Here is a 45,149-nt window from a genome sequence, read left to right on the forward strand (position 1 = left end):
GATCCGGGCAAGTGCGGCGGCGGTACTGGCGATGGCCTCCTTCGCACGGACGGCATGGGCCACCAGTTCCTCGAAATGGGCCTCTTCAGCAGCCAGCGCGTGCCCGCCACTTTCGGCGATGCGACTGGCTTCCTCGTGCAGCGCCAGCGCGTTGAAGCGCACCGCACCGGCCATGGTCTGGCGGTGGGTAAAGCCGGATTCGGGGGCCATCAGCCGGTCGGCATGCTTGGCAGGCACTTCGATGAAGTAGCCGAGCACGCCGTTGTGCCGGATCTTCAGCGCCGAAATGCCGGTGTCATCGCGGTACTTGGCCTCGAGCGCGGCAATCGCGCGGCGCGCGTTTCCGGAAACGCGACGCAACTCGTCCAACGATGCGTCATACCCTTCCGCGATATAGGCGCCCTGCGATCGCTCGGTCGGCGGCGCGGGTACCAGCGCGCGGGAATAGAGGTCGCAAAGTGCGCCATGGCCCGCCAGCGATGGCAGAACTGCGTCCAGCGGCTCGGGCCGATCGGTACGGGCGGCAAGAAGGTCGTGCAGGCGGCGCGCTTCGGAAAGGCCATCGCGCAACTGGCCAAGATCACGCGGGCTGCCCCGCCCCGCCACCACGCGGCCCAGCGCCCGGCCCAGATCCGGCAAGGCGCGCAGGATGCCGCGAATGTCGCCGCGCAGCAGCGGATCGTCATGGAGCCAGCTGACCAGTTCGAGCCGGCGGTTGATCGCTCGCGCATCGGTCAACGGCGCCGAGAGGTCCTCGGCCAGCTGGCGCGCACCGGCCCCGGTCACGCAACGATCGATCGTCTCGACAAGGGAGCCGCGCCGTGTTCCGCCAGAGCTGACGAGTATTTCGAGGCTGCTGCGCGTTGCCTCGTCCATCGCCATGTGCGTGCCCGCCTCGCGCGCCACCGGCGGCAGCAGCAAGGGCAGGGCGCCACGACCGACATGGTCGAGATAAGTGACAAGGCCGCCCGCCGCGGCCAGCATGGCACGGCTGAACTGCCCGAAACCGTCCAGCGTGGACACGCCATGGACGGCTTTCAGGCGCGTCTCGCCCTCGTCGCTGGCAAATGACCGATTCGGGCGGGGCACGCAATCGACGGGTGCCTGGTCCCATGAATCGGGCGCAACAACTTCGCTGGCGCCCAGCCTTGCCAGCGCTGCGCCCATCTGGTCTGGCGCGCATTCCTCAAGTTCCATGCGGCCCGTCGAAATGTCGCAGGCGGCAAGCCCGATAACCCCACGCACTTCGCAAACGGCGGCCAGCACATTGGCCCGGCGCGGTTCGAGCAGGGCTTCCTCGGTCAGCGTGCCCGCCGTCACGAAGCGCACGATGTCGCGCGCCACCAGTGCCTTGGAACCGCCGCGTTTCTTCGCTTCCTCGGGCGTTTCGACCTGTTCGGCGATGGCCACGCGGCACCCCGCCCTGATCAGCCGCGCAAGGTATCCCTCGGCCGAATGGACCGGCACGCCGCACATCGGGATCGGCGCGCCGCCGTGTTCGCCCCGGCTGGTCAGCGCGATGTCGAGGACTTGTGCGGCGATCTTGGCGTCGTCGAAGAACAGCTCGAAAAAGTCACCCATGCGATAGAACAGCAGGCAGTCGCCAGCCTGCTGTTTAAGCGCAAGATATTGCGCCATCATCGGAGTTGGGGCATTAGGGGTCACGCGCACGTGGCTAGACGAGCGCGACGTGTTTCTCAAACCATCGACACCGGGATATCCGCAACTCCGCGCCAATCTGCCCAGAGGCAGGCTAGCAGGGAGACGGTTCCGGTCTTGTGGGGGTACTGAAGGTTTGACGCAAGTCCGCGAAAAGGATTGGGTGGCCGGCCGGCTGCAGGGTCTCAAGACCGTGTGGGCCCGCGCCGGGGCGCTGCCGTGGCTTTCGGGCCCCGGCATCCTCATCGCCGTGCTGCTGGTCTGCCTGCCCTTCGCGCTCGTCGAGGTGCCGCCCCTGATCGACGTGCCGGGCCACATGGGCGCCGCCGCGATCGAGGCGGCAGGTCCGGGCAATCCGCTCGAAAAGTACTTCACGTGGAAGTGGGTCTTCACGCTCAACATCGGTGGCGGCGTGCTGATGAAGGTGCTGGGCGCGCAGTTCGGCATCCTTGCCGCCGGGTGGTGGAGCACGGTTCTCGCAACCGGCCTGTTCGCGGGCGGCTGCCTGTGGACCATCCGCATGCTCAACCCCAGGGGCGGGCACGCGGCGGCATGGTCGCTGATGTTCGTGTTCAGCTTCCCGCTGCTCACCGGCTTCCTGAACTACATCCTTGCCACCGGTCTTTCGCTGACCGCGTTCGGCGCCTCGCTGTGGCTCGAACAGAAGAACCCGCGCGCCCGCGCCGCGATGCTGATCGTGGCGCAGCCGGTCGCGATGCTGTGCCACGCCATCGGCGGGTTGCTGCTGGCGCTGCTGGTCGGCGCGCATGCCTTTGGCCGCGCGATGGACGAACTGCCCGCGGGCTGGCGCTGGCGGGACCTGACAAACCGCCAATGGCTGGCGACGCTCGACTGGAAGGCCATCGGCCTGCGCCTGTGGCAGGCTTGCTGGCCGCTGCTCGCCACGGTCGTCACCATCGCGCTGTGGAAGGCCTTTTCGCCCCCGGTCAAGTCGATGAACGTGTGGCGCTGGGATCAGAAGGCGTGGTCTTTCGTCCTGACCCTGCGTGATCAGTCAAGGCTGCTCGATTTCGGCACCTCGATCATCGCCGGATTGCTGGTGCTGGTCGGCCCGTTCCTCGGCGCGAAGTGGCGCTGGCGGCAGGGCCTGCCTGCGCTCACCGTGCTTCTGCTGTTCCTTGCCATACCGAGCGACATCAACGGCTCCTCCTTCGTCGACATCCGCATCCTGCCGGTTGCCGCCATGCTCGGCCTCGGCCTGCAGGACTGGAGTGGCGCGCGCCGCCCCGAATGGGCCAAGGCGGTCGCCTATGTCGGCATGGCCCTGCTCGCGGTGCGCCTAACGGTCACGGCGTGGAGTTTCAACGGCTATGCCGAGGACTACAACAAGCAGCTTTCGGCGCTGACCCATGTCGAACCCGGCAGCCGCGTGCTCGCCTTCGTCGAGCATTCCTGCCTTGATGAGTCCTGGCGCAATACCCGCCGCGATCACCTCGCCAGCCTTGCCAGCCTCTATCGGCAGGCCTGGGTGAACGACAACTGGGCGGTGCCGGGCCTCCACATGGTGGTGCCGCGCTTCCGTCCCGGCCGCAACTTCACTGCCGATCCGTCCGAGTTCGTCTGGTCGCGCCGCTGTGCTGGCGGCTGGCGGCGCACGGTCGACAATGCGCTCAAGTTCGCGCCGATAGAACGCGTCGATTATGTCTGGCTGATCGATACAGGCCTGCCGCGCCGACCCGATCCGCGCCTGCAACTGGTCTGGCAGGAAGGCCGCAGCCTGTTGTTCAAGGTGCGCCCGCTCGGTATCCCGACGTGGAAGCCGAAGGACTTCTGAACGCGCAAGACCTGTCCGCATACGGAATTTTCGATAGAATTGCTTCGACTCTGCAGCGTTTGCGCGCCTTGACGTAACGTCAAAGGTCGGACACTGCCGACACTACAAGTCCGGCCAGATACGGGGGGAACCATGTCCGAGGAAAGCAACGTCCGCTTCACCGAACGCGAGGCGCTTTTCTACCACAACACGATCCGCCCCGGTAAGATCGAGATCATCGCGTCCAAGCCCATGGCGACGCAGCGCGATCTCAGCCTTGCCTATTCGCCGGGCGTTGCGGTTCCGGTCCGCGCGATCGCCGAAGATCCCGCCACCGCCTATGATTATACTGCCAAGGGCAACCTCGTTGCGGTGATCTCGAACGGCACCGCGATCCTTGGCCTCGGCAATCTCGGTGCGCTGGCGTCAAAGCCGGTGATGGAAGGCAAGGCCGTCCTGTTCAAGCGCTTCGCCGACGTCGATTCGATCGACATCGAGCTCGACACCGAAGACGCTGACAAGTTCATCGAAGCCGTGGCCCTGATGGAGCCGAGCTTTGGCGGCATCAACCTTGAGGACATCAAGGCGCCTGAATGCTTCATCATCGAGCAGGCGCTGAAAGAGCGTCTCAAGATCCCGATCATGCACGATGACCAGCATGGCACCGCGATCATCTCGGCAGCAGGTTTGCTCAATGCCTGCCACCTGACCGGGCGCAAGCTGAACGAGGTCAAGGTTGTGGTCAACGGCGCGGGCGCAGCCGCCATCGCCTGCACTGCGCTGATCAAGGCGATGGGCGTGCGCCACGACAACGTGATCATGTGCGATCGCTCGGGCGTCATCTACCGCGGCCGCGAAGGCGGCATGGACCAGTGGAAGAGTGCGCACGCAGTCGACACTTCGGCGCGCAGCCTCGAGGACGCGCTGGTCGGCGCAGACATCTTCCTTGGCCTTTCGGCAGCAGGGGCGCTCAAGCCTGACTGGATGGCCAAGATGGCCCCCCAGCCGATCATCTTCGCGATGGCCAACCCGGACCCGGAAATCACACCGCCCGAAGCCAAGGCGATCCGCCCGGACTGCATCGTTGCCACGGGCCGGTCGGACTATCCGAATCAGGTCAACAACGTGCTCGGCTTCCCGTTCATCTTCCGCGGTGCGCTTGACGTGCGGGCGACGGCGATCAACGAGGAAATGAAGATCGCCGCGGCAGAGGCCATCGCCCAGCTCGCGCGTGAGCCGGTGCCCGAGGAAGTGGCCGCCGCCTACGGCATGAACCACACCTTCGGTCTCGACTACATCATCCCGGCTCCGTTCGATCCGCGCCTGATGGAAGTCGTGTCGTCCGCCGTGGCCAAGGCGGCGATGGATTCGGGCGTGGCGCAGAAGCCGATCGAGGATTTCGACGCTTATCGCACCAGCCTGAAGGCGCGCCTCAACCCGACGACCTCGGTGCTGACCAACGTCTTCGCGCAGGCCAAGGATAACCCCAAGCGCGTCGTCTTTGCCGAGGCCGAGAACGAAGTGGTGCTGCGCGCCGCGATCCAGTTCAAGGACTTCGGTTATGGCACCCCGGTGCTGGTCGGCCGCACCCAGCCGGTGCTTGACCTGCTGACCGAGCTGGGCGTCAGCGATCCGTCGTCGTACGAGATCCACAATTCCGCCGTCTCGCCGCTGGTGCCGAGCATGGTCGAGTATCTCTACAAGCGCCTCAAGCGTCGCGGCTACATGGAGCGCGACGTCAAGCGCATGGTCAACCAGGACCGCAACGTCTTCGCTTCGCTGCTCGTTGCTCTGGGCCATGGCGATGCGCTGATCACCGGCATGACGCGCACTTTCGCGCAGTCGATGAAGGAAGTGCGCCGCGTGCTTGATCCCAAGCCCGGCCACCTGCCCTTCGGCATCCACCTGATGGTCGCCAAGAACTACACGGTGTTCTTGGCCGACACGACCGTGAACGAGCGTCCCACGGCCGAGGACCTTGCGCATATTGCCAAGGAAACCGCTGCGGTCGCCCGCCGCATGGGTCACGAACCGCGCGTCGCGTTCCTGTCGTACTCGACCTTCGGCAATCCTTATGGCCGCTGGCTCGAATCGATCCGCGGCGCGGTCGCCATCCTTGATGCCGAAGATCCCGGCTTCGAATACGAAGGCGAAATGGCGCCCGACGCCGCGCTGAACCCCAAGGTCATGGCGAACTATCCGTTCAGCCGCCTGTCGGGCCCGGCCAACGTGCTGATCATGCCCGGCCTGCAGTCGGCCAACATCTCGGCCAAGCTGCTGCGCGAACTGGCCGGAAACGCCGTGATCGGTCCGATGCTGCTCGGCATGGAAAAGCCCGTCCAGATCGCGCCGATGACCTCGCTCGCGCCCGATATCCTGACGCTGGCAGTGCTGGCTGCGGCGGGGGTTGTGGGGTAATGCCCACCCCCGTCCCCTCCCGCTTGCGGGAGGGGGGTAAGAAGGTGGCGTTTGCACCCTCCCGCAGGCGGGAGGGTCGCGAGACTTACTGAACGCAGTGAAGTTAGTCGCAGCAAGGTGGGCACCCCGCGCAACGGCTGCCTTCAGATCAGCCCGGCGAGAGGGCTGGACGGATCGGCATACTTGCGGCGCTGCATGCGGCCAGCAAGGTAGGCATCGCGCCCGGCCTGCACGGCAAGCTTCATCGCGCGGGCCATGCGGATCGGGTCCTTGGCCTCGGCGATGGCGGTGTTCATCAGCACGCCGTCGCAGCCCAGCTCCATCGCCACCGCCGCTTCGGACGCAGTGCCCACGCCCGCATCGACCAGCACCGGCACCTTGGCGCCTTCGACGATGAGGCGCACCGTCACCTGATTCTGGATGCCGAGGCCAGAGCCGATCGGTGCACCCAGCGGCATGACAGCCACCGCACCCGCATCCTCAAGCTGCTTGGCCGCGATCGGATCGTCCACGCAGTAGACCATCGGCAGGAAGCCTTCCTTGGCCAGCACTTCGGTGGCGCGGATCGTCTCGATCATGTTGGGATAGAGCGTGCGCGCTTCGCCCAGTACTTCCAGCTTCACCAAGTCCCAGCCGCCTGCCTCTCGCGCCAGGCGCAGCGTGCGGATCGCGCTCTCGGCGTCAAAGCAGCCTGCGGTGTTGGGCAGGTAGGTGATCTTCTTGGGGTCGATATAGTCGGTCAGCATCGGCGCCTTGGGGTCCGACACGTTTACCCGGCGGACCGCTACGGTAACGATCTCAGCGCCAGAGGCTTCGACGGCGGCGGCGTTCTGTTCGAAGTCCTTGTACTTGCCCGTGCCCACTATCAGGCGCGAGCGGAAGGTGCGTCCGGCAACGGTCCACGTATCATCAGTTTCCGTCACGTCGCTTTGTCCTCCACCTACGAAATGCACGATTTCCAGCACGTCCCCCTCGGCAATCGCCACATCGGCGAGCGTGGAGCGCGGCACAATCTCGCCATTGCGCTCGACCGCGACCTTGGTCGGCTCCAGTTCGAGGCTGCGCACCAGATCGGCAACCGATCCGGGTGCGGCGCGGCGGGGTTCGCCGTTGACGGTGAGGGAGAGCAGTGCAGTCATGCGGCCCGCTTTAGCGGCGCGAGGGCAGGGTGCAAGTACGGCCTTAGTGTGAATGCCGCATGTTGATGATGTGCGCGGTTGCCACCAGCAGCACGCCGCAGACCGTCAGCACCACTTCGGCGTCGCCATGGCCCACCGCCACCGCGCCGCCCATCAGCGCAAGGCCCGTGCCGCCAATGGCAAGCGGCAACAAGCGCCCATGCCGCAACGCGCCGATGCCGATCGTCGCGGCGCCGATCACCAGCGCGAAGGCGAGGCCCCAACGGTGAATGTCGGGGTTCAGCAGCACGCTGCCACCAACGCCCAGCATTCCGACCAAGAACAGCCCGGCCACGCAGTGAATCAGGCACAGCCCCGAAAGGAGCACGCCGATCCGGTCGAGCCGGGCACGCAAGGCAAGCAGGGCATCACTCATCGCCAAAGCATATATGTTATACTGTATCATCCGGCAAGGGCGCGTTGCAGATTCATTCAAGGGCCCGCCATTGTCCCTGTCCCACAATGCCTCTTGCAGATTCCCAAGGGCAGGAGCAGTGGCGGGCCCCATGAGCATCAGCGTCACGCCCAAGCTGCGAAACGATGCCACCGCGCTGTCGCGCTGGCTGTTCATCGTCGCCTTCATGGTCCTCGCCATCGTCGTGGTCGGCGGCATCACCCGCCTCACCGAATCGGGCGTCTCGATCACCGAATGGAAGCCGGTCAGCGGCACGCTTCCCCCGATCACCGAGGCGCAGTGGCAGGCTGAATTCGACGCCTATCGCGCCACCCCGCAGTACCAACTGGTCAACGGACCGGCGGGGATGACGCTTTCAACCTACAAGTTCATCTTCTTCTGGGAGTGGGTCCACCGCCTGCTCGCCCGCACCATCGGCCTGGTCTTTGCCGCACCCTTGGCGTGGTTCTGGATCAAGGGCCGCATCCCGCAAGGATACAAGCCGCGCCTGCTTGCGCTGCTGGCACTGGGCGCGCTGCAGGGTGCGGTTGGCTGGTGGATGGTAAAGTCCGGCATCGTCAACGACGTCAAGGTCAGCCATTTCCGCCTCGCCACGCACCTGCTGGTCGCGCTGTTCACGCTGGCAGGCCTTGTCTGGACCGCGCTCGACCTGATTGCGCTGGGCAAGGGCGAGGAGCGCTCGCGCCTGCGCGGGATCGGGCTGCTTGCGCTTGTCATGCTTGTCCTGCAGCTGTTCTATGGCGCACTGGTGGCGGGCCTGCGGGCGGGCACGTCGGCGGGCGGTGGCTGGTTCAACTGGGACGCCTGGCCGCTGATGCAGGGCAGCCTTTATCCCGATGGCGTGGACTGGGCGCTGGGAGCTGGCCACGCGCTGCTGTCCGATCCGTTTCTCGTCCACTTCATCCACCGCTGGTGGGCCTGGGCGGTGGTCGCTGTGCTGGTGGTCGTCGCGCGGCGGCTGCGCAAGGTGGACCGCAAGGCCTCGGTCGTCCTCCACTCGGTGTTCGGCACGCAGGTCCTGCTCGGCATCCTCACCGTATGGAGCGGCGTCGCTCTCTGGCTCGGCGTGCTGCACCAGCTCGTCGGCGCGCTGCTTGTGGCGACGACAGTATGGTGCGCCCACATCCTTGGACGCCCTGGACAGGGCTCGCGATGAGCGCCGCGCTGATCTGGTGCCCCTTCGGTGACGCGGAAAGCGCCGAGGCGGTAGCAGGTCAGCTGCTCGACGAACGCCTGATCGCCTGCGCCAACATCCTCCCCGCCATCCGCTCGCTCTACCGCTGGAACGGCGAGCGGGGCGAGGGTCGTGAGGTCGCCGTCCTCTTCAAGACCCGCGCCGATCTGCTGGAACCGGCAGTGGCACGGCTCGAGGCGTTGCACCCTTACGACGCGCCCGCGATTTCAGGCTGGCGCTGCGATGCTGCTGGCGCAGCCACGCTCGGCTGGCTGGAGGCGGATTGCGGGCCTCTTGAAGTATAGAGGTATTATTTTACCTCTTCGAAAACCCGCAGTTTGCTTGACTCTGGCGAGCATTTGCAACAAAGGCGCGCTTCCTTCGTCGTGAAGAAGCGGATTCCCGCCCGGATCGACGCACTGAAATCCAGGGAACCCGTAGCCATGAAGGCTCTCAGCAAGGTCACCCGGTCGATCAAGCCGGCCGAGGTGGAAAAGAAGTGGCATCTTATTGATGCCGAAGGTCTGGTGGTCGGCCGTCTCGCCGTCGTCATCGCCAACCATCTGCGCGGCAAGCACAAGCCGAGCTTCACCCCGCACGTCGATTGCGGCGATCACGTTGTCGTGATCAACGCCGACAAGGTCCGTCTCACCGGCAACAAGCTGAAGAACAAGACCTACTACAAGCACACCGGTTATGCCGGCGGCATCAAGGAAGTCACTGCGGACAAGGTCCTCGGTGGTCGCTTCCCCGAGCGCGTGCTTGAAAAGGCGGTTGAGCGCATGATCCCGCGCGGCCCGCTCGGCCGTGCGCAGATGCGCGCCCTTCACCTCTATGCCGGTGCCGAGCACCCGCATGGCGGCACCCAGCCGGAGACGCTCGACGTCGCCTCGATGAACCGCAAGAACAAGGTGGGTGCATAATCATGGCCGAAACCGAAAACACCGTCTCCAGCCTCGCTGATCTCAAGGATCTGACGGCTGCTGCTCCGGTTGCCGCTGCTGCTCCGGCTGAAGCTGGCGAAGTTGTCGCTCCTGTCCGCACCGGCCCCGCTGCCGTGATCCGTCCGCGCGAAGTTGACGCCCAGGGCCGTTCGTATGCCACCGGCCGCCGCAAGGACGCCGTGGCCCGCGTGTGGCTCAAGCCCGGCTCGGGCAAGGTCACCGTCAACGGCCGCGATCAGGAAGTGTACTTCGCCCGTCCGACCCTGCGTCTGGTGATCAACCAGCCGTTCGAAGTTGCCGGTCGCGAAGGCCAGTACGACATCGTCTGCACCGTCAAGGGCGGTGGCCTTTCGGGCCAGGCCGGCGCGGTCAAGCACGGCATCGCCCAGGCCCTGTCGAAGTTCGAACCCGAACTGCGCAGCGCCGTGAAGGCTGCCGGCTTCCTTACCCGCGACCCGCGCGTCGTCGAACGTAAGAAGTACGGCAAGGCCAAGGCCCGCAAGAGCTTCCAGTTCTCGAAGCGCTGACGCGAGCCTTGCTTTGGCCTTTCCAGAAGGCCAGCACGATCAAGAGAAAAGCGGGGGCAACCCCGCTTTTTTCGTGTGCAGCACGTTTGCAGGAAGCGGTGCTCCAAGGTTCCTTCGCTTTGCTGTTCCCAGACCGTCATTGACGGACTGGAAGTCATCTGCCGCTGACGTTCCTGCGCCACTGGCGACGGGTTGCTCTCCGGCTTACGGTGCCGTAGCCGTCAGCGGGGCGCCAATCGCGTCAACACTGGAATTCGCAGCAGGCCATAATCACGAGGAGGGGCACGATGACGGGGGCCAAAGGTATCATTCTGGTCATGCAGAATTCGAAGCCGGGTCGGGAGCAGGAACATATTGACTGGTATGTTCGGCATCACGTGAAAGATGTCAGCGGCATTCAGGGCACTGTGCGCGGTGAATACACCCGGCTGGCCAATCCGCAAGGAACGGAGCGGTGGAACAAGGCCGCCTGCTACTGGACGGCTGGCGATCCTTTGCCTGTACTGGCCGAGACGATGCAGAACGTAGGTGCTGGCGTCTGGGACATGAGCGGGGCTGATGCTCTGGACCGCGACACCGTCAGGTTGACGACCGGCCTCGCGCTCACGGATCGGGTTCGTTCGCCCCACGGCGAAGATGCGATCGGGCAGGACAGGGTGCTTTTTATCGTCATGACCAACTGCACGCCGGGCGACGATGATGCCTTCAATGCCTGGTACAATGATCGTCACATTCCCGATGTGCTCGATGTACCGGGTTTTGTCGCGGCGCAGCGGTTCCGCTTCATCGACCCGCCGAACTTCAAGCCTGCGCCCTATCAATATCTTGCCCTGTACGAGATTCGCGCGGACGAGGCGGACTCCGCCCTGGCCGAATTGACGGCACGCGCCGGGACCGATCGGATGGTGCTTTCGCCAACCCTGGACACGGCTGATGTACATGCCGGGGTTTTTGCTGTCCTCGCCACTTGCGAGGGCGCGTCCGCCAAGTCCTGATCAGGCGTTTGGTCGGAGTGCTGCCCACATCGACCGAAGGCGGGAAAGGCACAATCAAGGGGTTGGCTTTCAGGCCAGCCCCTTTTTTTGCGCCAACCTATTGAGCCGGGGCGAACTGCCTGGCCAGCGTGTGGTAAAGCTTGGGCTTGCACACCTTGGCACTCGCCCAGTCGGCAATCAGGGCGGTGGCAAACAGCGGCAGGACCATGGTCCGATCCGCCGTCATTTCCATGATGATGATCGATGCAGTCAGCGGCGCACGGACCACGCCGGTAAAATAGCCGATCATGCCAAGCACCACGATCGCACCGGGAGCATCTCCCGGCCCGATCTCGGCATAGCCTGCCGCCAGCAACTGTCCGACGCCCGCGCCGACCGAAAGCGATGGCGCGAAGATGCCGCCCGGCGCGCCGCTCAGGGCCGTGGCAAGGGTGGAGACGAACTTTCCGGGGCCGAACAGGAGCGAAGCATCGCCGCCTGCCAGCAGCAGCTTGGTCGTGTCATAGCCGGTGCCCCAGCTCGATCCATTGGTCGCTAGTCCGGTCAGTGCCACCACAAGCCCGCATCCGGTGGCGAGCAGGATCGGATGGGCGCGAACCCGCCCCAGCACGGCGTTTTGCGAAAATGCCATTCCGATCAGCGCGCGTGAAAACAGCCCCCCGGCAACACCGCCGACAAGTCCTGCCAGCGGTGCCAGCACGAACAGATCGCTCAAAGGCAGCCGCTGGGCCATCGCGCCGAAGTAGACGTAGTCGCCCGAAAGGCCGAGGCTGACCACGCCCGCGATCATCACCACCGCCATGACCAGCACGGCCAGCCGTTGTTCGAAGGCCGAGGCCAGTTCCTCGATCGCGAATGCTACGCCTGCCAGAGGTGTGTTGAACGCTGCCGCCACGCCTGCAGCGCCGCCTGCAATGATCACGCCCGCGGTCACCGGAACGCGCAGCCAGCGGTGCACTGTCACCATCAGCGCTGCGCTTACCTGCACGGTCGGGCCTTCGCGCCCCGCCGATCCTCCCACCAGCAGCAGTGTGGTTGTTCCAAGAAGCTTGCCTAAAGCGCTTTTCATCGAAACCAGCGGGCCCTGAGCTGCAACGGCAGGATTGTGGCCAGCGGCCATGACCTGCGGAATGCCTGATCCGCGCGCAGCCGGAAACCAGCGCCGCGTTGCCCAGACCACGATTGCAAAGACCAGTGGCGTCAGCACCAGCGGGCTGAGCGGGGCGGCGCGGTACATGACCGAGAAAAGCGTCTGCGCCCATTCGCCTGCACGCGCGAACAGCACGGCCACGATGCTGAGAAGTATTGCCCCCACCACGGCGGCAATCCGCGCCCGTGCTTCAGGAAGGTTCGCGGCCGAAAGCGGCTTTCTGAAATCAAAGGCTTGCATGACCTTTGGTTAGACCGGCATGGACCGGGCGACAAGGAGAGGGCAGGCAATGAGTTTGCAACGGTGGCCGTGAGGCTCGACCGGTTTCGTACCGGATGGCAGCGCGGAGCGCTTGGCGCAGTGCTGGGCATCGCACTTGCCGCCCTGCTCGGCCATCTTGTCCCATCGTCTGAAGGCCTGCCCTGGATCATGGCGCCAGTGGGAGCATCGGCAGTTCTCGTTTTCGCGGTGCCGGCCAGCCCTCTGGCGCAGCCATGGCCGGTCGTCGGAGGCAACCTCATTTCCGTTGCGGTTGGCATGGCGGTCGGCAAGCTCTGCGCCATGGGCGGGGTTGGCGCGCCAGTGGCTGTCAGCCTTGCTGTCGGCTTTGCGATTGCGGCCATGGCGCTTGCACGCTGCACCCATCCGCCCGGGGGAGCAGCAGCAATTCTCGGCGCGATGTATGGAATTGCGCCGGCCGCACATTTGCCAGGCCCGTTTGCCCCGCTGGCGCTCAACGTGATCGGCATTGCGGGCATTGGCTGGATCTACAACGCCGCGACAGGTCACCCCTGGCCTCATCTCACGGCGGTCCCGCCTTCGCCGGCGCCCATGCGCACGGTCACCTATGATCGCGAGGATCTCGATGCGGTGCTGGCGGACTGGGACGAAAGGCTCGATGTCGCGCCGGACGACCTCGACGCGCTGTTCCGCGCGGTCGAGCGCCGCGTGCTGCGCCGATGGGAGGATGATCTCAAGTAGCGGTCAGAACAGGCTGGGCTGCTCTGGCTTGCGCGGGGGCGCGGGAGCGGAAGTGGACGCCACCTCCTCAACCTCGATTTCCATCATCGCATCGTCGGGGAAGGGACGCTGCATCGCAGGCGCGGCATCGCCCTGCGCGGTGAGCCATTCGTGCGCAGCCTCTGCCGTGCCGAGGATCACCGGCATTGCCTTGGGATGCACCCGCCCGACCACGCCATTGGCCTCGCACGTAAGGAAGGCAAAGCGCGGGCCTTCCGCTGTCGGCCGCCACAGCCCGGCGAAGGCGAACAGGTCCTGATCCTTCAGCGCGAACCAGTGCTTGCGCTTGCGGCCCGTGGCAGGGTCCGGTGTTTGCGACCACTCCGAGAATGCGGTTACCGGCACGATGCAGCGCCGGTTCGGATCTTCGAGCGCCGCGCGCCACATCGGTGAGACAAGATTGCGGATGTTGGTCACCGGGCGTTTGATCTCACCAAACGGCGGCCAGCCCCAGCGCATCGTGCCAAGCCTGCGCGCAGGCCCACGGGCAATCAGCACCGGCGCCTCGGCATCCGGGTAGATTTCGGCAAACGCAGGTAGATTGACCTGCGCGTTGGCCACGGGCGCGAACATCTGCGCGATGGCTTGCACGTTGCTGGTCATGCGATACAAGTTGCACATAACAACCAGATATGAGCCGGAGAGCACCATGGCTAGCCTGATCAGGCCGAACATCGAATGCAGCGATGCCGAATGGCAGGCCCGGCAGGAACTGGCTGCCTGCTACCGCATCTACGATCACCTTGGCTGGTCGGAATCGATCTACAACCACATCTCGTTGAAGGTCCCGGATGAAGAGGGCGCGTTCCTGATCAATCCCTTCGGTCTTCTCTACAGCGAGGTGACCGCCTCGAACCTCGTCAAGATCGACATCGACGGCAACAAGCTCGATGCCAGCCCTTATCCTGTTAATCAGGCGGGCTTTACCCAGCACGCCTATTTCCACCGCCATCTGCCCTGGGCCCACGCCATCGCGCACGTCCACACGACCGAGACGATGGCAGTGTGCAGCCTTGAAGAAGGGCTGATGCCGATCAACTTCTACGCCTGCAACTTCATCGGCCAGCTCGCCTATCACGATTTCGAAGGCGTGACGGTGCGCGCCGAAGAGGGCGAGCGGCTGCTGGCAAACCTTGGCGACAAGCGCATCCTCATGCTCAAGAACCACGGTCCCGTGGTCCTCGCCCAGACCCTGCCGCAGATGTTCATCACGCAATGGAGCCTTCAGCGCGCCTGCGAAATCCAGCTGGCAACGCTTTCGATGGGCCGCCCGGCGATCCATGTTCCCGAGGAAGTGATCAAGGTCCACCAGCGCGATCTGGGTCAGGTCAGCGCCGGTGGCCGCGTCGGCGAGGCGGACTTTGCCGCATGGACCCGCCGGATCGACCGGATCGACCGCAGCTGGCGGGATTGATTGAAGCGGCAACGGCGGGCTAAGCCACGGCCATGGCCCGCCTCACCGTCAACAACCAGCCCGTGCAGTACCGTCTTGAGGACGACACGCCGCTGCTCTGGGCGCTGCGCGATGCGGCGAACCTCACCGGCACCAAGTATGGCTGCGGCACCGGCGAATGCGGTGCCTGCATGGTTATCGTCGATGGACAGGCAATGCCGAGCTGCACGCTCTCGCTGGGCGAGGCCGAGGGGCGCAACGTCACCACGATCGAGGGGCTTTCGGGCGATCGTTCGCACCCTGTGCAGCAGGCGCTGGTGGCGGAGCAGGCGATCCAGTGTGGCTTCTGCACGCCGGGCATCGTCATGGCTGCCGCCGCGCTGCTGACGACCAACGCCAGTCCGACCGATGAGGACATCGCCCGGGCGATCACCAACATCTGCCGTTGTGGCGTCTATCCGCGCCTCACCCGCGCGATCCAGCGCGCGGCTCGCGTGATGCGGGGTGAAGAGACGATCAGCGCCGCGCCACCGCCTGCGATCGTTGCGCCGGGGGCGGGATAGCAGGGTGGCGCCCCCTCCCGAGGGATTGGGGGGAAGGAGAGGGCGCCCGGGGGGTCAGAACTTCGCGCGTACTGTCAGGCGGGCATTGATCGGCTCGCCGGTGGAGATGTTGTTGTCGGTGTGCGCGGCGGGGAAGTAGTCGGTGTCGGTCAGGTTCTCGACATTGAGCTGCAGCGAGATGCGGTCTGACAGGTCGTAGAACACCGCTGCATCGACGCGCGTGAACGCAGGCAGCGTCACCGCATTGCTGATGGTGGTGAAGCTCTTCGACTGGTGCGTCACGCCAAGGCCGAGGCCGAGCTTCTCGGTCACGTCATAGCGGCCCCAGGCAGAGGCCTGATGGCGCGGCAGCTGCGAGAGCTTGCGCCCGGCCGGGGCCGAGGTGGTGGCCGAACGCACTTCGCCGTCTTGCAGCGTGTAGCCAAGGCTCACCTGCAGCTGCGGCAGCACGCGGCCTGCGAGCGAGAGTTCCACGCCCTTGGCGCGGGTCTTGCCCGACAGTTCGGGTAAGCCGGTGACCGGGTTGTTGAAGCGCGAGTTCTCGCGGTCCAACTGATAGACAGCAGCGGTAAAGGCGAGGCCCGGATTGATGTCCCACTTCACGCCCGCCTCAAGATTCTCGAACTGCTCTGGCGCCAGCGTCGCCTGCGTCGCGTCGAGCGAGCCGAACTGGTCACCCGATTGCGGCAGGAAGGTGCGGGTGAAGCTGCCGTAGAAGCTGACATTCTCCTGCGGCTTGAGGATCACGCCAAAGCGCGGCGACCATCTGCGGTCGGTGCGGGCCGCCGTGGTCGAATTGATGCGGTTGTCGGCGCTGATGCGGAATTCATCGAAGCGCACGCCCGCCACGACCTGCAGGAACGAGGCCAACTCGATCTGGTCCTGGAAGTAGGCTGACCAGGTATCGACGCGGCTGAAGGTCGAGCGGCTGGGGGCAGCGAAGGTGACCGCCGGAATCGTCAGGCGCTTGGCCAGCGTTACGGTGGTAGACCCGGCAAATATCGGGTCGGAACGCAGGCTCGAGGTGTCTTGGCTCGAAACTTCGAGGCCCGCCAGCACCGTGTGGCCAATGCCGCCGGTCTGGCCTTCCCAGACGAGGTTGGTCTGCCCGACCCAGCTTTCGCGCACGTTCGCGCTCGAATAGCCCGAGAGCGTCAGCTGGTTGGCGGAATTCACCGCGCTTCCGGCAAAGACGTTGCCGTAATACTTGTCGGTGTGGGTGTACTGGCCCAGCACGTTGAAGCTCAGGCCATCGGCCAGTTCGTGATCGAGGCGAGCCTGCGCGATATGCGCGACGACCGTTGCAATGTTGACGTCCGAGCGGCCGAAGAAGGTATCGTCATAGCCGGTCAGCGGCTTGCCGTTTACCGAAGGCACGCCGCGGTCGGTGGTGCGGCGGTCGTCGTCGTAATTGTAGGACAGTTCGATGCGGGTCTTCTCGCCCGGCTGGAAGGCCATGGTCGGGTTCACGCCGATGAAGCGCCCCTCGAAGTCCTGGCGGTGGTTGTCGAATTCCTCGTACGTGCCGTTGAAGCGCGCGCCGACGGTTTCGGTGAAGGGCTGGTTCCAGTCGGCAGCAAGAGCAAAGGCGCCGAAGCTGTCGACATTGGCGCTGGCCTCGCCCTTGGTCCGGTCAAGGTCGGGCGTCTTGCTGACGCGGTTGACCACGCCGCCACCGCCGCCACGGCCGAACAGAAGCGCGTTGGCGCCCTTGAGCACTTCGACACGCTCGATGTTGTAGAGCGAGCGATAGTACTGCGTGTCGTCGCGCAGGCCATCGAGGTAGAAGTCGGCAGTGGTGTTCTGGCCGCGCAGGTTGATCTGGTCGCGATGGCCTTCTCCCTGGCCGAGCACCACGCCCGGAACATAGCGCAGCGCATCGCCCAGCTGGGTTATGCCCTGATCGTCAAGCTGTTCGCGCGTCAGCACGGTGATGGTCTGGGGCACGTTGACCAGCGGGGTCGGCGTCTTCACCGCATTGGCATCGACCGGGCGATAGCCGTCGGCCGTGCCGGTCACGACGATCACGGTGTTGGTGTTCTCGGCCTCCAGCGCGGCGTCGGCAGGCACCAGATCCTCCGCAAAGGCAGCGGTCGGCATCAGCATGGTTCCGGCAAGCAGCAGGCTGGAAAGACGATTCACGGTAGTCCCCTTAACGATCACGTGTTTGCGATAATCATTCGCAAGAGGCGAACTATTGCGACTCAATCGCACTTGCAAGCCAATTTTTGCGAATTTTTCGCAATAACATTGACCTAGGTCAAAGCGCCGGTCTCAAACGCGTTATTGCGGCCCCGGACCGCCGGGCTATGAGACGCAGCAACGCACATGCAGGAGGCACCGATGAAGGCGACGATCTGGCACAACCCCAATTGCGGCACCTCGCGCAACACGCTGGCAATGCTGCAGGACGCAGGCGCGCAGGTAACGGTGATCGAATACCTCAAGACCCCGCCCACCGCCGAAAAGCTCGCCCAGCTCTACCGCGATGCCGGATTGACCCCGCAACAAGGTCTGCGCCTGCGCGGCACCTACGCCGAGGAACGCGGGCTACCGTCAGCCGATGACGCCACGGTGCTGGCCGCCATGGCCGCCGAGCCCAAGCTGATCGAGCGCCCGCTGGTGGAGACGGACAAGGGCGTCCGTCTGTGCCGTCCGAAGGAAAAGGTGCAGGAGATTTTGTAGGACAGGTGGCTGCAGGGGAAATGGTCGCCCTCCCAACCCGTCCAATTCAAACGGGCAGTGGCACCCATTTGAGGCGGCTTCGCCGGTAAGAATAGGTCATGCTTCGGCACCAAAGAAATGGTTTGCCGTGGCACCACCATCTATCAGAAAGTCACTCCCGGTTATGAAGCCGCCGTCAGGCCCCATGATGTGCGCAGCCAGCGCCGCTATCTCGTCCGGCGTGCCCGCGCGCCCAGCGGGCATCTCCGCAAGCATGGCTTGATAGAAGGCGGCCCGCTCACCGTGAAGCTCGTCATGAGCGAGGGGGGTCACGATGATGCCCGGACTGATTGCGTTGACCCGAGCACCTTGACGCGCCCATTTGACAGCTTCGCCCCGAACACGAAGCGAGTTACAGCGCTTCGCCAATTGATAGGCGTGCAGCGTGTCGCGCGCCCCTTTCACGAAATCGAGATCAAGCAAGTCCTCCGACGGCGCGGTTGCCAGCAGTGCATCCTGCTCTGCAGTGAGGGCCGGCATGCGGTAGCCAGATTGGGAAGAAATCACGATACCGGAGCCGCCCTGCGCCATGATCGCGCCGAAAGTCTCCAGCACGACGGCAGTCCCGTACATATCGACTTCCAGAATTCTATGAATCGGCGCTTGTGAAGGCGAAACGCCTGCCGCCTGAATCAGCGCCTTTATCGGACCGATCTTCTGGGCCTTCAACGCCACAGCTTCAACCATGCTGCGGTTGGCGATGTCAGCAGCCAAGGCTGTTACCTCAAATCCAGCTAGAGCCAAATTGTGCGCTGATTCGTCTGCCGCTTCTTGCGTCAGGTTCGCGACGACGACATGGCGCCCGCTGCTTATGCGCCGGGCAATGGCAAGGCCGATACCTCCGGCACCAAACACAACCGTCAACTCTGCCATGCTTCAAATCTTCTTGTCTGGTGGGACCTCGACATATCCCCACAATCTTGAAGTCTGTGCAGATTGCAAGTCACGCGCTCCGCGAAGCAAACCATGCGCTGGACCATACTGTTCAGAGCAGCATGACTCTGAAGCATACCTCCTGCTTGGCGTCTGCAGAGTTACAAGCGGTTCAGAAGAAGAGGAAAGGCTTGCCCGCCATGATCAACGCGGCGGCGCAGCCGAGCACGATCGTCTTGCGCGCAAGGTCATGCAGCGAGAAGTCTGCGAGGGGCGCGTGGATGAGGGCGATGGTGCGGGCCATTTCCGTGCCATGCGCCATGACCTCTTAACGTTGCGTAAAGGGCGCAAACTCCCGCCTTCGTCATTGCGAGCGACCGCAGGGCGCGCGGCAATCCAGAGCGGTGCTGCGCCGACTCTGGATTGCTTCGTCGGCTTCACCTCCTCGCAATGACGAAGAGGCTAGGGAATCATCCCTCAAGCCACTCCAGTAGCGACGCCAGGCAATCTCTTGCGAGCAACTTGGAGCGTTCCGGGCTCCAGCCCTGTTCCTTGCAGGGCAGGTCGTCGTTGTCCTTGAACGGCATTTCCAGCGTCATCGCCACGCAGCCGAAGCGGTGGGCGACCTGGTTGGTGGACATCGTCAGGTTGGCGCGGCCCGGTGCTGCCACGGGATAGCCGCGCCGCGTCTGGAAATCGGGGGTACGGCGTTCAAGAATGCGGCGGTAGCGTTCGTAGGACGCGCCAAGCTCGTCGGTCCACGAAGGGATGCCCTCGAATCCGGCGAGGAACACGTGCGGGATCGCCTCGTCGCCGTGGACGTCCATCGCGAAGTCCACGCCAGTTTCGTCCATCGCATTGCGGATCGCCAGCACTTCTGGCGAGCGTTCCGGCGTCGGCTCGTGCCATTCGCGGTTGAGGTTCACGCCCACGGCATTGGTGCGCAAATGCCCCCGGCACGAGCCGTCCGGATTGGCATTGGGCACCACGTGGAAGCGGCAGAGCTGGCGCAGGCGGCGGCCATGCGGGTCCGCCGGATCGGTCAGCAGTTCGAGCGCGCCTTCCATCCACCATTCGGCCATCGATTCGCCGGGATGCTGGCGGGCGTAGAGCCAGACCTGCTTCGGACCTTCGCCCACTTCAAGGCAATCAATCGGCTGGCCCTCGATGCTGGTGCCAAGGCAGCGATGGGTCACGCCGGGCAGTGCCGCTGTCTGCGCCACAAGATCGTGATGCCGCTCCATCGAATAGGGCGCGAAGTAGGCGAACCAGCAGGTGCCCGCCTCCGGCGTGTGGCGGATGGTCAGCGTGCCGCCATTCTCCTGCGGATCATAGCGCGTATCGGTGCGGCCCCAGAACTCGCGATCTTCGGAAAAAGCCGCGCGGTATCCCGGCCAGCCTCCGGGATAGGCCGAGTTGCCAAGCCCGGTGATCTTCAGCTCAAGCTCACGCCCTACAGCCCTGTCGACGCGGAAGTGGAACCACTGGAAGAACTCGGAATCGCGGTCCTTGCGGATCGCCAGCCGTGCACTCGCGCCCGAAACCTGGAGCACTTCGATATTGCCGGAATCGAACGCGGCATTGATGCGGATGTCATTCATTTAACGGTGATAGTCTCACCAGACGTGCCGGGGAAGCCCGAGAACAGGGCATGGGCAAGGCGCGGCGCGGCCATGGCGGTATCGGCTTCCTTGGCCTTGACGTTCTCGCGGTTGTCGGCGCGGCCTTCCCACAGCGCCTCGCCGGTCTTGCGGTCTCGGATACGCACTGAAAGGCGGGTGACGACGTATTCCTTTGGCCCACCACCAAGGTTGATTCCAAGTCCCAGCCCGACGCCGCCGCCATAGCTCCCGGTCGATCCGCCAACGCCCACGCTCACCGGCCCGCGCTGCTTCTCGCGTTTCTGCACTTCGCGGTCCACGCGCACTTCGGCCACGACATCGACCGCGCCCGGCGTTGCACTGCCGAACCCGTTGGCCATCAGTTCCTTCTGCACGGCATCCAGCCACACCTGATTCTCGAGGCTCGACGGGTCCGCCCCCGGCGCCGCCTCGACGATCACTGCCGCGCCTTTCAGCCGGGGCAGGGTCTGCGCGGTGTGGAAGCGGGTCACGTCAATCGGCGCGGGCTTGGCCATGGCCGGGGTCGCGACCAGCAGGGCGGCCAGCAGGCTTGGGGCAATTGCGGCAGAAAGGCGATTCATAGGCTTGCGTCCCGTTGTCATGGCGTCAGTGGTGCTACGCTCTGTTCTTCGTCGCAATGCCAATTGGCACAGTGACAGCGATCAGCTCGCCGGAACGACCTGCGCGTCGGCAAACTTCGCGAACAGCGCCGATGCCAGCCGTGCCGCCACTGCGCCGTTGTTCAACCCATCGTCGTCCTCGCGCGTTTGCGCTTCGGCGTGGCCTTCCCACAGCACGCGATTGCTCGCCTTGTCGCGGATGCGCACGTCGAGCCGCGTGGCGATGATCGCCTTCTTCGCCTTGGTCAGGTCGATGTTGAGTGCCATGGCGGTGTAGTTGCCGCGATTGGAAACTCCCACTTCCATCGCGCCCGAAACCGGCTTGCGCTTGGCCTCTTCGGGCACGACCTCTTCATGGCGGATGCCGATCTGCGCGATCTGCCCGCCTTCCGCACCGCTCACTGCCGTGTCGTATCCCAGCTTGGCCAGCTGATCGACGACGGCGGCTTCATAGACCGGCAGCTTCCATTCGGCCTCCGTGCCATCGGCTGCGGCTACGGTGATTGGTCCCTTGCCCAGCAGCGGCGCGGCATCTGCGGCCTGGAATGCCTCTACTTCGACCTTCTTGGCCGGTTCGATCGAACGCCTGCCGTCGGCCCCGCGCAGACGCTGGTCCATCGGCGAATCCCACCGCCCACCCATCGGCTGGGCCACGGCGGTTCCGGCAATGGCAAGGGTCGCAACGGCGCAGAGAAGCAGTTTGTGATTCATTTGGTATTTATCCCGTAAGGGGCTGATGCGGACCCGCCCGAGCGTGTAAAGTGCCCGCGCTGTCGCAGTCATGAACGCGTTTGCGGGGCAAATCCTGCGCGCAAAGGAGCAGAACGCCAATGTCGAAGGTCCCCGTACTCGTCACCGGCGGCGCAGGCTATATCGGCAGCCATGCCGTGCTGGCGCTGAAGGATGCGGGCTACTCCGTGGCGGTGATCGACAACCTGACCACCGGCTTCCGCTTCGCCGTGCCCGATGGCGTCGCTTTCTATGAGGGCGACATCGAGGACGGCGCACTCCTCGCACGCATCTTTGCAGAGCAAGGCATCCGCGCGGTGATGCACTTCGCCGGGTCGATCATCGTCCCCGAATCGGTCGAGAACCCGCTCAAGTATTATCACAACAACACCGCCAAGAGCCGCGCGCTGATCGCCGCTGCGGTCGCGGCGGGCGTGCCGCACTTCATCTTCTCCTCCACGGCGGCGACTTACGGCATCCCCGAAGTCTCGCCGGTCACCGAAGACAGCCCCAAGCTGCCGATCAATCCCTACGGCATGTCCAAGCTGATGACCGAGACCATGCTGGCCGACGTCGCCGCCGCGCACCCGCTCAACTACTGCGTCCTGCGCTACTTCAACGTGGCAGGCGCAGACCCGGAGGCGCGCACAGGCCAGTCCACGGCAGGCGCCACCCACCTGATCAAGGTCGCGGTCGAGGCAGCATTGGGCAAACGCGCCTCGGTCGGCGTGTTCGGCACCGATTTCGCCACGCATGACGGCACGGGCGTTCGCGATTACATTCACGTCTCGGACCTAGCCGCCGCGCACGTTCTCGCGCTCGAGGCGCTGATCGCGTCGCCCACGCAATCGCTGACCATGAACTGCGGCTACGGGCGCGGCTTCTCGGTGCTCGACGTGCTCGATGCGGTCGATCGCGTCACCAACCGCAAGATCGTGCGCGAATTGCAGGGCCGCCGTGCGGGCGATCCCGATTCGCTGATTTCGGACAACAGCCGGATCAAGGCGACGCTGCCGTGGCAGCCGAAGTACGCCGATCTCGATACCATCGTTGCCCACGCCCTTGCCTGGGAGCGCAGGCTGGGCGAGATTCGCGCCTAGCAGGCTTTCGCCTTGCCATAGCGCTCTCGCCACTCGGCATGGCTGATGAAGCTGCCGTCCGGCTGGCGCAGCAGGTCGCACTGGGTGGCGGTCGTCCGGCTGATCTGCTGCCAGTTGTCCATGCGGTCGGTGCCGAAGTTGAAGCACAGGAACACCGCGCGCTCGTCCAGCCGCCCGATCGCTGTCGAGTGATTGAACTTCGGGCCGAACACCAGGCCCTTGCCCAACCGGTAGGTCAGGTCGCGCTGGTTGCCGAGCACGCTGTCATAGGTCATGCCCATCTCGCTGGCATTGGCGGTCAGCGGCGCCATCAGCGTGAACGCCTCGCTCTGCTCGGTCAGCCAGTCGCAGTGCATGTCGAGCGCATCGCACTTGCTGCGGGTGACAAAGAACCCGGCGAAGAGCCGAATCTCGCGATCGTGCGGCACGAACGGCGCCACAAGCGCGGCGACGCCAAGCCGGTCGTAGATGCTCTCGAACCAGTTGAACGCTTTCTCGTCGGCATGGCTCAGCCAGCAGATGTCGCTGCGCCAGTGCAGGGGGCGTTCGTTGTAGAGCGCCACCCCGTTCGACAGGCGGTAGCGCCCCTGATTCTCGTCCATCGCCCGCGATTCGGCAGCAAGCGGCGCAAGCTCATCCAGCAGATCGCCCGGAATATCGATCTCGAAGGCGTTCACCGCGAGAAGCGACGGGTTGAGGAACCACGATTCGCCTGCGTTCTGGATGACGCCCTGCGGCTGGATCAACATGCTGGCTTTCCCGAAGACCAATCAGGCCCCATCCGCCTGATGGCGCGGTGTTTGCACAGGCCCCCCACCTTTGCAAGAAAGCGCGCAGGGCCGCCGATTTGCCTTGCGCAGGGTTGACTTGGGGGAATGCCCCCACTAACGGCGTCGCTTCAGTTTTCGGCCCGGTCAGCTTCGGGCAAAGGGATTCGACATGAAGATTCGCAACAGCCTGAAGTCGCTCAAGGACCGCCACCGGGACAACCGCGTGATCCGCCGCCGTGGCCGCGTCTATGTGATCAACAAGACCCAGAAGCGCTTCAAGGCGCGCCAGGGTTAATTCACCAGTTTCGGTGCAGTCTCGCGACGGCGGGGCTGCATCGGAAACCTGCAGGCTGGAAAGCCAGCCACGCTGCCCCCGCCGAAACGCGGGGGCGCTGTCGTTTCTGGACCTGACGTGGCGAGGCGGGCATGCCGGTTGAAGCAGTCGTGTGGGACATCGGCCGCGTGCTGGTGCAGTTCGATCTCGCCGGCATCTATGCCGATGCGATTCCCGATCCTGCCGAACGCGCGCGCTTCGTTTCCGAAGTCGTCACAGAGGACTGGCACGCCCAGCATGACGAGGGCGTGTCCTTTGCTGATATGGTCGCAGCCCGAACGGCAGAATTTCCCCAGCATGCCGACCGAATCGCGCTCTATGCCAGCAACTGGCTCGCCAGCCTGCCGGGGCCGGTGCCGGGCACGCATGAGCTGATCGAGCGGCTGGCGGCGCAGAGAGTGCCACAATACGCGATCACCAACTTCGGCATCGATTCGTGGGCCCTGTTTCGCCCGACCTTCCCGATTCTCGATCACATGCGCGACATCGTGATCTCGGCGGTCGAGCGCTTGGTGAAGCCCGATCCGGCGATCTTCCATCTCGCCGCGCGCCGCTTTGGCCGTGCGCCGGAGACGATGCTGTTCATCGATGACAACGCGGCGAACATTGCCACCGCAAGGGCGCTCGGCTGGCACGTCCACCACTTCACTGGCGACCCGGACGTGCTGGCGGCGCGGCTTGAGGCGCTGGAGTTGCTCTAGCCTCTGCTTTGCCCCCCAGAAACAACGTCACCCCGGACCTGATCCGGGGTCCCGCTGTTTCCGGCGACGAAGCGCACCAGGACAAGTAAGCGGAACCCCGGGTCTGAGCCCGGGGTGACGTCAGAGGGGAAGGGACGCTAGATGTGCGCCCCTATCCGCATCAAAGCCCGTCGATCGCCTTGCTGACCAGCACGTTCACCGCAACGCGGCGGTTCTGGGCCTTGCCTTCCTCGGTGGAATTGTCAGCTGCCGGGTCGGATTCGGCCATGCCGGTCGGGGTCAGCATGCGGTAGGGTGCCCAGCGGCACTGCTGCTGCAGGAAGTTGATCACGCTGGCGGCGCGCTTCTCGCTCAGCGTCTGGTTGTATTCCTCGTCACCGACCGAATCGGTGTAGCCAACCACCAGCATCAGCGCGTTCTCGGTGCCGTTCGCCATCGAGGCGGCCTGGCACAGCTCGGCCTTGGCCTGCGGGGTCAGCGCATACTTGCCGGTGTCGAAGTAGACGTTGGTCGTCGCCTTGATGTTGTACTTGTCGATGTCGCCCATGCGACCCTTCAGCGCGGCGGTGGCCGCCGTCTGCTCGGCAAAGCCTTGCGCGGTGCCGTTGCGGATCATCTTGGCGGTCTTGAAGTCACCGTTGCGGAAGGTGATCTGACTGGCCAGCAACGTTTCGCCCGCCTGCATTGTCTTGACCGTGACCGGCAGGCCATTGAGCAGGTTCTCGGTCGTCAACTTCTTCGATCCGAACAGGCCCGTGCTGGCTTTGACCGTCGTTGCATCGTTGAAGAACACTACCGTGCTGGTGCCGTCGTCGGCGGTGATCTTCATCTTGTCGCCCTTGCGCGCGGTGATGATGCCCTTCACCTCGGGGCCCTTGGTCATGGCCGAGGTATCGGGGACAACCTCGCCTTCGACGATGATGTTGGGGTCCTGCATGCCGTTCTGCTGAGGTTGCGCCACAGCAATCGCAGAGACAGACGCGGCAGCAGCGGCCAGCAGGAACATGCCTGCGCGCTTGGGTTGAGTGGTAGTCATCGAAAAGCTCCTTGCGACCTTCAAAAATGTGTCGGTGTTGCGACGGAACTTTCGCGCTGATGAACGACGGATCCCGGGAACCCGATTTCGGGCATTGAAAGCGCTGCTCGTGCGACGAACCGAGTGGGCCGTGCGCGATCAGGGGATGGGTTGAAGGTCATTCAGGATGGAAAAACCGTCACCGCGTCGCCTTCGCGCCATGGCTGGAACTTGCCCATGACGCTCGCGAACAGGCTGGATTCGAGGTGCGCGGACAGCCAGCGATGAAGGCGTGGCAGGGGCTGGCCCTCGAACCATGCCGCATCTGTTGCGGCGAACTGGCGCACGAAGGGCATCACCGCAATATCGGCAAGACCACGCTCACTCCCGCAAAGTTGTCCGTGCTCAGCCAGCCGCAAATCCAGATCAGTGAGAAACGCCATGCCGCTTTCCCGATGCGCCAGCGCATCGCTGCCATGGCGCTCCGGATACTTGTAGCGATCGAGGTCGTGCTTGAACGGACCATCGTTGCGCGCGATCAGGGCTGCATCGTCCCGTTGCAGCCAGCCTTCGGGATCGCTCTGCGCAAGTGCCCAGTGCATCACGTGAAGGCTCTGTTCGATCACCGCGCCATCGGGCAGCACCACAACCGGCACCGTCCCCTTGGGCGAGGCGTCGAGCATGGCTTGCGGCTTGGCTGAAAGCTTGATCTCTCGCAGTTCAACGCGAACGCCACTCACCGCAATCGCCAGCCGCGCCCGCATCGCATAGGGGCAGCGGCGGAAGCTGTAGAGAACCGGCAGCGCCACGGATTTCAGCCCGGAAGCGCAATCAGCGAGATCTGCCTGCCATAGCCCGGTTCCTTGCGGTGGGTGGCGCGGCGGAAGGAGTAGAACCGCTCCTCCCGCGCATAAGTGTCCTCGCCCAGCATGCCGACGCGGGTCAGGCCCGCATCGCGCAGGCGTGAGGCAACGTAGCCTTCAAGGTCGAACCAGGCATGGCCTTCACGGCCTGCGCGGAAGAAGCGTTCATTTTCCGCAGCCTGCTCAAGGAAGCGCACTTCGAAGCCGGAATCCACTTCATAGCTCTTCTGCGCAATGCACGGGCCGACCACGGCGGCAATGTTGTCGCGGGTGGCGCCCAGCGCTTCCATCGCCGCAATGGTGGCATCGGTCACGCCGGTGAAGGCGCCTTTCCACCCGGCGTGCGCCGCGCCGACCACGCCTGCTTCCGCATCGCAGAACAGCACCGGCGCGCAATCCGCCGTCAGCACGCCAAGGACCACACCGGGACGGTCCGTTACCAGCGCGTCAGCCTTGGGGCGATCCGCGTCGGCCCAGGTCTCGGTTACCGTCACCACGTCGGCGGAATGGATCTGGAAGCAGGTCTGCAAGGTCCCGCCCGGCAGCACCGCCTCCACCGCTCGGCGGCGGTTTTCGGAGGTCAGCGAAGGATCGTCCTCGCTGTAGCTGACGTTCAGCCCTGCAAGGTCGCCCGTGCTGACCCCGCCCCTGCGGCCAAGGAAGCCGTGGGCGGCGCCAGCGAGCAGCGGATGGGTAAGCGCCTCGACCATTACGCCTCTAGGCTCTTGCTCACCTGCTCGCGCACATCGCGTGACAGCGTCGGCTCTGCGGCGATGCGCTCAAGTTCGGCGCGCATCAGCGCGGCGCGGGCCTCGTCCACCTTCTTCCAGCGGCCAAGGTAGGGCACGAAGCGCGCCGCCACATTGCCGTTGATCGGATCGAGCTTCAGGATCAGGTCCGCAATCAGCCCGTAGCCTTCACCACCGGCCTTATGGAACGCCTGCGCATTGGCGGCAAAGGCCATCCACAGCGCGCGGACGCGGTTGGGGTTGGTCATGGTGAAATCGGGATGCTCGGCCAGGGCCTTCACATGCTCGGTCGCCTTGGGGTTGAGCGAACCTGCCTGCAGTGAGAACCACTTGTCGATCACCAGCATGTTGCCGGCAAAACGCGCGTGGAAATCGGCCAGCGCCGCCTCGCGCTCCGGACAATCGAGGCTGCACAGCACCATCAGCGCGCCCTGGCGGTCGGTCATGTTGGTGGCGGCATCGTACTGCGCCTTGGCCCGGCGCGCGGCCTCTGCGGGATCGGCAGCGCCAAGATAGACGAGCGCTTGCGTCTTGCACTTTCGTGCCCCCCGCGCCTCGGCCTCAAGGCTGTAGGGCACGGCAGAAACGCGGTCATGCAGGGCGAGCCACTTGTCCTTCAGCGTTTCGCCCAGCCAGCGCTTCAACCCTTCGCGCTCTGCAAATATGCGCGTCGGGTCGGCGCGGGTCAGTTGTTCGGCAAGGTAGGCTTCGCCCGGCAGGATCAGCAATTCGCCGCGCATCAGGTCATCAAGCGCGGCGTCGTCGAGAATTGCGCCCATCGCCGCGCCGATGGCGGCCTGCGATTCCTCGCGCTTTTCCAGCGTCCCCGCCACCGCGCCAACCAGATGCCGCACGATCAGCTGCTGCATTGCTTCGTAGCGGGCAAAGGGATCGTCGTCGTGACGGGCGAGGAAAACGAGGTCTTCCGTTGTCACCGGGGCGACGATCTCGACCGGCGCGGAGAAGCCGCGGTTGATGGAAAGGACGGGCAGCGACGTGAACCCTTCGAAGGTGAACGACTGCTCGGCCTCGGTCAGGACGATCAGTTCCTCGCCGTGGTGCTCGCCCGTCTCACGGTCGAACAGAGCAATGCGCAGCGGGATCAGGAATGGCTTCTTCTCCGGTTGTCCCGGTGTGGGGGCAGTTGCCTGCTTGAGCGTGAGAGTTACCCCTCTGCCTCCGAGAGTTGCCCCTTCGCCCTCGAGAGTTGGATTTGCGCTTTCGAGAGTCATGCCAACGCTCACGCGCGGAGTTCCGGCCTGTTCGTACCAGTTGCGGAACTGCTTGAGGTCCAGCCCCGCGCCATCTTCGATAGCCTTTACAAAGTCTTCGCAGGTCGCCGCCTCGCCATCGTGGCGGTCGAAGTAGAGCGTGGTGCCTTCAAGGAACCGCTCCATGCCCGCCAGCACGGTCATCATGCGGATCACCTCGGCGCCCTTGTTGTAGACGGTCGCGGTGTAGAAGTTGCTGATTTCCTGATAGGAATCGGGGCGGATCGGATGCGCCAGCGGCCCTGAATCCTCAGGAAACTGCACGGCCCGCAGGATCCGTACATCCTCGATCCGCTTGACCGGCGCAGAGCCGCGGTGGGCGCTAAACTGTTGATCTCTAAGGACTGTGAAGCCTTCCTTGAGGGAAAGCTGGAACCAGTCGCGGCAGGTTACGCGGTTGCCCGACCAGTTGTGGAAGTACTCATGCGCCACCACGCCCTCGATCGCGTCATAATCGCCATCGGTCGCGGTTTCGGGATCGGCCAGAATATAGCGCGTATTGAAGACGTTAAGGCCCTTGTTCTCCATCGCACCGGCGTTGAAGTCGCTGACCGCGACGATGTTGAAATCATCGAGGTCGTATTCGCGGCCATAGACGTCCTCGTCCCACTTCATCGAGGCGATGAGCGAGCGCATGGCATGGTCGGTGCGCTCCTCGTCGCCGGGGCGGACGTAGATCGCCAGGTTCACCTTGCGGCCCGATTTTGTCGTGAAACTATCGCGGTTTGCGACAAGTTCACCGGCTACCAAGGCGAAGAGATAGGAAGGCTTGGGCCAGGGATCGTGCCATTCGGCCCAGTGGGTTCCGTCGCCATTCTCGCCCGAAGCAGTGGGGTTGCCGTTGGACAGGAGGACGGGAAACTGCGCCTTGTCCCCGCTCATCCGCACCGAATAGACCGAGAGCACGTCGGGCCGGTCGGGGAAGAAGGTGATGCGGCGGAAGCCCTCGGCCTCGCACTGGGTGCAGAGCAGCCCGTTCGAGGCGTAAAGCCCGGAAAGCTGGGTGTTCGCCGAAGGATCGATAAGCGTTTCGATGCCGACGTCATGGGCATCGCCAGGCAGTTCGATCACGAGATCGGCGCCGTCCATGTGCCAGTCATTGTGGGCGTGACCATCGACGGTGACGGCCTTGGCTTCAATCGCATCGCCGTTGAGGCGCAGCAATGAAGTGCCTGATCCGGCAGCATTCTTCGCAACCTTCAGCGTCGCCTGCACGCGCGTGGCATCGAGCGAGAGCGCGAAGTCGAGAGCGATCTCGGGAACGAGCCATTCGGGCGGGCGATAGTCCGCGCGGTGGATCACGGTGGGGGCGATGGCGGGCTGGCCGGAGAGATCGTTCATGGGCGCCAACTTAGGAACGCGTGCGCGGCGGGGCAATCGCGGTTATCAGGCTTTTGATGGGAAACTTGCTGATCTTTGGAATGGGCTACACCTCGCAGGTCATTGCGAGGCGGTTGCGGGCGCAGGGCTGGACCGTGCGCGGCACGGGAAGCGCGGGCGATATTGCCTTTGCCGACCGTGCTGCGGTGGAGGCGGCGCTGGCGCAGGCGAGCCACGTCCTGTCCTCGGTCCCGCCCATACGCGAAGGCGGCGACCCGGTGTTGCAGGCCTATGGCGAGGCGATTGCCGCTGCGTCGCTTCAAGCCATCGGGTATCTTTCCTCTACCGGCGTATATGGCGATGCGGGCGGGGCGTGGGTGGATGAGGGCTCGGTCGTCGGCACCGGGCGTCGCTCGGCGCGGACGCAGGCTGACCTCGATTGGCAGGCGCTATCGCCGAAGGTGCGGGTGTTCCGCCTGCCCGGGATCTACGGGCCGGGGCGCAGCGCGCTGGAGCGGGTGGCCGAGGGCAAGGCGCACCGAATCGATATTCCGGGGCAGGTCTTCAGCCGCGTGCATGTGGAGGACATTGCCAGCGGGGTGATCGCCGGGTTCGCCGGTCCTGCGGGCATCTACAACCTCGCCGACGACCTGCCGTGCAGCCAGAACGCGGTGATAGAGGAGGCGGCACGGATGCTCGGCGTTTCGCCGCCGCCGATGCAGTCGCTTCAAGAAGCCAACCTTTCGCCCATGGCGCTGGCGTTCTATGCCGAGAACCGGCGCGTGGCGAATGGCAAGGCCAAGCGGTTGCTGGGCTGGAAGCCCGCCTATCCCACCTATCGCGAGGGGTTGCGCGCTCTTAGTGCCAGCACCAGACCGACCATTGCCAGCGCCGATCCGGCCAGCGCGAGCACCGACCAGCGATAGCCCTCGAACACGGTCGAAAGCAGCATTGCGACGACCGGCACCAGCACGCCGTTGTAGGCCCCGCGGCCCGCTCCCAACCGCTGGAGCAGGCGGAAATAGAGCGGGAAGGTCACCACCGAGCCGATCAGGCCGAGATAGAGCACGCCGAACACATAGCCGGGGCGTGGATCGAACTGCGGCGGGCCTTCGACGACCCATGCGAACGCGCCATCCAGCACGGCACCGATCAGCATGCCCCACGCCAGCATCGGGATCATCGGAACGCCGCGCGCCACGGGACTGGCCTGAAGCACGTTGGCCGAAGAGGCACTGAGCAAGGCGGCTGCGGTCAGGGCGATGCCGGTGAGAACCTGGCCTTCAGGCGGCGCCATGCGGTACTCGTGCAGCAGCAGCAAGGCGATCCCGGCGCCGGCAACGGCGGAACCTGCAAGAAAGCCACGCGTGACCGGTTGCTTCAGCACCAGCCACGCGAGCAACGCGTTAGGAACCACGAGCAGCGCGAAGAATACCGCGACGATGCCCGAGGTCAGGTGATGTTCGGCGCGGTAGACGAACTGGAAGTTCATTACGAACTGCAGCAGGCCGAGCAGCGCGGCGACCTTCAGCGCGGTTGCCGAGACACGCAAGGACTCGCGCCGGATCAGCGCCAGCGCGGCCATGCCGATGGCCGCTGCGACAAAGCGCCATGTCACCGACCAGCTTGGCGGGACGCTGCCGATCTGATCCTTGATCACGAGCCATGTCGAACCCCAGATCAGCGCGACAATGAAGAATGGGCCCGCGACGTTCCACTGCCAGAAGCGTGCCTGACCGGGCTGCTCAGGCAGGGTCATAGCGTGGCAATTGCCCGGGCGAGCGCGCCAACGTCGGCAGGATCGCTGTTCCACGCGGTGACGAGGCGTGCGGCACCTGTCGCGCCTTCAGGTGCGGTCCAGTCGTAGAAGTCGAAGCCCTGTGCGCGCAAGGTTGCCTGCTCGGCGGGCGAGAGCACGACAAAGATCTCGTTCGCCTCGACCGGGTGGAACAGGCGTTCGCCGCAGGCCTGCGCAATTTCCTGCGCGGCGGCGTTGGCGGCCCGGGCGTTTTCGAGCCACAGATCGTCCTCGATCATCGCGAGGACCTGCGCGGCAAGGTACCGGCCCTTGGACTGGAGGTGCCCGGCGCGCTTGCGGCGGTAGCGGACCACGTCGGCCAGTTCCATGTCGAAGAACACCAGCGCTTCGGCGTTCATGCCACCGTTCTTGACGCAGCCGAAAGTCAGCACGTCGACGCCCGCCTGCGCCGTCACTTCCGCCGGATGGCAGCCGAGGTGCGCCACAGCATTGGAAAAACGCGCGCCGTCCATATGCAAGCCAAGGCCGCGTCCTTGCGCGAGCGAGCCGATCCGCGCGACCTCTTCCGGCGTATAGACCCGGCCGTATTCAGTCGCCTGCGTGATCGAGATCGCGTGCGGCTGGACCTGGTGGACGTCGTTGCGGATCGGGTCGATCACGCGGGCAATGCTCTCGGGCGTCAGCTTTGCGCCTTCGCCGTCTGCCAGCATCAGCTTTGCACCGTGCATGTAGAAGCCGGGGGCGCCGCCTTCATCCATCTCGATATGTGCCTCGCGGTGGCAGACCACGCCGCCGTGGGGCGGGACCATGGCGGCAAGCGCAAGGCAGTTCGCCGCAGTGCCGGTGGCGACCCAGAGCGCGGTGCATTCGGTGCCGAACAGGTCCGAAAAGGCCTCGTCCATGCGCTGTGAAAGCGCATCGCCGTCGTACCCCGAATCGGGCGCATCGGCGGCGTGCATCGCGGCCCACAGGCGGGGGTGGACGGCGGCGGCATTGTCGGAGAAGAACTTCATGGGAAACCGCAATGTGACCCCGCGCGTTTCGGGTCAAGCGACCCCGAAGTGCCGGGGCGCAAAGGGCAAGGAATTTACCGCATGGCAGATGTCACCATCACCCACCTCGATCAGGGCGCACGCGGCGAATACCACGCCAAGGTGGAAGGTAGCGAGGCGATCGGACGGCTGACCTATCAGCGACAGGGCGACGTGGTGGTGGCCGACCACACCCTGGTGCCGACCGAAATCGGCGGGCGCGGCGTGGCGGGCGAGCTGGTCAAGGCGCTGATTGCTGATGCGCGCAAGTTCGGCTTCAAGATCGAGCCGCAGTGCAGCTATGTCGAGGCCGCATTCCGCCGCCATCCGGAATGGGCTGACCTCAGAGCCTGATCAGGCAGCTTTGGGCAGGGACAGCGTGGCCACAAGGCCGCTGTCCTGCCAGTCTATGCCGAACGTGCCGCCGCGCGCGGCACAGATGCGTTCGATCAGGGTCAGGCCCTGGCCGCCGGACCGTGATGTAGCGGCGACCGGGCGGACGGATTGCTCCTGCCAGATGATGACATGGTGGGCGTCGTCGCCTCCAGCCATTGCGCTTAGCGCGATGGTACCGCCGTGGCCGATTGCGCCATGTTTCGTTGAGTTTACCGTGAGTTCGCCCACGACAAGCGAGATCACATCGGCTTCACGCCTGTTGATTTCGTGCCTGCCCGGGCAATCGAGGACAACTTTCGTGTCCTGCGCTGTGCGGAAAGGCAGGATCAGCGTGGACAGGAGTGCGTGGAGGTCGGTCTCCTCAGCTTCACCGTCGAACAGCGTCTGCGCGGTGGCAAGTGCGGAAATCCGTGCGACCATGTCGATGGCAAATTCGGTGTTGGCCGCGTTTCCGCGCGCGACGGTGCGCAGCATGGCACAGACCATGGCGAAGCTGTTCTTCAGCCGGTGCCGCATCTCCGACAGCAGTATTTTCAGCGCTTCCTGATCGGCATGGAGTTGGCTGACATCGCGCGAGACGGAAATATAGCCTGCGGGCTCGCCATCAGGGCCGCGCACGGCCGAAACGCTGACTTCCCACCAGCGCGGCGTGCCCTTGGCCGTCGGGCAGAAGGCTTCGAGTCGGGCAACGCCGGCCGAGCTTGCGCTGGCCAGTGCATCACGAATGACGGGCTGGGCGTCCTCGGGCCAGAGCGCCGCCCACTCACGACCGCTAAGTAATTCGAAGTTATCGATTTCCATGGCGCAAAGGCCGTTGGGATTGATCCACAAGAGATTGCCCTGCGGATCGACAAGCTTCACGCAATCGGTGCTCTGTTCGATAACGAGGGACAGGCTTTCAGGAGAGAGTTCTGCTTTTGAAAGCATTAGAGAGCCCCACGCACTTGCACTGAGCAATAAAACCCCATCGAAGCGGGAGGTTCCATATATCCAAAGTAAGATTTTGCGGCAAACACCATCGTGTCTGCGGGGAAATGGTGCTGCTGGGGAGGATTGAACTCCCGACCTCAGCCTTACCAAGGATGCGCTCTACCACTGAGCTACAGCAGCACACCATTTCCGCATTACCACTCCGGAACCGCTGACGGGCGGGGTGGGCAGGGGCGCGCTAATGACGGGGGGGGCTGGCTTTGTCAAGCGACGTTCGGGGCCAAAGTCCTGTGGGACTTGCAGTAAGCCGGAGATCGCTGCAATCAGGCGGGCAATGAGCGATCAAGAGTTCACGATGAGCCGCGAGGAGCGGCTGGCCGCACGGCTGCGCGACAACCTGAAACGGCGCAAGGCGCAGGCCCGCGCGCTGGAGGCCGGTGCGGGCGCGGCCGATGCAACCGTGTCCGAATCGCCCGATTCGCCGGAAACCGGGCTTTCCAATCCGGCCGCCTGACGCTAGGGGCGCGGTTCCTTTTTTATAGTCAGCTACAGGATGCCCCGATGCCCCGCCTGATCCTGATTCGCCACGGCCAGTCGCAGTGGAACCTCGAAAACCGCTTCACCGGCTGGTGGGACGTGGACGTGACCGAAAAGGGCGCGGCCGAAGCTTTCGCGGCAGGCAAGCTGCTCAAGGACAAGGGTGTGCTGCCGACGCTGGCCTTCACATCGCTGCAGACCCGCGCGATCAAGACGCTGCATCTGGCGCTGGAAGCCGCTGGCCGCCTGTGGGTGCAGGAAGACAAGGACTGGCGCCTGAACGAGCGGCACTATGGCGGCCTGACCGGCCTCGACAAGGCCGAGACTGCGGCCAAGCATGGCGAAGATCAGGTCAAGGTGTGGCGCCGCAGCTTCGACGTGCCGCCGCCGGTGCTGGAAGCGGGCAGCGAGTTCGATCTGGCTTCGGACCCGCGCTATGCCGGGATCGCGGTGCCTTCTACCGAAAGCCTCAAGGACACCATCGCGCGCGTGCTGCCGTGCTGGGAAGAGAAGATCGCGCCTGCGTTGCGCGCCGGAGAGACGGTGATCGTCTCTGCCCATGGCAATTCGCTTCGCGCGCTGGTGAAGCACCTGTCGGGCATTTCGGACGAGGACATCACGGGGCTCGAGATTCCGACCGGGCAGCCGATCGTCTATGAACTCGACGACAACCTCGCCGAAGTGGAACGCTACTACCTTTCGGAGCGCTGAGCGCCCGTTGGCCTGAAGGGGGCAGGGGAGATGTCTGACAAGCCGCAAGTCGCCATCGTCATGGGCAGCCAGTCCGATTGGGAGACGATGAAGAAAGCTTCGGCCGTGCTGGAAAAGCTGGGCGTGGCGCACGATTGCCGCATCGTCTCGGCGCATCGCACGCCGGATCGGCTGGTGAGCTTTGCCAAGGGTGCACACCTCGAAGGCTTCAAGGTGGTGATCGCAGGCGCGGGCGGTGCGGCGCATCTGCCGGGCATGGTCGCCTCGATGACGCACCTGCCCGTGCTGGGCGTGCCGGTGGAATCCAAGGCGCTGAAGGGCATGGATTCGCTGCTGTCGATCGTGCAGATGCCAGGCGGCATTCCGGTGGCGACGCTGGCTATCGGCGTTCCGGGCGCGACCAATGCGGGTATTCTGGCCGCATCGATCCTGGCGACGTCGGACGAAGCGCTGGCCGAGCGGCTGATCGCTTTCCGCACCGCGCAGACCGAATCGGTGGCGGAGAAGCCGGTCTGATGATCCCTCCCGGCGAGACGATCGGCATCCTCGGTGGCGGCCAGCTTGGCCGGATGATCGCGCTGGCGGCGGCGAACCTCGGTTATCGCTGCCACGTCTATGCGCCGGAAGCGGATTCGATTGCCGCCGATGTCTGCGCGGCCTTCACGCAGGGCGAGTACGACGACGAGGCGGCGCTGGCGGCCTTTGCCGCACAGTGCGCTGTTGTCACCTATGAGTTCGAGAACGTGGCCGCTGCGCCTCTGGCAGCGGTGACGGCCCATGCGCCGCTCCATCCACCGGCCAAGGCGCTGGAAGTGGCGCAGGACCGGGTGAACGAGAAGTCGTTCGTCGAAGCGCTGGGCGGTCGGCCTGCACCATGGGCCACGGTCGATTCGATGGATGATCTGCGCGCGGCGGTGGCAAGCATCGGCGCGCCGGGCATCCTCAAGACGCGGCGCGATGGCTATGACGGCAAGGGCCAGTGGCGGATCATGCAGCCGACCGATGCCGAGGCGGTGGAGCTGCCCGGCAAGCCGCTGATCTACGAAGGCTTCGTGACCTTCGAGGCAGAGTTCTCGGTGATCCTCGTTCGTACGCAAGCGGGCGAAGTGCGCTTCTGGGACAGTGCCGAGAACGTGCACAAGGGCGGCATTCTCGATCGCTCGACCGTGCCGGCATCGCCTGTGATCGTGGCGCAGGTGGAAGAGGCGCGGGCGTTGGCCGCGAAAGTGGCCGATGCGCTGGGCTATGTCGGCGTGCTGACGCTGGAGTTCTTTGCAACGGCCGACGGTCCGGTATTCAACGAGATGGCCCCGCGCGTGCATAATTCCGGGCACTGGACCATCGAAGGGGCGCTCACCAGCCAGTTCGAGAACCACGTCCGCGCGATCTGCGGGCTGCCGCTGGGATCGACCGCGCTGGCAGCGAAGGGCGTGGTCATGGACAACCTGATCGGTGACGATGCGCATGATTGGCCCGCAATCCTTTCCGACCCCGCCAACCACCTGCATCTTTATGGCAAGGCGGCGGTTCGGCCCGGGCGCAAGATGGGCCACGTGACGCGGCTGGTGCTGTGAGCGGGGTCCGTCCCGGACTTTTCCTGATCTATGCCCGCGCCACCAACGGCGTGATCGGCAAGGACAATGCCCTGCCGTGGAGACTGTCTGCGGACCTGAAGCGGTTCAAGGCGCTGACCCTCGGCAAGCCGATGATCATGGGCCGCAAGACCTTCGAGAGCCTGCCCGGCCTGCTGCCCGGTCGCCGCCATATCGTGCTCACGCGCGATGGCGGGTGGAGCGCCGAGGGGGCGGAAGTGGCGACGAGCGTGGAGCAGGCGCTGGCGCTGGCGGGTGGGGGCGAGGTTGCCGTCGTTGGCGGGGCGGAGATTTATCGCCTGTTCATGGCCCTTGCCGAACGCGTTGAATTGACCGAAGTACACGGGACGTTCGAGGGCGATACCATGATGGAGCCGCTCGGATCGGAGTGGATAGAGGTTTCGCGCGACGTGCATCAGGCTGAGTCTGGCAGACCCGCTTTCGATTTCGTCACTTACGCCAAGGCTGGCGCATGATCCGTCTCGACAGCCTGCAACCTGTGCCGGAAGCCCTTCGTGGCGGTATCGTGGCGCTGGGCAATTTCGATGGGTTTCACCTCGGGCATCAGGCCGTGGTGGGTGAGGCGATCCGCTGGGCCAGGGCCGAAGGCCGTCCGGCCATCGTCGCCACGTTTGATCCTCACCCCGTGCGCCATTTCAAGCCTGATGCCGAGCCGTTCCGCCTGACCACGCTGGACCAGCGGCAGGAACTCTTCGCCGCAGCCGGGGCCGATGCCATGCTGGTGATCCACTTCGGCGCGGACGTTGCAGGGATGACCGCGCTCGAATGGATCGAGGCAGGTCTGGTCGGGCATCTGGGCGCCGTGGGCGTGGTGACGGGTGAGGACTTCACCTTTGGCAAGGGCCGCAGTGGAAATGCACAGGTGTTGCGCGAAGATGGTCCGCGTTTCGGTCTAACCGCGCGCGCGGTGGGGCCGGTCACGCGGGAGGGCGAGGTCGTCTCGTCAAGCCGCATTCGCGATGCGTTGAAATCGGGCGACTGCGAGACGGCGACGAAGCTGTTGACGCGGCCTTTCGCGATCCGGGGCATGGTGCAGCATGGCGACAAGCTGGGGCGCACGATCAACTTCCCGACCGCCAACCTCGACATCGGCATGTACCTGCGCCCGCGCTATGGCATCTATGCGGTGACGGGGCGCTTGCCTGACGGGCGCGTGCTCAAGGGCGCGGCAAATCTGGGCATCCGCCCAACCTTCGATCCGCCCAAGGAGCTGCTGGAGCCGCACTTCTTCGATTTTTCGGGCGATCTCTACGGGCAGGAAATCGAGGTGGCATTCCACCATTTCCTGCGGCCAGAGGCGAAGTTCGATGGCCTCGATACGCTGGTGGCGCAGATGGAGAGGGACTGCGAACGAGCGCGCGAGTTGCTGGCGTAGCGCTCTTGCCCACCCCCAACCCCTCCCGCCTGCGGGAGGGGAGTTGAATGACCTGTTCTTGCCCTCCGGCAGGCGGGAGGGCCGCGAGACTTGGAGAGCGTAGCGAACCTAGTCGCAGCGGGGTGGGCAATGCTCCGCCAGAGACTTCCCCAACGCGCGCAATTGCTCTAGTGCCCGCCGGTCATGACTGAACCACGCGACTTCCGACCGACCGTCTTCCTGCCGAAGACCGATTTCCCGATGAAGGCTGGCCTCCCCCAGAAGGAGCCGGTCATTCTTTCGCGCTGGCAGGACGAGGGCATTTACCGCAAAGTTCGCGAGGCGCGCAAAGGGCGCGAGAAGTTCATTCTCCATGATGGCCCGCCCTATGCCAATGGCGACATGCACATCGGCCATGCGCTGAACCATATCCTCAAGGACATGGTCTGCCGCACCCAGACGCTGCTGGGCAAGGACGCGCCCTATGTGCCCGGCTGGGACTGCCACGGCCTGCCCATCGAGTGGAAGGTCGAGGAAGAGTACCGCAAGAAAAAGAAGAACAAGGACGAGGTTCCGCCACGCGAATTCCGCGCCGAATGCCGCGCCTATGCCCAGAAGTGGGTCGACGTGCAGCGCGAGCAGCTCAAGCGCCTCGGCATCAATGGCGATTGGGACAACCCCTACCTGACGATGGATAGCCAGGCCGAGGGCACCATCGTGCGCGAACTGCTGAAGTTTGCCGAAAGCGGCCAGCTATATCGCGGGGCCAAGCCGGTGATGTGGTCGCCGGTGGAGAAGACCGCGCTGGCTGAGGCTGAGGTCGAGTACGAGGATATCGTTTCGACGCAGATCGACGTGGCGTTTAGTGTTCTGGAGGCCCCCAATGCCCCAGACGGCGTGTGGGATTCCGAGGTGGTAATCTGGACCACTACGCCTTGGACAATTCCAACGAACCAGGCAGTCGCTTACAATCCGGCAGTCGATTACGCGGTCTATCTTGTCGGAAACGGCGAGCAAATGGCTTCTGTTCTGGTGGCCGAAGCGTTGTTCGAAGAGTTTGAGCGCCGGACTGGTTGGAAAAATGAAGATCCTGCCGGCGAACCTCGGTGGCGGCTGAAGCCAGAACACTTCGTCGGCATGACGCTTCGCCACCCGATGCACTCGCTCGGCGGGTTCTTTGCCAAGCCGCGCCCGATGCTCCCCGGCGACTTCGTCACGACCGACAGCGGCACCGGCCTTGTCCACATGGCGCCCGATCATGGCGAGGACGACTTTGCGCTGTGCAAGGCGCACGGGATCGAGCCGGTGTTCGCGGTGCAGGGCGATGGCAAGTATCGTGAGGACTGGGGCTGGCTCGGCGGGCAGGGCTCGGTCATCAACCCCAAGTTCAACGCGCCCGACGGCCCGATCTGTTCGGACCTGCGCGAGGCTGGCGGGCTGCTCGCGGCGTCTGCCGACTACAAGCATTCCTATCCGCATTCTTGGCGCTCCAAGGCCAAGGTGATCTATCGCTGCACGCCGCAGTGGTTCGTGCCGATGGACCGCGAGGCCGAGGGCGGCACGCTGCGCGAGAAGGCCACCAAGGCCATTGCCGACACGCGTTTCGTCCCCGAAAAGGGCCGCAACCGCATCGGCGCGATGGTTGAAGGCCGTCCGGACTGGGTGCTGTCGCGCCAGCGCGCTTGGGGTGTGCCGATCACGCTGTTCGTCGATCGCAAGACCGGCCAGTACCTCAACGATCCGGACGTGAACGCGCGCATTGTCGCGGCTGTCATGGCCGAAGGCGTGGATGCGTGGGACGAGGAACGGGCGCAGGAGTACCTGGGCGACAAGTACAAGCTCGACGATTACGAGCGCGTCACCGACATCCTGGACGTGTGGTTCGATTCCGGCTCCACCCATGCCTTCGTGCTGGAATCGGGGCGCTGGCCGGACCTGCAATGGCCTGCGAACCTCTATCTCGAAGGGTCGGACCAGCATCGCGGCTGGTTCCAGTCCTCGCTGCTGGAATCCTGCGCCACGCGCGGGCGGGCGCCTTATGATGCGGTGCTGACGCACGGGTTCACCATGGACCAGAAGGGCATGAAGATGTCCAAGTCCCTGGGCAACACGATCAGCCCGATCGACCTGATGCGCGATTACGGCGCGGATATCCTGCGGCTCTGGGCGCTCTCGGTCGATTTCACCGAGGACCACCGCATCGGCAAGGAGATCCTGCAGGGCGTTGCCGACCAGTACCGCAAGCTGCGCAATACGTATCGCTATCTGCTGGGCGCGCTGGAAGGCTTCAGCGAGGACGAGCGGCTGCCGGTGGCGGAAATGCCCGAGCTGGAGCAGTACATGCTCGGCCTGCTCGGCAAGCTGGATGCCACGCTGCGTCAGGCGGTCGAGGACTTCGACTACAACACTTATGTCCGCGCGCTGACCGACTTCTGCAACGAGGACCTTTCGGCGCTCTTCTTCGATATCCGCAAGGACTGCCTCTATTGCGATGCGCCTTCGGACCCGAAGCGCCGCGCCTATCGCACCGTGCTCGACACGCTGTTCCACGCGCTGGTCCGCTATGGCGCGCCGGTGCTGGTGTTCACGGCCGAGGAAGTGTGGCAGTCGCGCTATCCGGGCAGCGACAGCGTGCATCTGCTGGAATGGCCGGAGGTTCCGGCTGTGACGGTGGATGAAGCGCGCTGGACCGAGTTGCGCGCACTGCGCCAGACGGTGAATGAAGCCATCGAACCGTTGCGCCGGGAGAAGGTGCTGGGATCGGGCCTCGAGGCGGTCGTCACCGTGCCCGAATCCGCTCCGGAAGCCGATCTGGCAGAGCTGTTCATCACCGCGACAGTAATGCGCGGGCAGGGCAGTGACGTGACCGTCACCCGTTCCACCGACCACAAGTGCGGCCGTTGCTGGCGCCTGCTTCCGGAAGTGACGGAAGACGGCGCGCTGTGCGACCGGTGCGACGAGGTCGTGGCGGCTATCGACGCGGGTGCAGCAGCCTGATGCTGAGCCGTCCGCGCATCGAGGGCCTGGGCCTTGCGCTGGTCATCGCCGTGATCGACCGGATCGTGAAGGCGATCATGGTCGGCCCGCTGATGCTGCGCGATGTCGGCGTGATCGACCTGCTGCCGATATTCGACCTGCGCTATGCCGAGAACGAGGGCGTTTCCTTCGGGATGTTTACCGCAACGTCGCTGGAGATGCGTTACGGCCTGATCATCGTCACCGCGCTGATTGCGCTGGGCGTGACGGTGTGGATGCTGCGCGAGACGCTGCGAGGCGATATCCTTGCGCTTGGCCTCGTGCTCGGCGGAGCGCTTGGCAATATCTATGATCGGCTGACGCTGGGCTATGTCATCGACTATGCCGACCTGCACATTGGCACGTGGCGACCTTTCGCCATCTTCAATCTGGCCGACGTGGCGATCACGTTCGGTGTCCTGATACTGCTTGCCCGCTCGTTCAAATCGCGCGAAAAGCCAAACGATAGCGGCGACCATACCGCCACGGAGAATGCATGATGCGTAAAGCTGCCGCCCTTGCTCTTGTCGTCTCGGCGGCGACTCTTCTGTCGGCCTGCGGTGGCGGCGGTTCGCTGTTCAACCGTGACCGTCCCGACGAAATGGCCGTGACCCGCGCCGCGCCGCTGGTGGTGCCGCCCGATTTCGCACTGACCCCGCCGAGCCCCGGCGCGCCGCGTCCGCAAGATTCGGAAACCGGCAAACAGACGCTCGAAACGCTGTTCGGCGGCCCTTCGGCGCGTTCGAGCGTGGAGACGGACGCGATCAACCGTTCGGGCACGGCTGCTGCCTCAATCCGGTCGACCGTGGGTGATCCGGGCACGCAGACGGTGGCCAAGGGCCAGGTCGTGCGTGACATCCTCTCCGCGCCGGAAGGTGACGGACAGGCTGCTTCGGCTGCGATCCCGGGCTGATCTCCGGCTTGATGGACTGACGAAAGGCCCCGCTTCGGCGGGGCTTTTTGCGTCAGACCCGCCAGTCGATCGTCCCGCGCCCCTTCGCTTCGAGGAAGGCGTTGGTCTGGCTGAAGGGCCTGGAGCCGAAGAAGCCGTTGTAGGCGGACAGCGGGCTGGGATGCGGGGCCTTCAGCACCAGATGCGGGCCATGCGCGAGCCCGGCGACGCGTGCGGCCTTTTTCTGCGCGTGGCTGCCCCACAGGATGAACACCGTGGGTTCGGGGCGCGCGGCGACAGCTTCGACGGCAGCGTCGGTGAACAGCTCCCAGCCCTTGCCCTGGTGCGACCCGGCATTGGCGGCTTCGACGGTCAGCGCGTTGTTGAGCAGCAGCACGCCCTGCTCGGCCCAGCGGGTAAGGTTGCCGTGGGCCGCGCGAGGGATGCCGAGGTCGGCTTCGAGTTCCTTGTAGATGTTCACGAGGCTTGGCGGAGTCTTCACGCCGTGCTGGACCGAGAAGGCAAGGCCATGCGCTTGCCCCGGACCGTGGTACGGGTCCTGCCCGAGGATGACGACGCGCACCTGATCGAGCGGGGTCATCTCCAGCGCGGCCAGGCGGGTGCCGCGGGGCGGGTAGATCACCTTGCCCGCGCGCTCCTCGGTCTGGAGGAAGCCGCCCAGCGTGCGCAAGGGGGGCGATTGCAGGACGGGTTCGAGCGCGGGGCGCCAGGATTCGGGGAGAGTTGTGGTGGTCATGTTCCCGAAAGGTTAGACGGCTACCAAGCCCGCCCGCAAGCAGGGTTCCGGGAATGCCTCCCGCTTGCTAACAGCGCTGTGCTGTACGGAGTGCTTTGATGAAGATCGCAATGGTTGGCTCGGGCTATGTCGGGCTGGTTTCGGGGGCCTGCTTTGCCGATTTCGGCCACGATGTGGTCTGCATCGACAAGGACGAGAGCAAGATCGAGCGGCTGCGCGCCGGCGTCATGCCGATCTACGAGCCGGGCCTTGCCGAACTGGTCGCGGCCAACGTCAAGGCCGGGCGACTGTCGTTCTCGACCGATCTTGCCAGCTCGATCGAAGGTGCTCAGGCCATCTTCATCGCGGTGGGTACGCCTTCGCGCCGGGGCGATGGCCATGCCGACCTGACCTATGTCTATGCCGTGGCGCAGGAACTTGCCGCCAATATCACCACGCCGACCGTGGTGGTGACCAAGTCCACAGTGCCGGTTGGCACGGGCGACGAGGTGGAGCGGATCATTCGGGAGAGCGGGACAGAGGTCCAGTTCGCCGTGGTCTCCAACCCCGAATTCCTGCGCGAAGGCGCTGCCATTGGCGATTTCAAGCGTCCGGACCGCATCGTTATCGGCGCGGAGGAAGAGTGGGCGCGCGGGGTGATGCGCGAGGTCTATCGCCCGCTGTTCCTCAACCGCGCTCCGATCCTGTTCACCTCGCGCCGCAGCAGCGAACTGATCAAATACGCCGCCAACGCCTTCCTTGCGACCAAGATCACCTTCATCAACGAGATGGCCGACCTGTGCGAGAAGGTGGGCGGTGATGTGCAGGACGTGGCGCGCGGCATCGGCCTCGACAACCGCATCGGCTCGAAGTTCCTCCACGCGGGGCCCGGCTATGGCGGATCGTGCTTCCCCAAGGATACGCTGGCGCTGCTCAAGACCGCCGAGGACTATGGCAGCCCGGTCCGGCTGGTCGAAGCGGTGGTCAAGGTCAACGACAGCCGCAAGCGCGCGATGGGTCGCAAGGTGATCGAGGCGCTGGGCGGTGATGCGCGCGGCAAGCGCGTCGCGCTGCTAGGCCTGACGTTCAAGCCCAATACCGACGACATGCGCGATGCGCCGTCGATTGCGATCGTGCAGACACTGCTCGATGCAGGGGCCGAGGTCGTGGCCTACGATCCTGAAGGCATGGAAGCGGCTGCGGCGATCATGCCCGAGGTGAAGATGGTTTCCAGCACATATGCTGCGGTCGAAGGCGCGGATGCAGTGGCGCTCGTCACCGAGTGGGACGCCTTCCGCGCACTTGATTTCGCGCGCGTTAAGGGCCTGATGAATGCGCCTGTGCTGGTCGATCTGCGCAACGTCTATGACCCGGCAGAGGCAAGATCTGCAGGCTTTGCCTACAGCAGCGTCGGCCGGGTCTGATCGTTACAGCAGGCCTGCCTCGGCACTGACCTGGGCGGTGTCATCTTCCACCGGTGGACGTTGCGTACCCCAGAGGATCGAACTCCATACGCGTTCGTGGAAGTAGTACAGGCCGATCTTGGTGATCACTTCCGTACCGGCAATGGCACCGGCAGCCTTGGCGCTGCCGGTGAAGAGCCAGCCTAGAAGGAAGGTGTCGATGCTTCCCAAGATGCGCCAGCTGATCGCCTTGACGACCGAACGGGCATGCGCCTCGTGTCCGTGAAACAGAATCATTGGCGGTTTCCCTCCCGGCCAGAGACGAGTGCTTAGATCGTTGGCGCCCAACCGAGAAGGGCGTTGACGATGCGTTCGGCGGCATTTTCGGGTGATTCCGTGGTGGTGTCTACGCGGAAGTCCGGGTTTTCGGGGGCTTCGTAGGGGCTGTCGATCCCGGTGAAGTTCTTGAGCTGGCCCGAACGCGCCTTCTTGTAGAGGCCCTTCACGTCGCGTGCTTCGGCCACTTCCAGCGGCGTGTCGACGAAGATCTCGACGAACTCGCCTTCGGCCATGAGCGAGCGCACCATCTCGCGCTCGGCGCGGAAGGGGCTGATGAAGGCGGTCAGCACGATCAGGCCGGCGTCGGTCATCAGGCGCGCCACTTCGCCGACGCGGCGGATGTTCTCGATGCGGTCGGCCTCGGTGAAGCCCAGGTCCTTGTTGAGACCATGGCGCACGTTGTCGCCATCAAGCAGGAAGGTGTGCTTGCCCACGGCGTGCAGGCGCTTCTCGACCATGTTGGCGATGGTCGACTTGCCCGAGCCGGAGAGGCCGGTGAACCACAGCACCTTGGGCTTCTGCTGCTTGAGCG

48 protein-coding genes and 1 tRNA gene (1 of these 49 cut by a window edge) are annotated in these 45,149 nt (G+C 64.7%); 26 read left to right on the forward strand and 23 right to left on the reverse strand.

The window, feature by feature from the left end; translation table 11 throughout:
- On the reverse strand, positions 1 to 1,641 hold the 5' portion of the coding sequence (mutS, locus tag IQ25_RS09090; RefSeq protein ID WP_144905091.1) for a DNA mismatch repair protein MutS. The gene continues 936 nt to the left of window position 1, outside the view; the window shows 1,641 of its 2,577 coding nt (coding positions 1-1,641); it begins with the start codon at positions 1,639 to 1,641; its stop codon lies beyond the left edge, outside the window.
- Between the two features lie 181 nt (positions 1,642 to 1,822).
- On the opposite strand from mutS, the gene IQ25_RS09095 reads away from it, so the two are divergent.
- Entirely contained in the window at positions 1,823 to 3,454 is a 1,632-nt protein-coding gene (locus IQ25_RS09095) for a hypothetical protein (protein WP_258536993.1), read from the forward strand.
- Positions 3,455 to 3,586: 132 nt separating this feature from the next.
- Positions 3,587 to 5,851, forward strand: coding sequence for an NADP-dependent malic enzyme (locus IQ25_RS09100; protein WP_144904941.1), 2,265 nt, complete (start codon positions 3,587 to 3,589; stop codon positions 5,849 to 5,851).
- 143 nt (positions 5,852 to 5,994) lie between these two features.
- Here the strand turns inward: IQ25_RS09100 and thiS are convergent, their stop codons facing one another.
- Positions 5,995 to 6,990 carry a sulfur carrier protein ThiS gene (thiS, locus tag IQ25_RS09105; protein ID WP_144904943.1) on the reverse strand — a complete coding sequence of 332 codons (996 nt, stop codon included), beginning with the start codon at positions 6,988 to 6,990 and terminating at the stop codon, positions 5,995 to 5,997.
- Between the two features lie 43 nt (positions 6,991 to 7,033).
- Positions 7,034 to 7,405: a MerC domain-containing protein gene (locus IQ25_RS09110; RefSeq protein WP_144904945.1), complete on the reverse strand. Its 372-nt coding sequence runs from the start codon at positions 7,403 to 7,405 to the stop codon at positions 7,034 to 7,036.
- Between the two features lie 130 nt (positions 7,406 to 7,535).
- Between IQ25_RS09110 and IQ25_RS09115 the strand changes: the two genes are divergently transcribed.
- The 5 genes from IQ25_RS09115 to IQ25_RS09135 all read left to right on the forward strand — a co-directional run bounded on the left by IQ25_RS09115 (position 7,536) and on the right by IQ25_RS09135 (position 11,084).
- Positions 7,536 to 8,600 (forward strand): COX15/CtaA family protein, encoded by a 1,065-nt coding sequence (locus IQ25_RS09115; protein ID WP_144904947.1) that lies wholly within the window; start codon positions 7,536 to 7,538, stop codon positions 8,598 to 8,600.
- Positions 8,597 to 8,923: a divalent-cation tolerance protein CutA gene (cutA, locus tag IQ25_RS09120; protein WP_144904949.1), complete on the forward strand. Its 327-nt coding sequence runs from the start codon at positions 8,597 to 8,599 to the stop codon at positions 8,921 to 8,923. The genes IQ25_RS09115 and cutA overlap by 4 nt, the downstream gene beginning before the upstream one ends.
- A 138-nt stretch (positions 8,924 to 9,061) precedes the next feature.
- Positions 9,062 to 9,541 carry a 50S ribosomal protein L13 gene (gene rplM, locus IQ25_RS09125; protein WP_144904951.1) on the forward strand — a complete coding sequence of 160 codons (480 nt, stop codon included), beginning with the start codon at positions 9,062 to 9,064 and terminating at the stop codon, positions 9,539 to 9,541.
- A gap of 2 nt (positions 9,542 to 9,543) precedes the next feature.
- Positions 9,544 to 10,089, forward strand: coding sequence for a 30S ribosomal protein S9 (gene rpsI, locus IQ25_RS09130; RefSeq protein WP_144904953.1), 546 nt, complete (start codon positions 9,544 to 9,546; stop codon positions 10,087 to 10,089).
- 287 nt (positions 10,090 to 10,376) lie between these two features.
- A complete protein-coding gene (locus tag IQ25_RS09135; protein ID WP_144904955.1) occupies positions 10,377 to 11,084 on the forward strand; it encodes a DUF4286 family protein in 708 nt (235 codons plus the stop codon).
- 97 nt (positions 11,085 to 11,181) lie between these two features.
- On the opposite strand, the gene IQ25_RS09140 is transcribed toward IQ25_RS09135, so the two are convergent.
- The gene (locus IQ25_RS09140; protein ID WP_144904957.1) at positions 11,182 to 12,474 is read right to left on the reverse strand and encodes a chloride channel protein; all 1,293 of its coding nucleotides are present in this window, start codon (positions 12,472 to 12,474) and stop codon (positions 11,182 to 11,184) included.
- 63 nt (positions 12,475 to 12,537) lie between these two features.
- Here IQ25_RS09140 and IQ25_RS09145 point away from each other — a divergent pair, with 63 nt between their 5' ends.
- Positions 12,538 to 13,215 (forward strand): HPP family protein, encoded by a 678-nt coding sequence (locus tag IQ25_RS09145; protein WP_144904959.1) that lies wholly within the window; start codon positions 12,538 to 12,540, stop codon positions 13,213 to 13,215.
- Positions 13,216 to 13,218: 3 nt separating this feature from the next.
- On the opposite strand, the gene IQ25_RS09150 is transcribed toward IQ25_RS09145, so the two are convergent.
- Positions 13,219 to 13,929: an SOS response-associated peptidase gene (locus IQ25_RS09150; protein WP_338113536.1), complete on the reverse strand. Its 711-nt coding sequence runs from the start codon at positions 13,927 to 13,929 to the stop codon at positions 13,219 to 13,221.
- Between IQ25_RS09150 and IQ25_RS09155 the strand changes: the two genes are divergently transcribed.
- Complete coding sequence (locus IQ25_RS09155) at positions 13,904 to 14,668, forward strand: class II aldolase/adducin family protein (protein ID WP_144904961.1); 765 nt, start codon at positions 13,904 to 13,906, stop codon at positions 14,666 to 14,668. The genes IQ25_RS09150 and IQ25_RS09155 overlap by 26 nt on opposite strands.
- Before the next feature lie 32 nt (positions 14,669 to 14,700).
- Positions 14,701 to 15,210 carry a (2Fe-2S)-binding protein gene (locus tag IQ25_RS09160; RefSeq protein ID WP_144904963.1) on the forward strand — a complete coding sequence of 170 codons (510 nt, stop codon included), beginning with the start codon at positions 14,701 to 14,703 and terminating at the stop codon, positions 15,208 to 15,210.
- A gap of 54 nt (positions 15,211 to 15,264) precedes the next feature.
- On the opposite strand, the gene IQ25_RS09165 is transcribed toward IQ25_RS09160, so the two are convergent.
- Entirely contained in the window at positions 15,265 to 17,352 is a 2,088-nt protein-coding gene (locus IQ25_RS09165) for a TonB-dependent receptor (RefSeq protein ID WP_258536994.1), read from the reverse strand.
- A 201-nt stretch (positions 17,353 to 17,553) separates the two neighbouring features.
- On the opposite strand from IQ25_RS09165, the gene arsC reads away from it, so the two are divergent.
- On the forward strand, positions 17,554 to 17,895 hold the full coding sequence (gene arsC, locus IQ25_RS09170; RefSeq protein ID WP_144904966.1) for an arsenate reductase (glutaredoxin): 342 nt from the start codon (positions 17,554 to 17,556) through the stop codon (positions 17,893 to 17,895).
- 96 nt (positions 17,896 to 17,991) lie between these two features.
- On the opposite strand, the gene IQ25_RS09175 is transcribed toward arsC, so the two are convergent.
- The 5 genes from IQ25_RS09175 to IQ25_RS09190 form a co-directional block, all read right to left on the reverse strand.
- Positions 17,992 to 18,807 (reverse strand): SDR family oxidoreductase, encoded by an 816-nt coding sequence (locus IQ25_RS09175; RefSeq protein ID WP_144904968.1) that lies wholly within the window; start codon positions 18,805 to 18,807, stop codon positions 17,992 to 17,994.
- 172 nt (positions 18,808 to 18,979) lie between these two features.
- On the reverse strand, positions 18,980 to 19,129 hold the full coding sequence (locus IQ25_RS21010) for a hypothetical protein (RefSeq protein WP_158637715.1): 150 nt from the start codon (positions 19,127 to 19,129) through the stop codon (positions 18,980 to 18,982).
- A 148-nt stretch (positions 19,130 to 19,277) separates the two neighbouring features.
- Positions 19,278 to 20,408 carry a M14 family metallopeptidase gene (locus IQ25_RS09180; protein WP_144904970.1) on the reverse strand — a complete coding sequence of 377 codons (1,131 nt, stop codon included), beginning with the start codon at positions 20,406 to 20,408 and terminating at the stop codon, positions 19,278 to 19,280.
- Positions 20,405 to 21,010 carry a DUF4136 domain-containing protein gene (locus tag IQ25_RS09185; RefSeq protein ID WP_144904972.1) on the reverse strand — a complete coding sequence of 202 codons (606 nt, stop codon included), beginning with the start codon at positions 21,008 to 21,010 and terminating at the stop codon, positions 20,405 to 20,407. The genes IQ25_RS09180 and IQ25_RS09185 overlap by 4 nt, the downstream gene beginning before the upstream one ends.
- Positions 21,011 to 21,091: 81 nt before the next feature.
- Complete coding sequence (locus IQ25_RS09190; RefSeq protein WP_144904974.1) at positions 21,092 to 21,760, reverse strand: DUF4136 domain-containing protein; 669 nt, start codon at positions 21,758 to 21,760, stop codon at positions 21,092 to 21,094.
- Positions 21,761 to 21,879: 119 nt separating this feature from the next.
- Here IQ25_RS09190 and galE point away from each other — a divergent pair, with 119 nt between their 5' ends.
- On the forward strand, positions 21,880 to 22,878 hold the full coding sequence (gene galE / locus IQ25_RS09195) for a UDP-glucose 4-epimerase GalE (protein ID WP_144904976.1): 999 nt from the start codon (positions 21,880 to 21,882) through the stop codon (positions 22,876 to 22,878).
- Here the strand turns inward: galE and IQ25_RS09200 are convergent.
- The gene (locus IQ25_RS09200; protein ID WP_144904978.1) at positions 22,875 to 23,627 is read right to left on the reverse strand and encodes a hypothetical protein; all 753 of its coding nucleotides are present in this window, start codon (positions 23,625 to 23,627) and stop codon (positions 22,875 to 22,877) included. The genes galE and IQ25_RS09200 overlap by 4 nt on opposite strands.
- 190 nt (positions 23,628 to 23,817) lie before the next feature.
- Here IQ25_RS09200 and ykgO point away from each other — a divergent pair, with 190 nt between their 5' ends.
- Both ykgO and IQ25_RS09210 read left to right on the forward strand, forming a co-directional pair.
- Entirely contained in the window at positions 23,818 to 23,943 is a 126-nt protein-coding gene (gene ykgO / locus IQ25_RS09205; RefSeq protein ID WP_011446910.1) for a type B 50S ribosomal protein L36, read from the forward strand.
- A gap of 131 nt (positions 23,944 to 24,074) precedes the next feature.
- The gene (locus tag IQ25_RS09210; RefSeq protein ID WP_144904980.1) at positions 24,075 to 24,683 is read left to right on the forward strand and encodes an HAD-IA family hydrolase; all 609 of its coding nucleotides are present in this window, start codon (positions 24,075 to 24,077) and stop codon (positions 24,681 to 24,683) included.
- Positions 24,684 to 24,843: 160 nt separating this feature from the next.
- On the opposite strand, the gene IQ25_RS09215 is transcribed toward IQ25_RS09210, so the two are convergent.
- The 4 genes from IQ25_RS09215 to pepN form a co-directional block, all read right to left on the reverse strand.
- Positions 24,844 to 25,719, reverse strand: coding sequence for an OmpA family protein (locus IQ25_RS09215; RefSeq protein WP_246415692.1), 876 nt, complete (start codon positions 25,717 to 25,719; stop codon positions 24,844 to 24,846).
- Positions 25,720 to 25,880: 161 nt separating this feature from the next.
- Positions 25,881 to 26,507: a glutathione S-transferase gene (locus tag IQ25_RS09220; RefSeq protein WP_258536995.1), complete on the reverse strand. Its 627-nt coding sequence runs from the start codon at positions 26,505 to 26,507 to the stop codon at positions 25,881 to 25,883.
- A 5-nt stretch (positions 26,508 to 26,512) separates the two neighbouring features.
- Positions 26,513 to 27,271, reverse strand: a complete 759-nt coding sequence (gene pgeF, locus IQ25_RS09225; protein WP_144904982.1) for a peptidoglycan editing factor PgeF — start codon at positions 27,269 to 27,271, stop codon at positions 26,513 to 26,515.
- Positions 27,271 to 29,922 carry an aminopeptidase N gene (pepN, locus tag IQ25_RS09230; protein ID WP_144904984.1) on the reverse strand — a complete coding sequence of 884 codons (2,652 nt, stop codon included), beginning with the start codon at positions 29,920 to 29,922 and terminating at the stop codon, positions 27,271 to 27,273. The genes pgeF and pepN overlap by 1 nt, the downstream gene beginning before the upstream one ends.
- Before the next feature lie 56 nt (positions 29,923 to 29,978).
- On the opposite strand from pepN, the gene IQ25_RS09235 reads away from it, so the two are divergent.
- Positions 29,979 to 30,827 carry a Rossmann-fold NAD(P)-binding domain-containing protein gene (locus IQ25_RS09235; RefSeq protein WP_144904986.1) on the forward strand — a complete coding sequence of 283 codons (849 nt, stop codon included), beginning with the start codon at positions 29,979 to 29,981 and terminating at the stop codon, positions 30,825 to 30,827.
- Here IQ25_RS09235 and IQ25_RS09240 read toward each other — a convergent pair.
- Entirely contained in the window at positions 30,737 to 31,660 is a 924-nt protein-coding gene (locus IQ25_RS09240; RefSeq protein WP_144904988.1) for a DMT family transporter, read from the reverse strand. The genes IQ25_RS09235 and IQ25_RS09240 overlap by 91 nt on opposite strands.
- A complete protein-coding gene (locus IQ25_RS09245; RefSeq protein ID WP_144904990.1) occupies positions 31,657 to 32,673 on the reverse strand; it encodes a threonine aldolase family protein in 1,017 nt (338 codons plus the stop codon). Before IQ25_RS09245 ends, IQ25_RS09240 begins: the two co-directional genes overlap by 4 nt.
- Positions 32,674 to 32,754: 81 nt before the next feature.
- On the opposite strand from IQ25_RS09245, the gene IQ25_RS09250 reads away from it, so the two are divergent.
- Positions 32,755 to 33,045 carry a GNAT family N-acetyltransferase gene (locus tag IQ25_RS09250; RefSeq protein ID WP_144904992.1) on the forward strand — a complete coding sequence of 97 codons (291 nt, stop codon included), beginning with the start codon at positions 32,755 to 32,757 and terminating at the stop codon, positions 33,043 to 33,045.
- On the opposite strand, the gene IQ25_RS09255 is transcribed toward IQ25_RS09250, so the two are convergent.
- Together IQ25_RS09255 and IQ25_RS09260 are read right to left on the reverse strand one after the other, a co-directional pair.
- Positions 33,046 to 34,014 carry a PAS domain-containing protein gene (locus IQ25_RS09255; protein ID WP_144904995.1) on the reverse strand — a complete coding sequence of 323 codons (969 nt, stop codon included), beginning with the start codon at positions 34,012 to 34,014 and terminating at the stop codon, positions 33,046 to 33,048.
- 108 nt (positions 34,015 to 34,122) lie between these two features.
- Positions 34,123 to 34,197 (reverse strand) — tRNA-Thr (locus IQ25_RS09260).
- 154 nt (positions 34,198 to 34,351) lie between these two features.
- Between IQ25_RS09260 and IQ25_RS09265 the strand changes: the two genes are divergently transcribed.
- From IQ25_RS09265 to IQ25_RS09305, 9 genes are all read left to right on the forward strand, one after another.
- A complete protein-coding gene (locus IQ25_RS09265) occupies positions 34,352 to 34,531 on the forward strand; it encodes a hypothetical protein (protein WP_144904997.1) in 180 nt (59 codons plus the stop codon).
- Positions 34,532 to 34,578: 47 nt separating this feature from the next.
- Entirely contained in the window at positions 34,579 to 35,265 is a 687-nt protein-coding gene (gpmA, locus tag IQ25_RS09270) for a 2,3-diphosphoglycerate-dependent phosphoglycerate mutase (protein WP_144904999.1), read from the forward strand.
- Positions 35,266 to 35,295: 30 nt separating this feature from the next.
- Positions 35,296 to 35,781 (forward strand): 5-(carboxyamino)imidazole ribonucleotide mutase, encoded by a 486-nt coding sequence (purE, locus tag IQ25_RS09275; RefSeq protein WP_144905001.1) that lies wholly within the window; start codon positions 35,296 to 35,298, stop codon positions 35,779 to 35,781.
- Positions 35,781 to 36,839 (forward strand): 5-(carboxyamino)imidazole ribonucleotide synthase, encoded by a 1,059-nt coding sequence (locus IQ25_RS09280; protein WP_144905003.1) that lies wholly within the window; start codon positions 35,781 to 35,783, stop codon positions 36,837 to 36,839. The genes purE and IQ25_RS09280 overlap by 1 nt, the downstream gene beginning before the upstream one ends.
- Entirely contained in the window at positions 36,836 to 37,333 is a 498-nt protein-coding gene (locus IQ25_RS09285; RefSeq protein ID WP_258536996.1) for a dihydrofolate reductase, read from the forward strand. The genes IQ25_RS09280 and IQ25_RS09285 overlap by 4 nt, the downstream gene beginning before the upstream one ends.
- Positions 37,330 to 38,253: a bifunctional riboflavin kinase/FAD synthetase gene (locus tag IQ25_RS09290; protein WP_181447212.1), complete on the forward strand. Its 924-nt coding sequence runs from the start codon at positions 37,330 to 37,332 to the stop codon at positions 38,251 to 38,253. The genes IQ25_RS09285 and IQ25_RS09290 overlap by 4 nt, the downstream gene beginning before the upstream one ends.
- Positions 38,254 to 38,436: 183 nt before the next feature.
- Positions 38,437 to 41,229 (forward strand): isoleucine--tRNA ligase, encoded by a 2,793-nt coding sequence (gene ileS, locus IQ25_RS09295; protein WP_144905005.1) that lies wholly within the window; start codon positions 38,437 to 38,439, stop codon positions 41,227 to 41,229.
- Complete coding sequence (gene lspA, locus IQ25_RS09300; RefSeq protein ID WP_144905007.1) at positions 41,229 to 41,747, forward strand: signal peptidase II; 519 nt, start codon at positions 41,229 to 41,231, stop codon at positions 41,745 to 41,747. The genes ileS and lspA overlap by 1 nt, the downstream gene beginning before the upstream one ends.
- Positions 41,747 to 42,160: a DUF3035 domain-containing protein gene (locus tag IQ25_RS09305; RefSeq protein WP_144905106.1), complete on the forward strand. Its 414-nt coding sequence runs from the start codon at positions 41,747 to 41,749 to the stop codon at positions 42,158 to 42,160. The genes lspA and IQ25_RS09305 overlap by 1 nt, the downstream gene beginning before the upstream one ends.
- Before the next feature lie 52 nt (positions 42,161 to 42,212).
- On the opposite strand, the gene ung is transcribed toward IQ25_RS09305, so the two are convergent.
- On the reverse strand, positions 42,213 to 42,896 hold the full coding sequence (gene ung, locus IQ25_RS09310; protein ID WP_144905009.1) for a uracil-DNA glycosylase: 684 nt from the start codon (positions 42,894 to 42,896) through the stop codon (positions 42,213 to 42,215).
- Positions 42,897 to 42,994: 98 nt separating this feature from the next.
- On the opposite strand from ung, the gene IQ25_RS09315 reads away from it, so the two are divergent.
- Positions 42,995 to 44,299: a UDP-glucose dehydrogenase family protein gene (locus IQ25_RS09315; protein ID WP_144905011.1), complete on the forward strand. Its 1,305-nt coding sequence runs from the start codon at positions 42,995 to 42,997 to the stop codon at positions 44,297 to 44,299.
- Between the two features lie 3 nt (positions 44,300 to 44,302).
- Here the strand turns inward: IQ25_RS09315 and IQ25_RS09320 are convergent, their stop codons facing one another.
- Positions 44,303 to 44,575, reverse strand: a complete 273-nt coding sequence (locus IQ25_RS09320) for a DUF2061 domain-containing protein (protein WP_144905012.1) — start codon at positions 44,573 to 44,575, stop codon at positions 44,303 to 44,305.
- Positions 44,576 to 44,607: 32 nt separating this feature from the next.
- A partial coding sequence (cysC, locus tag IQ25_RS09325; protein WP_144905014.1) for an adenylyl-sulfate kinase occupies positions 44,608 to 45,149 on the reverse strand: 542 nt, incomplete at its 5' end.

The organism is Novosphingobium taihuense, assembly GCF_007830315.1.
In the GTDB taxonomy this organism is placed as follows: Bacteria; Pseudomonadota; Alphaproteobacteria; order Sphingomonadales; family Sphingomonadaceae; genus Novosphingobium; species Novosphingobium taihuense.

Bases quoted from the DNA above. Each gene is read 5' to 3' on its own strand.
- ileS (WP_144905005.1), top strand. From the start codon at position 38,437: ATGACTGAACCACGCGACTTCCGACCGACCGTCTTCCTGCCGAAGACC.
- IQ25_RS09100 (WP_144904941.1), top strand. From the start codon at position 3,587: ATGTCCGAGGAAAGCAACGTCCGCTTCACCGAACGCGAGGCGCTTTTC.
- IQ25_RS09185 (WP_144904972.1), bottom strand. From the start codon at position 21,010: ATGAATCGCCTTTCTGCCGCAATTGCCCCAAGCCTGCTGGCCGCCCTG.
- IQ25_RS09290 (WP_181447212.1), top strand. From the start codon at position 37,330: ATGATCCGTCTCGACAGCCTGCAACCTGTGCCGGAAGCCCTTCGTGGC.
- IQ25_RS09110 (WP_144904945.1), bottom strand. From the start codon at position 7,405: ATGAGTGATGCCCTGCTTGCCTTGCGTGCCCGGCTCGACCGGATCGGC.
- IQ25_RS09190 (WP_144904974.1), bottom strand. From the start codon at position 21,760: ATGAATCACAAACTGCTTCTCTGCGCCGTTGCGACCCTTGCCATTGCC.
- thiS (WP_144904943.1), bottom strand. From the start codon at position 6,990: ATGACTGCACTGCTCTCCCTCACCGTCAACGGCGAACCCCGCCGCGCC.
- IQ25_RS09210 (WP_144904980.1), top strand. From the start codon at position 24,075: ATGCCGGTTGAAGCAGTCGTGTGGGACATCGGCCGCGTGCTGGTGCAG.
- IQ25_RS09280 (WP_144905003.1), top strand. From the start codon at position 35,781: ATGATCCCTCCCGGCGAGACGATCGGCATCCTCGGTGGCGGCCAGCTT.
- gpmA (WP_144904999.1), top strand. From the start codon at position 34,579: ATGCCCCGCCTGATCCTGATTCGCCACGGCCAGTCGCAGTGGAACCTC.
- IQ25_RS09255 (WP_144904995.1), bottom strand. From the start codon at position 34,014: ATGCTTTCAAAAGCAGAACTCTCTCCTGAAAGCCTGTCCCTCGTTATC.
- IQ25_RS09200 (WP_144904978.1), bottom strand. From the start codon at position 23,627: ATGTTGATCCAGCCGCAGGGCGTCATCCAGAACGCAGGCGAATCGTGG.
- ung (WP_144905009.1), bottom strand. From the start codon at position 42,896: ATGACCACCACAACTCTCCCCGAATCCTGGCGCCCCGCGCTCGAACCC.
- purE (WP_144905001.1), top strand. From the start codon at position 35,296: ATGTCTGACAAGCCGCAAGTCGCCATCGTCATGGGCAGCCAGTCCGAT.
- lspA (WP_144905007.1), top strand. From the start codon at position 41,229: ATGCTGAGCCGTCCGCGCATCGAGGGCCTGGGCCTTGCGCTGGTCATC.
- rplM (WP_144904951.1), top strand. From the start codon at position 9,062: ATGAAGGCTCTCAGCAAGGTCACCCGGTCGATCAAGCCGGCCGAGGTG.
- pepN (WP_144904984.1), bottom strand. From the start codon at position 29,922: ATGAACGATCTCTCCGGCCAGCCCGCCATCGCCCCCACCGTGATCCAC.
- IQ25_RS09155 (WP_144904961.1), top strand. From the start codon at position 13,904: ATGGCTAGCCTGATCAGGCCGAACATCGAATGCAGCGATGCCGAATGG.
- IQ25_RS09115 (WP_144904947.1), top strand. From the start codon at position 7,536: ATGAGCATCAGCGTCACGCCCAAGCTGCGAAACGATGCCACCGCGCTG.
- IQ25_RS09180 (WP_144904970.1), bottom strand. From the start codon at position 20,408: ATGAATGACATCCGCATCAATGCCGCGTTCGATTCCGGCAATATCGAA.
- IQ25_RS09235 (WP_144904986.1), top strand. From the start codon at position 29,979: ATGGGAAACTTGCTGATCTTTGGAATGGGCTACACCTCGCAGGTCATT.
- IQ25_RS09215 (WP_246415692.1), bottom strand. From the start codon at position 25,719: ATGACTACCACTCAACCCAAGCGCGCAGGCATGTTCCTGCTGGCCGCT.
- IQ25_RS09315 (WP_144905011.1), top strand. From the start codon at position 42,995: ATGAAGATCGCAATGGTTGGCTCGGGCTATGTCGGGCTGGTTTCGGGG.
- IQ25_RS09175 (WP_144904968.1), bottom strand. From the start codon at position 18,807: ATGGCAGAGTTGACGGTTGTGTTTGGTGCCGGAGGTATCGGCCTTGCC.
- pgeF (WP_144904982.1), bottom strand. From the start codon at position 27,271: ATGGTCGAGGCGCTTACCCATCCGCTGCTCGCTGGCGCCGCCCACGGC.
- IQ25_RS09320 (WP_144905012.1), bottom strand. From the start codon at position 44,575: ATGATTCTGTTTCACGGACACGAGGCGCATGCCCGTTCGGTCGTCAAG.
- galE (WP_144904976.1), top strand. From the start codon at position 21,880: ATGTCGAAGGTCCCCGTACTCGTCACCGGCGGCGCAGGCTATATCGGC.
- IQ25_RS09245 (WP_144904990.1), bottom strand. From the start codon at position 32,673: ATGAAGTTCTTCTCCGACAATGCCGCCGCCGTCCACCCCCGCCTGTGG.
- IQ25_RS09140 (WP_144904957.1), bottom strand. From the start codon at position 12,474: ATGCAAGCCTTTGATTTCAGAAAGCCGCTTTCGGCCGCGAACCTTCCT.
- IQ25_RS09305 (WP_144905106.1), top strand. From the start codon at position 41,747: ATGCGTAAAGCTGCCGCCCTTGCTCTTGTCGTCTCGGCGGCGACTCTT.
- IQ25_RS09250 (WP_144904992.1), top strand. From the start codon at position 32,755: ATGGCAGATGTCACCATCACCCACCTCGATCAGGGCGCACGCGGCGAA.
- IQ25_RS09240 (WP_144904988.1), bottom strand. From the start codon at position 31,660: ATGACCCTGCCTGAGCAGCCCGGTCAGGCACGCTTCTGGCAGTGGAAC.
- rpsI (WP_144904953.1), top strand. From the start codon at position 9,544: ATGGCCGAAACCGAAAACACCGTCTCCAGCCTCGCTGATCTCAAGGAT.
- IQ25_RS09150 (WP_338113536.1), bottom strand. From the start codon at position 13,929: ATGTTCGGCCTGATCAGGCTAGCCATGGTGCTCTCCGGCTCATATCTG.
- IQ25_RS09135 (WP_144904955.1), top strand. From the start codon at position 10,377: ATGACGGGGGCCAAAGGTATCATTCTGGTCATGCAGAATTCGAAGCCG.
- IQ25_RS09160 (WP_144904963.1), top strand. From the start codon at position 14,701: ATGGCCCGCCTCACCGTCAACAACCAGCCCGTGCAGTACCGTCTTGAG.
- ykgO (WP_011446910.1), top strand. From the start codon at position 23,818: ATGAAGATTCGCAACAGCCTGAAGTCGCTCAAGGACCGCCACCGGGAC.
- IQ25_RS21010 (WP_158637715.1), bottom strand. From the start codon at position 19,129: ATGGCGCATGGCACGGAAATGGCCCGCACCATCGCCCTCATCCACGCG.
- IQ25_RS09265 (WP_144904997.1), top strand. From the start codon at position 34,352: ATGAGCGATCAAGAGTTCACGATGAGCCGCGAGGAGCGGCTGGCCGCA.
- arsC (WP_144904966.1), top strand. From the start codon at position 17,554: ATGAAGGCGACGATCTGGCACAACCCCAATTGCGGCACCTCGCGCAAC.
- cutA (WP_144904949.1), top strand. From the start codon at position 8,597: ATGAGCGCCGCGCTGATCTGGTGCCCCTTCGGTGACGCGGAAAGCGCC.